Here is a 57,671-nt window from a genome sequence, read left to right as displayed (position 1 = left end):
CTGCGCCATCTTCCTTCAAATCAACGTGCTTGTAAGTGATTCCATAATCTATAAGTGATCCTGTATCCTCTCCGTTTCCGGACACTATTGATTCCAGTGTGTCATAAGGTTTGCCTGTAATATAAAGGAGTTCATCCCCCGGTCGAAGTACTCCGAACAGGCTCAGTGAGATGGCATGGGTGCCGGAGATGATCTGGTTACGTACGAGACATGCTTCCGCGCCAAAAGTGTCTGCATAGACTTGTTCCAGTACATCCCGGCCGCTATCGTCATATCCGTATCCAGTCGAGCCGGTTAGATGAAAGTCGCTCACCATGTTTTTCCGGAAAGCTGCCAGCACCTTCCGTTGATTGTAAAATGCCGCCTTTTCAACTTCTTTAAAATATGGGGCAAGTTTTTGTTCAGCGGCTTCTGCCTTAGTTTCGATTTCCGAAGCAAATTCATGTATCATCATTTCATTTCCTCATTCCTACAAATAGTCACTATAATATCTTATCAGTCTGTCTGGATTGGTCAATGGAAAATGACCGGAATTGGCAAAGCCTCTATTTTGATATACTATATGAAGTGTTTGGAGCAAGGAGGAACATCATTGGCTTGGGAAGTATTCAGTTTTATCGGCACTGCGGCTTTTGCCATTTCGGGAGCTCTAATTGCACAGGAAGAGAAATATGATATTTTCGGAGTCTATATATTAGGGATGGTAACAGCGTTCGGCGGAGGGGCTATCCGGAATGTACTTCTTGGGTTGCCTGCTTCTGTTCTATGGAGTCAAAATTTCCTCTTCATCGTCGCATCGGTTTTAATAACGTTCATTTTCTTTTTTTCAAAGACGATCATTAATCATTGGAATCGGTGGGGCACTTATTTTGACGCCATTGGATTGGCGGCATTCGCGATTCAAGGGGCTATGCTTGCGGTCAATATGAATATGTCATTATTCGCAGTAATGGTTGCTGCCGTGTTGACAGGTGCAGGGGGAGGAGTCATCCGGGATCTGCTCGCTGGAAGGCGCCCTCTCGTCTTTAAAAGGGATATTTATGCCGTTTGGGCAGCAGGGGCCGGGTTTTTCGTCGGTATCGGTCTTTACAGTTATGATTGGGCGTTGTACGCATTGCTAGTAGTTGTCGCTGCCTTACGAATCCTTTCATATCAATATCACTGGGAGTTGCCTCGCAGTAATTCTTGATATTCCAAATGGAAAAAGGAACAGGTTAATTGAACCTGTTCCTTCATTGGGACATATGTTTTTATTCCTCGTCCTTCAAAACTACAGGCTTAGCAGGTACATACGTCGATATTGCATGCTTGTAGATCAATTGCTGCTTGCCGTCTGATTCCAAAAGTACGGTGTAATTATCATATGATTTGATAAGGCCTTTCAACTGAAAACCATTTAGTAGGAATACAGTGACAAACGTGTTGTTTTTCCGTAGTGAGTTCAAAAATGTTTCTTGCATATTACCTTGTGACATACACCCCAGCCTCCAATTACTTCTATATTTCTCTTGCCTTTTTACTTATTCGATTCCGCCTCTTCAAAACCCTTCAAAATTGATATAATTTCATCGACAATCTTTTCTTTATCCGAATTTGCATCGAACCAGCTGATTTTCACTTTGTTCCTAAAATATGTCATTTGACGTTTCGCATAATGACGAGTATTTTTCTTTATTAACTCTATTGCATCATCTAGTGAGATGACGCCTTCAAAATATTGATACAGCTCCTTATATCCAATCGCCTGGACCGACTGGACATTTCGGATGCCCTTTTCCCATAAACCTCTAGCTTCTTCCAGCAGCCCATCTTCCATCATTTGATCGACCCTTACATCGATTCGCTTGTAGAGAATTTCCCGGTCCAATGTAAGGCCGACGATTAAATGATCAAAAAAGAGCGCCTCACCTGCCCCTTGTTCATGCTCATTCTTCGTTTTTCCAGTCACTTGGATGATTTCGAGCGCACGTATCAAACGGCGGTGATTATTCGGATGGATTTTTTCTGCACTAGCAGGATCCATTTTTTGAAGCCGCTGATACAGACGTTCCGCGCCGCCTTCCGACTCGAGTTCTTTTTCCAATTCAGCCCTGACGTTATCGTCTCCCGCCTCTTCGGTAAATCTGAAATCGAAGAGGACCGACTGGATGTACAAGCCCGTTCCGCCGACAATGATCGGCTGTTTGCCTCGGCTTCGGATCTCTTCAATACAGTTACGCACAGTCGACTGATATTCCGCTACGGAAAACGAATCAGAAGGCTCCTTAATGTCGAAGAGATGATGGGGAATCCCTTCCTTTTCTTCTTCTGTTATTTTTGCAGTGCCGATAGATAACTCTTTATATACTTGCATCGCGTCCCCATTGATAATTTCCCCATCCAGCCTTTTGGCAAGCTCGATGCTTAAAGACGTTTTGCCCGATGCAGTCGGTCCTACAATTGCGATGACTCTATCTGATTGACTCATTCTTTTATTATCCAATCCTTTATGAAATTAAATACTTGTTCCCGATTCACTTCATTCAACATTTCATGGCGACCGCCTTCATATAACATGACTGTTATATTCTCATTTCCGGCATCAGTAAATTGTTGTGCTGCCTGCCAGACTCCCTTACCAGTATTGCCGACAGGATCGTCTAAACCAGAGAGGAGAAGGATTGGCAATCTGTTCGGAACTTTTCTTATGCAGTCCAAGTCATTGATTTTCGCAAGTCCATCAAAGAGATCGATGAAAAAACGGGTTGTCGGTACGAAACCGCATAACGGATCATTAATGTATTGCTCCACTTTTTCATTGTCTCTCGATAGCCAATCAAAAGGTGTTTTTGGTGTTCTGGCTATTTTATTAAACCCTCCGAATACCAATTTATTAATGAAATAGTCCGGTTCATCAAACTTTGTTGCCTTGCCTTTCATTGACGCTAGAGCTTTTCCACCGATACGGCTTACACCAGGGTTGCCGGCAGTTCCTGAACAAATAAGCTTGTCTAGTTCCCTGCCGAATCTTTGGGCGTATCTCCTTGCTACAAATGACCCCATACTATGCCCGAAAAGGATTACACGAGGCGCTTGGAACCTGTTGCGGTAAAAGCTGATGATTTCATACGTGTCTTCAACGATCCGATCGAAGCCGACCGTATCTCCGAAATGGCCCAACTTCCCATTTAACGTGGCTGTATGACCGTGTCCCCGATGATCATGACCCGATACAGCAAATCCTTTGTCAGTGAGAAAAGTGATGAACTCTTCATATCGACCGATATGCTCCGCCATCCCGTGAAGTAGATGGATATGTGCGATAGGAGGATTGGCAGGTTGCGCATACACCGAATGGATGGAAAAACCGTCTGACATCGTCAACACCTGTTCATTCACACACGTTCACCGACCTTTCCTTCAGCTTCTTTTATATGCTGCTCCAATTGGGAGAGATAGAGCTCTTTCGTTTCTTCGGAATAGGAAAGGATAGCTCCCATATAGTCCGTTGCCGCCTCTTTATACAGTTTGACAAACGCGATGTTGAAATAGAGATCCCCCTTCCTTCTAATGAAAAAGTCAGAAGGCGTCATTGCCATTTCATTATGGATCGAGTAGAGGATTTCCGCTTTCCATATAGCAGGTAAAACTGTTTTCTCTGTTGATACCGCACTTACATAGGTATAGACCTGATCGACATTCGATCCATACAAGGAGGCAAGTGCTCGGCCTTCTTCCTTAGTAAGTCCATATAATTCAGCTTCATTCGATTTGCTCTCGATAAAGTTTGCGAACTGTTCTTCACTCTCGAAGTCTCCCCCGGCCAACGGGAGATATTCCGTTACGCATGGGCCGAACGAAGTTGTCGGAAACCTCTTTATGACTTGGTCTACGACGGTTTCAGCCATTTTGCGATAGCCGGTCAATTTGCCGCCAGCAATCGTTATCAATCCCGTTCCTGCTTCCCAAATTTCATCTTTCCTTGAAATTTCGGATGCATCCTTCCCTTCTTCGTAAATTAGCGGTCGAACACCTGCCCAAGTCGACTCGACATCATTGCGATCCGCTTTGACTGAAGGGAACATGTAATGAAGTGCATCAAGAAGATATGCGATGTCTTCTTCGGTTGCAACCGGATTAGCCCGATCACCATCGAAGAAGGTATCTGTCGTTCCGATATAGGCTTTATTGCCCCTTGGGACTGCAAAAATCATCCTGCCGTCAGGCGAATCAAAATAGATTGCTTGCTGCAGAGGAAATATCGACTTATCGATTACAATATGGGTTCCTTTTGTCAATCGTAGCCGTTTGTCATTAGACACTTCGTCCTTCCCACGCACTTCATCCACCCAAGGGCCTGTCGCATTGACGACTACGGAAGCGCTTATGTCTATTACTTCTCCAGTGAGCATATCCCGGGCAGAGACACCTGCCACTTTTTTGTCTTGATACGTAAATTGCTCGACTTTCAAATAATTGAGGCAAAGAGCACCTTTTTGGGCAGCTTTCTTCAATACTTCGATTGTCAACCGTGCATCGTCAGTACGGTATTCCACATAATGTCCACCGCCAAGCAAACCGTCTTCCCTTACTAACGGCTCCATTTCAAGCGTCTCTTCAGGTGACAGCATTTCACGGCGCTCCTCTTTTTTCACACCCGCCAATTTATCATAGACGAATAGTCCAGCAGAAGTTGTCAGCTTTCCGAATGAGCCGCCTTTATGAAAGGGAAGAAGCATCCGCTCAGGCTCCGTCACATGAAGGGCATTCCGATAGACAACATCCCTTTCCTTCCCGGTTTCGGAAACGATTTTTAACTCCATCTGCTTTAAATAACGCAGGCCGCCATGGATGAGTTTCGTCGATCGGCTTGAAGTACCCGCCGCAAAATCCTGCATGTCGAGTAGTGCGACGGACAATCCCCTCGTCACTGCGTCAAGAGCAATGCCGGCACCGGTGATTCCACCGCCAATGATAAGCAGGTCAAACTGATAGTCGCGCATGAACTGCTTCACTTTCGGTCTTGTGATCGATGATAACATCATTCGCTCTCCTCCAGTCAAAGTTTGAATAGCCGCGCCGCCTCAACGGCCTTTTTCCACCCTCCGTACAAGGCGTCCCGCTCTTCCACTGCCATCTTCGGCGAATATGTCCGTTCCTTCGCCCATAAAGCTTCCACTGACTCACAAGATTTGAAAAAACCTGTCGCAAGCCCGGCAAGATATGCCGCCCCGAGTGCGGTCGTCTCCATATATGCTGACTGTTCCACCTCGATCTGCAGCATATCGCTTTGGAATTGCATGAGGAATGTGTTCCCGACAGCCCCTCCATCAACACGCAAAATATCAATGTCGATGCCAGCATCCTTTTCCATCGTCAACAGTACATCTTTTGTCTGATAGGCTAGCGCTTCGACTGTTGCACGGATGAAGTGCTCTTTTTCGGTTCCTCGGGTCAATCCGAATACTGCCCCTCTTGTATCCGAATCCCAATAGGGTGTACCGAGTCCAACGAATGCGGGCACGACATACACACCTTCCGTAGAAGCGATCCGCGTCGAGTACATTTCCGAATCCGAGGCTTTCTGGATCATTCGCATCCCGTCCCTGAGCCATTGGATAGCAGAGCCTGCGACGAATACACTGCCTTCAAGTGCATATGTAATCTTGCCGTCCAACCCCCAGGCTATCGTGGTCAGCAGGCCATTTTCGGAAGTCACAGGCTGTTCACCCGTATTCAACAACATGAAACAACCTGTACCGTACGTATTTTTGGCCATGCCAACGTGAAAACAGGCTTGCCCGAATAAAGCACATTGCTGATCGCCCGCGGCACCGGCAATTGGAACATATGCTCCAAAAAATACGGAAGGGTCTGTATGGGCATAGATTTCCGAAGACATCCTTACTTCAGGCAGCATGCCCATCGGGATATCAAACATTGCGCAAAGCTCCTTATCCCACTCGAGTTCGTGAATATTGAAAAGCATTGTCCTCGAAGCATTCGAATAATCGGTGACATGGACGGCTCCTTCTGACAGCTTCCAAATGAGGAACGAATCGATCGTACCGAAAAGCAGTTCCCCTCTTTCCGCACGTTCACGTACACCTTCTACTTCGTCAAGGATCCATTTCACTTTCGAAGCAGAAAAATATGGATCAAGCTGCAAACCCGTCTTTTGACGGATGCTCTCTTCCCTGCCAGCTTCTCTTAATTCATTAATAATTAGCTGTGTCTGTCTGGACTGCCAAACAATTGCATGATAGACGGGTTGTCCAGTGTGCTTGTCCCAAACAACAGTCGTCTCCCGCTGATTTGTAATGCCGATTCCATCGATATCCTCCGGCTGAAGTCCACTCTCGGTCAGAACCGAAGCGATGACGGATAAAACTGAACCCCAAATTTCGCTCGCATTATGCTCCACCCAACCTGGTTTCGGGAAAATCTGCCTGAATTCCCGTTGCGCCGTATGGACAATCTCACCTTTTCGGTTGAAAAGAATTGCCCTCGTGCTAGTTGTCCCTTGGTCGATTGTTAATATGAACTCACCCATTGGTAACCCGCCCCCCTCGTTCAACTATAGGTTTTCTTCTACAGAGTTACATTACCCTCTTAAACATCTTTTCAATTTCATAAGTTGAAAAATGGATTAGGACTGGACGTCCATGCGGGCATGTATACGGATTCTCCGCAATCGACAAATCGTTCAGAAGCCTTTCCATGTCTGCAATCGACAAATGATGATTAGCTTTGATGGAACGTTTGCAGCTCATCATGATTGCCGTCTCCTCCCGTAATTTTCCGATATCGGTTTTCCGATTCGATAGAACCTGCTCTATCAGTTCTTCGATAAGAGTCGACGCTTCTCCTGCTGGAAACCATGCCGGATATTCTTTTACTGTATATGAAGACGGTCCGAATTCCTCCAGAAAGACACCGACTTCATTCAACGCTTCCAGGTTCTCCTCTATTTTCACCATTTCGTCCCCGGAATAATGGAAGATGAGTGGCATTAGCAACATTTGCCTTTCATCCTCTTCCACTTTACTTAATTTATCCCTGAAGAATTCGTATTTGATCCGCTCTTGGGCAGCATGCTGATCGATCATATAAAATCCATCTTCGTTTTGAGCGACGATATACGTGCCATGGACTTGCCCGACTGGTACGAGTGGCGGGAATCTTTTTTCCTTTGTTTCAGTTGTGGTATTTATTTCCGGAACAGGTACTTCCTGATCATTTACTATTTCCTGTACTTCCATTACCTGTTCGGGCTGATCCGCTTGCCCAGGTTCTTGCTTGACAGGTTCGTAAACAGCTTGGAGCGGCTTCTTCTCAAACAGATTCGTTTCAAGTATCGACTCTTCCTGCTCAATCGGAGACTCTTTCTGATCAACTGCGGTTTTCTCTTGTTCAACTTCTCTATCTTTCCAAGTAGGTGCCGGCCTGAAGTCACTCCAAATTGTCACTTGCTCCGAAGGCATTTTCTTGAAGGGTTCCCGTTTCACGGCATCAGGAACGATAATTGACCGTTTCACCGCATCTCGGACAGACGATTTGATGAGGTCAAACAGTTCGCCCTCTTTGCTCATGCGAATATGCTGTTTGGAAGGATGCACGTTGACATCCGTCAAAAAAGGGTCAGTTTCTACGTTGATGACTGCAATCGGGTACCTTCCGATTGGCAAATAGGTATGAAGGCCATCGATTACAGCCTGGTTTGCAGGATAACTCTTTACCCATCTTCCATTTACGATGAGTGTCATATAGTTTTTGGATGCTCTTGTCATCTCAGGCAACGTGACGTATCCATCTACTTTGAAATCGGCGTTTCCACCTGAAAATGGCACCATCTTTCGCGCTACTGCCATTCCATAAATATCAGTGAGTACTCTCCTGCGATCCCCGCTGCCTGATGTATGCAGGACAGTTTGGCTGTGATGGGAGAGTTTAAAAGCGATTTGAGGATGACTGAGCGCTAGTCTGTTGACGAGATCTATCGTATGTCCAAGCTCTGTCTGGATCGTCTTCATATATTTCAACCTGGCGGGCGTGTTGTAAAAAAGTTGGGAAACGGTCATGTCGGTCCCTTTTCTGAACGCTGCGTTGGACTGCTTGAGAAGAAGCCCGCCGTCAATTTGCACTTCGGTCCCTTCAGTTTCACCGTCTGACGTAAAGAGGCTGACCTTAGATACGGAAGCAATACTGGCGAGCGCCTCACCTCTGAATCCTAACGTCCTGATCCGGAACAAATCATGTTCATTCGATATTTTGCTCGTTGCGTGGCGCTCAAATGCAAGGACGGCATCGTGACGTGACATCCCTTTTCCATTATCGGTCACCCGAATAGAAGTGAGCCCAGCTTCCTCAAGTGCGATCTCAATCGAAGTGCTGCCCGCATCAATCGAGTTCTCCACCAATTCCTTCACAATCGAAGCCGGTCTCTCGACGACTTCCCCTGCGGCAATTTTATTGGACAATGAATCGTCCATGACTGAAATGATATCCACTGGATCCCTCCTTTTGTCATCTGGTCGTAGTAATGAATATCAATAGGCTAGCGGGATGTAAATGATTAGTCTGCTCGCGTGGCCTCAGTTAATTGCTTCTGCCAATCTAGGATCAAGTTCATTGCTTGCATTGGCGTCAAGTTCAGCAAGTCTGCCTGTTCCATCTGTTCCAACACGGACTTGTCCACTTCCGATAGCGGATCGGCTTCTTCCTGTAAATCGAAGAATGTCAATTGTTCGGATGGTGAAGTCACGGCACTGGACTGTTCTGCGCTTTCAAAAGCATCAAGCAGCTTTTTCGCACGGACTACAATCGTTTCCGGAAGGCCTGCCAGTTGGGCAACATGAATCCCGTAGCTCTTATCCGCCGGCCCCGCCATCACTTTGTGGAGGAAGACGACTCTCCCTTCCTGCTCCATAGCGGCGACATGGACATTCGAAAGCCTTTCCAATTCCATGTCAAGCTTTGTGAGCTCATGATAATGTGTCGAAAACAAAGTATTTGCACCAATTTCATCATGGATGAATTCCATCATCGCCTGAGCAAGAGACATTCCGTCGTACGTAGATGTTCCTCTCCCGATTTCATCGAAGAGAAGCAAACTGTTTCCAGTTGCATTTGCAATCGCGTATTTAGACTCCATCATTTCCATCATGAATGTGCTTTGGCCTGATGCAAGATCATCCGCCGCGCCAATTCTTGTGAAAATCTGGTCTGTTACGGGAAGAGTGGCGGATTCGCATGGTACATAGCAGCCTATTTGAGCCATGATGACCGTCAAAGCGACTTGCCGCATGAATGTACTTTTACCGGACATGTTCGGTCCGGTGATGAGCAGCATGTTTGCCTCTTCAGTCAATGTGCAGCTGTTCGGCACGTATAATGAATGATCCATCATTTTCTCTACGACCGGGTGTCTTCCGTTTTTTATTTCTAATGCCCGTCCGTCATGGAATTGCGGTCTGACGAATCGTTGTTTTTCGGACACCTCAGCGAATGATAGCAGGACGTCCAACTCAGATAGGACACTTGCCAATTGTTGGACTCTGCGAATATGATTTTTCATTTCATCACGCACAGCGCAGAATAGGCTATATTCAAGCTCCTGACCTTCCGCTTCAGCGTTCAGAATCAAGTCTTCCTTTTCCTTCAACTCGGACGTAATATAACGCTCCGCATTGGCAAGGGTCTGCTTACGTTCATAACGGGTCAAATCCGCCAGATGGATATTAGATTTCGTAATTTCAATGAAATAGCCGAAAATGCGGTTGTATCCGATTTTCAAATTTTTAATACCTGTACGTTCACGCTCATCGCGTTCAAGCCCTGCAAGCCATTCTTTACCGTTTCTCGACGCATCCCTGTATTGATCAAGCTTTTCGTGATAACCGTCTTTTATGATGCCGCCTTCTTTTACAGAAAGAGGCGGATTTTCCGCAATCGATTTCTCCAACAGTTCGAGTGCTTCTGAACATGGGTCAATCTGCTCGGAAAATTGTTGCAGACGCTCGTGACCGGACTGCTGAAGCGCGTTTTTTAAATGAGGCACACGTCGAAGGGAATTTCGGAGCTGTGCAAGATCCCTGCCGCTTGCACTTCCCATGGAAATCCTTCCCGTCAAACGTTCAAGGTCATATACTTCTTTCAAGGATGTTTTCAAATCGTCACGAAGAAAGTAATCCTCAATCAAGTCCGACACGATTGTAAGTCTATCTTCAATAGCATTCCTGTTGGCAAGAGGCTGATGAATCCATATTCTCAGTTTCCTAGCCCCCATCGCTGTTGATGTCTCATCTAGTAGCCAGAATAGAGTTCCTTCCTTGCTTCCGCTCCGGATTGATTGGACTAGCTCTAAATTGCGCATCGAATTGGCATCGATAGAAAGTTTGCCTGATTTCTGTATGTATTCAAAAGGACGTAAATGCTCCAAAGAAGACTTTTGAGTACGTTTCAAATAAGAAATCAGAATGTCGCACGCCTCACCCAACTCAAGTGGAACTTGCGATCGGATGTCTGTGGAGCTATCATCACTCTCCCCATTTTCCATCGAGAGGACAATATCTCTTTTGGCCATCCATTCATTTAGGGTGATATGCAATCGTTCCCGGACAACGATTTCCTTCATTCCAAGTGCCTCAATCTCGGCTATCAATGTTCGCTCATCGCCTGAAACGATTTCAGTTTTCCCCTCACCTGTGGCAAGATCGACATACGCTAGTGCATAACGTCTTTCATCAAGCTGGTCAGCAGCCCCGATAAAATGGTTTGCATTGGCATCCAAGGATTTCCCTTCTGTTATTGTGCCCGGCGTAACGACTTTCACGACTTCCCTTTTCACAATTCCTTTCGCCGCTCTAGGGTCCTCCGTCTGTTCACAGATTGCGACTTTATGGCCTTTTGAGACCAAGGTCTCGATATAGCCTTCAGCTGAATGGTAAGGCACTCCGCACATCGGAATTTTATCCGTGCTTCCGCCATCCCTGCTCGTCAATGTAATTTCCAGGATATTGGATGCTTCTATCGCATCGTTGAAAAATAATTCATAGAAGTCGCCCAACCGGAAAAAGAGGAACGCATCTTCATGTTCCGATTTCACTTGTAAGTATTGTTGAATCATTGGTGTGTATGTAGTCATTCCAGAACCTCGCTAATCTCGCATTTTCTTATATTATATCAAAACATGCTGCTCCAAAGTAACAAAGAGAAAAAGCCGGAGTTATCACAATAAAAAAAAGCCGGATGCTCCTTCCGGCTTAAAACGGGCGTGAATCTTTTCCTCTGTCCTCATGGCGCTTCTCTTCGTCTACTTTGTGGTGGTCATGTTCATGGCTATGGCCATGATGAGAAGATGATTCATCCTTGAATGACCATTCCTCTTCAAACTGATGCGGATGGACAGTGATACACACTTTTGTTTCTCCAACGACTTCCGCTACCAATTCCCTTTCCACTTTAATGATGAACTTTTCCCCGCACTCCGAGATGAGCGCCTCTGTGCAATTAGGATGTTGGACAACATTGACAATGATCTCTTCTTGGCCGGATACCGGTTCGTCCCGATAGTGGAGCCTGATCTTATCCTTATACGGCACCGATTCCGAAAAGACGGATGTTTTTGAGTGGTCATGGTGCGAATACCATACATTCACATCAAATTTACCTGTCACTTCGATGTATCGCCCCACTTTTTTTGCATGATGCGTGTGGTTGATCACCCAACAGCCCAATATGCTTGATGGATTATTCGGCGGCTTCAGAGAGACATTCGATTCCGTCCGCAGCTTCCCTTTTGCAATGACTGCCTTCGTCACAATTTGCCGTAAATTCTTCAGTTCGTTTCCTCCTTCGTTAACGTCTATTTATCCTATGCACCAGAAGCCCAGAAAGTGAAAAAAACCGACGAGGAAATTATCCTCATCGGTTTACATTATGATAACGGTTTATGCTGCGTACTTCTGACGTATGATCCGGTTTCTCCGCGACGTACATCTCCGCCTGTGGATTCAATGATTTCATCCGTCACACTATTGGCGATCGTGTTCGACACCAACTGGAGAAGTTGGTTCACGTCAAGCTGAGATTGCTTGAATTCCTGTACAATCGGAACTTCGTCGATTTCCGCTTGAATCGTCTCGATTTTTCCCTCGATGATTGCAAGGGCCCTCTCTTTTTCGTACATTTGGAAGTTAACCGCTTGCGTTTGTAATGATTTCAAGCTCGCAATTTTTTCGCGGATTTTTTGGTTTTCATTAATTTGTGCTTCTGCACGTTTGAAGAATTCGACTTGCTCTGTATTAGCGATCATATGCGCAATTTCCCGGGCCTTTTCGATTATCTCTTCTTTTGAATAACGTTTTTCCATTATGACATCACCTTTTCCTCTTTTACGACACCAATGAATTCGCCGTCGAGCGACCATGTTTTGGCCTCGATTATTTTTACATTGACAATTTCTCCGATCACCGAACGTGGCGCCTTGAAATTGACAAGTTTATTCTTCTCTGTATAACCGGCAAGCACATCGGGGTTCCTTTTACTTTCTCCCTCGACAAGTACCTTGACTGTTTTACCTTGATATGGCTTCATCGCTTCCGCCGACATATCATTGACGAGTTTGTTCAGCCGTTGCAGGCGTTCCTTTTTCACTTCCATCGGAATATTATCCACCATCTTGGCAGCAGGCGTTCCTTCGCGTGGAGAATAAATATACGTATACGCCATTTCGAATCCTACTTCTTTATACAAAGATAGCGTTTCCTCAAACTGCTCGTCCGTCTCGTTCGGGAAGCCGACAATGATATCCGTTGTCAATGTAACATTCGGAATAGCCGCCTTAATTTTAGCGACAAGTTCCAAAAATTGTTCCCTTGAATACTTCCTTGCCATGATTTTTAAAATATCGCTAGAACCCGATTGGACAGGTAAATGGATATGATCAAGCAGGTTACCGCCTTTGGCAAGCACCTCGATGAGATGATCGTCGAAATCCCTCGGGTGGCTTGTTGTAAAACGGATCCGCGGAATATCAATCTGGCGAAGGTCATCCATCAAATCACCTAGACGGTAATCGATATCCTCGAAATCTTTACCGTACGCATTGACGTTTTGCCCAAGGAGCATGATTTCCTTATATCCATTGGCGGCGAGTTGCCTCACTTCCTGGATGATATCTTGCGGACGTCTGCTGCGCTCTTTCCCGCGTGTATACGGTACGATGCAATACGTACAAAACTTATCACAGCCGTACATGATGTTAACCCATGCTTTTATATTGCCATGGCGCACTTTTGGAAGGTTTTCAATGATGTCGCCTTCCTTCGACCATACTTCGATGACCATTTCCTTCGACATATATGCTTCGTGAAGGATATTCGGCAATCTATGGATATTATGTGTGCCGAAAATCATATCGACTTGATCGTATGTCTTCAAGATTTTATTGACGACCGACTCTTCTTGTGACATGCAGCCGCAGACGCCGATAAGCAAATCCGGCTTTTCAAGCTTCAACGGCTTCAGATGTCCCAATTCACCGAACACCTTGTTTTCTGCATTTTCACGAATCGCACATGTATTCAAAAGAATGACATCCGCATCGTTCACCGTGTCCGTCGCTTCGTAACCCAAACCTGTGAAGATGCCCGCCATCACCTCGGTATCGTGTTCGTTCATTTGACAGCCGTATGTACGGATATAAAACTTGCGTCCAGCACCCATGCCAAGAAAGCGCTCTTCAATTTGGAAATCGTCATGGTAGGAGATTTCTTCTTTCCCACGCTTTTTAGCATCCTTTAAAGATGGAGGTGTATAGACAGTTTCAAAATATTTACTATAGTCCTTTTCCGGTGCAGATGCAGTTTTCACTGTATCTGGTTTGACAAGCCCGGCTTCCAGGCGTTGTTCTTCATTCATGCAAAACTTCCCCTTTCTTCAAACCTTGTGGGAATTGAACAGATTGACTTCATTATACATGAACATCTTTCCACTTTGAAGTGGCTAGATTTCTTGATTCATGAAATAACGGGTGTTTTGGGCAACTGTGTGACAGCTGCGGATTATTTTGGGCGCCAGGGAAGGTTTATTGGGCGCTGGGCGGCTTGCTATGGACGTAGGATTGCTGCCTTTGGACACGGGATGGCTGACTTTGGACGCGGAATGGCTGGCTTTGGACGCGGAATGGCTGGCTTTGGACGCGATTATAAAAAGCTGTCGAGAAAGTCATTTTTAGACTTTCTCGGCAGCTCTTGTTTTATTGCATTTAATTTCTTTTTCTTTTTTCAACTAACAGCTTCAATGCTGTTCTGCCTTCGCCGTTAATTTCAATATCGGTAAATGCCGGTGCGCAAACGAGGTCGCTTCCGCTTGGGGCGACGAATCCCCGTGCGATTGCGACTGCTTTGATGGCCTGATTCAATGCGCCGGCACCGACAGCCTGCATTTCTGCATACCCTTGATCCCTGATCACCGCTACGAGTGCTCCTGCGACAGAATTCGGATTAGAGCGGGATGATACCTTCAATGGACTCACCATGTTTCCTCCTTGTTTTCACGATGTCTATGGAATATATTTCTCCATAAGTCATCTTATGAAAAGAAAGAGATGATTAGACGCACATCATGCTTCGAATCGATGATCCTCATTGATCATAATGCGCTCGATTGCGACCGCTTTCCCGGTTTGGTCATTAAGCTCAACAAACAACCCGTTCAATTGGGCGCGCCCTCTCTTCGGAACTTCAAATCGGACAGGCAAATTCGTACGGAAACGGTAAATGACATCCTCTTTCTTCATCCCTAATATTTCATCATACGGTCCAGTCATTCCGGCATCCGTCAAATAGGCCGTACCCCCTGGCAAAATGCGGTCATCTGCCGTTTGAACATGTGTATGTGTACCGACGACAACGGATGCTTTTCCATCCAGATGCCACCCCATTGCAATTTTTTCACTCGTCGCTTCTGCATGGAAATCAACGAAGATGAGCGGGGATAGTTGGCTGGCCTCTTCTATCAATCCCTCCGCCTTGTCAAACGGATCACCATGAGGTGGAAGGAATGTGCGTCCATGCAGATTGATCACCGATAATGTCACTCCATTTTTTGTAATCGTCGTCATTCCTCTTCCTGGAGCGTCATCTGAAAAATTCGCTGGACGTATCAAGTAGTCTGTCTCATCGATGAAATCGTATATTTCTTTTTGGTCCCACGTATGATTACCCATCGTCACGACATCGACTCCCGAACGGAGTAGATCGTCGAAAATCGCTTTTGTAATGCCTCTACCGGATGCGGCATTTTCGCCGTTGGCAATGACTACATCCGCTTTGTATTTTCGTTTCAATCGCGCGATGTGATCAAAGACCATATCCCTTCCGATTGATCCTACGATATCACCTATAAATATTACTTTCATTATTTGCAACCTCTTTCTACTATTAAGAACCTAATTTGAAATGATAATAAAATGACTCCTGAACCATGGCTGGACAGGAGTCATTTTCATCATTTTGCATATTCGACTGCACGCGTTTCACGAATGACTGTCACTTTGATGTGACCCGGGTAATCAAGTTCCTCCTCGATCCGTTTCCGAATATCCCTAGCCAGGCGATGTGCTGTAATATCATCGATCTGGTCTGGTCGTACAATGATCCGCACTTCGCGGCCCGCTTGAATGGCGAATGATTTTTCCACGCCTTCGTATGATTCCGAAATCTCTTCGAGTTTTTGCAGCCTACGAATGTAATTCTCCAGCGTTTCACTTCGTGCACCCGGCCTCGCTGCTGATAATGCGTCAGCTGCAGCTACCAATACTGCGATGACCGATGTTGCTTCCTCATCGCCGTGATGGGATGCGATACTGTTGATGACAACTGGGTGCTCTTTGTACTTCGTTGCAAGTTCTACTCCGATTTGGACATGGCTTCCTTCGACTTCATGGTCGATCGCCTTTCCGATATCATGGAGAAGTCCTGCACGCCTTGCAAGAGTGACGTCTTCGCCAACTTCGGCTGCCAACAATCCCGCAAGATAAGCGACTTCAACTGAGTGCTTTAGGACGTTTTGACCATAGCTTGTACGGAAATGCAATCTTCCAAGGATTTTGATCAGATCCGGATGCAGATTATGAACGCCTACATCAAATGTAGTCTGTTCCCCTTTTTCACGGATCAATTCATCTACTTCCCTACGCGCCTTATCCACCATCTCTTCAATCCGCGCTGGGTGAATCCTGCCATCTTGCACGAGTTTCTCGAGTGCGAGGCGGGCAGTTTCACGACGTACGGGATCGAACCCGGAAAGGATTACAGCTTCCGGCGTATCGTCTATGATCAGGTCGATACCAGTCAGTGTTTCTAATGTCCTGATATTTCGACCTTCCCTTCCGATGATACGGCCTTTCATTTCATCGTTCGGCAAGTTCACGACAGATACGGTTGTTTCTGCAACATGGTCTGCTGCAAAACGTTGCAATGCAAGGGAAAGGATTTCACGGGCTTTCTTTTCGGACTCCTCTTTTGCACGTTGCTCCGACTCTTTCGTCATTACTGCGATATCTGTGGAAAGTTCCTTCTCGACGTCATCCAGGATGATCCGTTTCGCTTCATCCCGTGTAAGGGCCGAGATTCTTTCAAGTTCCGTCTGTTGTGTCGCAACAAGATCTTCCGCCTTGCGTTCCATTTGTTCAATATGCTGTTGTCTACTGGATAGCGCATCATCTTTGCGCTCCAGCCCTGCTTCTCTTTTATTGAGAGCATCATCTTTGCGGTCTAGATTTTCTTCCCGTTGCAGAAGACGGTTTTCCTGCTTTTGCAGTTCCGCTCTTCGTTCACGGATTTCTGATTCCGCTTCAATTCTCAGTTTGTGATTTTCATCTTTCGCTTCTAACAGTGCCTCTTTTTTCATAGCCTCCGCTTCACGTTTCGCATCTTCCACGATTTGTTCGGCAGAGTTTTTGGCACCCGTCACTCTTGAATCATTCACTTTTTTGATAACTAAATAGATAACAAAAGCACCGACGAACAGACCGAGCAAAGCGGAGATGATGTTTCCGATGATTCCATCTGGCATCCAGGTCACCTCCTCCTGCTATTCTTTTCGTTTTCAGTCGGCTCGTATATTAACATTCAACATACTGCCATTATGATTTCATTGATGTGAAATTATACAATTCTAATTGTATCTATGAAATTTTGACATGTCAAGGATTGTAAAGCTTGAGACTATGTTTTCCGAAGCTTTCCCGCAGGAGTCGAGCGGACGCTTCTTCAAACCGAATAGCTTTTAAAACTTTAAATACAAAACGGACCGCCCATTGAAGGCAGTCCGCAGGTAATCAATTATTTCTCTTCTTCTAGAAGTAATAGATCTAGTTCTTCTTCGTCCTCGCTATGCGCTGCAATAACGTAGTTGGCGGCAGCCATCCCATAAGAAGCTCGGATTTTGTTTGCGATTTCCGAACGGATATCCGGGTTTTCCTTCAGGAATGTCTTCGCATTTTCACGTCCTTGGCCAAGGCGCTCTCCTTCATAGGAATACCATGCGCCGCTCTTTTGTACAATTTCAAGCTCGGCACCAAGGTCGACGATTTCCCCTTCTCTGGAAATCCCTTCCCCATACATGATATCTACTTCTGCAGTACGGAACGGAGGTGCTACTTTGTTTTTCACGACACGGATACGTGTTTTGTTACCCATGATGTCGTTTCCTTGTTTAATAGCTTCACCGCGACGTACTTCCAAACGGACCGATGAATAGAATTTCAATGCACGGCCGCCAGGTGTCACTTCAGGGTTCCCGAACATGACGCCTACTTTTTCACGGATTTGGTTGATGAATACTGCAATAGTCTTCGATTTATTGATAGCGCCGGACAGTTTACGAAGAGCTTGGGACATGAGACGGGCTTGCAAGCCGACGTGAGAGTCGCCCATTTCCCCTTCGATTTCCGCTTTTGGCACCAATGCTGCAACGGAGTCAATAACGACGATATCGATTGCACCGCTTCGAACGAGTGCTTCTGCAATTTCAAGCGCTTGTTCGCCTGTATCTGGTTGCGATAATAGCAATTCGTCAATATTCACGCCAAGCTTTTGTGCATAAACCGGATCCAATGCATGCTCAGCATCGATAAACGCTGCTTGTCCGCCTGAAGCTTGTACTTCCGCAATTGCATGCAATGCAACAGTTGTCTTACCGGAGCTCTCTGGTCCATAGATTTCAATGACGCGTCCTCTTGGATAGCCGCCAACCCCAAGTGCTGCATCCAGAGCAAGCGATCCGGTTGAAGACGTTGAAATCTCCCGATCGGTCTTTTCCCCCAATTTCATGACGGAACCTTTCCCGAATTGTTTTTCAATTTGTTTCAAAGCTTGGTCCAAAGCTGCTTTACGATCGCTCAAAAACGATTCCTCCCTTAAAAGGCGTTATTCTTTTCTTCCTGTCTCTACTATACTCCTTTTATGAGAAATACTCAAACAAAAAACGAACGCTTATTCGATTTATTTTATCAAAATCAATTTTTAAATGAGAATGAGGCTTAAAATTTGATTTTAAATGAGAATAGGGGGCAAAAATCAAATTCCGGATTATCCATTCTTCATTTCTTGAATGAGATAATAGAGAGCGAATCTGGCTGCACGTTTCCGGTTGGCATTTCTGGATCCTGAAAGGTTCAGTTTATATGTTTCCACTTTTCCATCCTGCAAAGCAATCCCGATCCAAACGGTCCCCATCGGTTTTCCATCATGCGGATCCGGTCCAGCCGCACCCGTCAATCCGATGCCGATGTCCGAACCGAATTTCCGTTTAACATTCCGCGCTAGTGCCGCTGCACATTCAGGACTGACAACGCCGAACTCATCCAGCAAGGAAGCAGGAATATCCAGCTGGACCTTCTTCGCTTCCTCATCATAGACGACCACCCCGCCTTTTAGGGAGGAACTGATGCCTGGTACATCAGCCAATTCCGCCATAAAGAGACCTGCAGTCAAGCTTTCAGCAGCGGCGATTGTCAACTGGCTTCTTATTAATAATTCAGCCGCTTTCGATGACAACGTATCATCGTCTGTGCCGTAGATGAATTGACCGACCAATGATCGGATTTCTGCTTCCACAGGCGCTATCAAGTTTTTCGCCGCCTCAATCGATTCAGCTTTTGCAGTTAACCGCAAAATGACTGAATCGGGTGATGCCAAAGGGGCGACTGTCGGATTTGTCTGCTTCTCCAAAATGGATTGGATCCGATGCTCAAGCTCTGCTTCGCCGATTCCGTAAAATTTCAATACGCGGGAGACGATGACTTCACGTTTCCCTAAAGTCCCGAGTAAATAGGGAATCGCTTCTTTTTCAAACATCGGTTCCATCTCATGAGGCGGTCCAGGTACTAAAATATAACTTCTACCATTCTTTTCGATAGCCATTCCGGGTGCCATCCCGTGATTATTTATTAAAACAGTTGAACCGGAGAGCACGAGTGCTTGTTTCTTGTTATTTTCAGTCATTGTCCTGCCTGTCCGATTGAAATACGCTTCAATGGATGATAATGCTGACTGATCGATTTCAAGGTCGGCCCCAAGCATCTTGGCAATCGTTTCTTTCGTCAAATCATCCTTTGTCGGGCCTAGCCCTCCTGAAAAGACGATAAGATCGACACGGTTTTGCGCAATCATTATCGCTTCCTCTAACCTTTTGGGATTGTCCCCGACGACAGTATGGTAGTACACATCGATGCCGGCTTCTGCAAGACGCGAAGAGATGAAGGCTGCATTCGTATTTGTAATTTGGCCTAATAGAAGCTCAGATCCTACTGCAATGATTTCCGCTTTCATTCCGCATCTCCTTACATGGAGTCAAGTAAGACCCGCCGGTTTTTGTAAAAATAATCAGCGCCTGACCAAATTGTAAAGAACAGGGCAATATAAAGCATGATCGAACCGAACGGAAAGTTGATTGCTTCAAAGAAAATGTTATTAAGCAATAACGAAGCGATGGCAACCAATTGAGTCGCTGTTTTGATTTTCCCCAATTGGTTTGCAGCCACGACTTCACCGCCACCCGCAAGGATAAGCCTCAATCCGGTAACGGCGAACTCCCTGCTGATGATAATGATGACGATCCATGAAGCGGCAGATCCCAATTCCACTAAAATAATGAGAGCAGCTGAAACGAGAAGTTTATCTGCTAGCGGATCAAGGAATTTCCCCATGTTGGTGACAAGATTATGCTTTCTCGCCAAATGACCATCAAACCAGTCCGTTGCTGCTGCGATGATGAACAACAACGCACCGATCAGTTGTTCAACAGAGAGAATGGTGCCTCCGATTGCAAATGATCCTAATCCAAAATCGACAACCATGAAAATAATAAATATCGGAATCAGCACTATTCGGGAAACTGTAATTTTGTTTGGTAAATTCAATAGTCTCACCTATCCTTCTGTAATGAAAAAAGTCATCTTTGTAGATGACTATTTTTCATTTCTCATATTCTATAAAAATGTTTTGCGTCGACTTATCAGATACGTACTCCAGCTTTTCCCCATTTACATAGATATCCGCAAATGAAGTTACCGCAACACGAATACGTACAAATTCAACATCCGAAACATCCAACTCAATTGTTTCGCCGTTTTTCATAACCCTTGCCTGCGGTGTGAGTTCTTCTTTGTTCTCGTTCTGCACACCTATCCAAGTATCTCCAAATGTATCGATTTTCAGCTTGAATTCATCAGCATCCGTCAATGTATACGTAGAATCTTCCCCACTTGTGCCTACATACGTGAGAGCCTGTTCCTTCACTACATCCTCAGGTTCTGGATCGGTCTCAGTCGTCTCTTCCTTGTCGGATTCGTCACCGGACGCACCGCCGTCTGTATTCGTATTGCCTGACGGCGGCTGATTGCTATCCATCGTTACCCCTTGCTCCGGCTCAACATCGAGTCCGGTCTTATTGGATGCGCCCTTCTGGAAGAAAAAGAATGTCCAAATGACGACAATGATGACGATAATGAATAATGCCGCTATGATTTTCGGGATCATCTCATTCAGTCGGCTGTTGCCTAGTCCGCGGCTTCTTGTCATAGGAGGAGTAAGCTGTGCATTCTCTTCTTCGAGTTTTTCATGCATGGCCGATTCTTTATATAAAGATAACATTTCATCTGAATCCAAACCGACAGCTTCCGAATACTGTTTAATGAACGCACGTACATAGAAAGCGCCGGGCATCATGCTGTAATCTTCATTTTCAATACCGGAAAGGTACCGTTTTTGAATTTTAGTTATTGATTGCAAATCATCCAGTGAATATCCTTTAGCTGTTCTCGCCTCTTTAAGACGATCACCTAATCCGGTCAATTTTATCACCTGCCTGTTTAAAAGTTGAACGTACCAAACCCACCCATCGGTCCGACATCGGACATCATATGGTTTTTCTCCATCATTTCATATGTAATTTCCTGGTCGGGGTCTGTCCGTAATTCAATTATATAATCAAAATCTTCCATGTCGTATTCAGAATGCTGAACGAACATGTCCGGGTGCTCGACCACTTTGATGGTAGGCATGCTCATCATTTCACGGACAAGCTGCATATGCCTTTCATCGCCGGATTTACGCGTGACAATGCCATCGAGGATAAATATATTATCCTTCGAAAACTCATCTCCCGCCAAAGTGTTCCGTACGGTTTGTTTGATCATCGTGGAAGAAAGGAAAATCCATTTCTTATTCGCACACACGCTTGCAGCTACGACAGATTCCGTCTTCCCGACCCTAGGCATACCCCGGATACCGATCAATTTATGGCCTTCCTGCTTAAACAATTCAGCCATGAAATCTACTAGGACACCCAATTCGCTTCGAATAAATCTGAAGGTCTTCCGGTCGTCGACATCCCGTTGAATATAACGTCCATGCCTCACTGCCAGGATATCGCGTAATTTCGGTTCACGGATCTTTTTCACCTGAATGGTTTCCATCGTCGATGCAATCAATTCGAAACGCTTGATCTGATCATCATTTTCAGTCCGGACTAGCATGCCGCGATGTCCGCCGTCCACACCGTTAATCGTTACGATGTTGACGCGCAGCATCCCTAATAGGGAAGCAATGTCTCCGAGCAAGCCTGGCCGATTCACCTGTATCTCATATTCGACATACCATTCACCCATTCGACACACCCTTTCGAACCATATTCACCATAGCGATTTTGATTATACTGCCCCTCAAGAGCGCTTCAACTAGTAGGACGCACAAGACGCAACTTAGTTCTATAATAGCGGATTCGAGAGCTGAAGAAAAGGAAAAACGAAAAAGAGGATAATTGTCTCCCCCGTCTCGGTGGAATCGCGTCTGGTTTTTAAGTTTAGATGTACCATCCGCCATTCAGCTTTACAATTTCCCCAGTCATATAATCCGCTCTGCCGCTAAGAAGGAAACTTGTAAGATCAGCCACTTGCTCGGGTTGGCCGGTTGACTGCAGAGGAATTTGATCCATGACGAGCTGTTTATCATTGAATGATAATTCGGCATTCATTTCAGTTTCTATCCAACCGGGCGCAATGGCATTCACGCGAGTTCCCGTATAAGCTGCCTCTTTTGCATACGCTTTGACGAATGCATGCTGTGCTCCCTTCACGGCGGAATACATCACTTCCCCTGCTGCACCCGTATTCCCCCAAATTGATCCAATGAATAGGACGTATGAAACTGGGTTGCTACGCAACTGAGGGGATGTGAGGCTTATGAACAATGCAGGATTCCGCATATGCACAAGCCATAAAGCATCCATATCATCGCTATTCGTGTCGGTCAATAATTTCAACATCGACTGTCCGAGAGCGACGACAATCGCTTGGACTTGTCCGATTTGTTCTGCAAGCCTTCGGGCGCCATCCTCCTTCGAAAAATCCGAATGGACAATGCGGAAGTCTCCTTCAGGATGTTTTTCTGTCAATCTCCTCTGCAAGTCAAGCGCCAGCTCTTCGTTTCGGTTGTAATGAAGATACAAGGACCACCCGTCGGCGGCAAGTTTGCGGCTTACCGCCTCCCCAATTCCTCCGGATGAACCTAGAATTACTGCACGTTTAGTCATTTCAGTCTTCTTTTGAACCGGGAATGATAGTCATGACGGTATGACTATCTTCATTGGAAATAGTAGCGAATGCGTCCTTTAAATGCTCAATTTCAATATTTTCAAGTGTCGGCACAACATCGAATAAATTCATATCATTGAAATTGTATTGGGTGAACTGATTGGAAATGAATTCAATGGAGTTCAACGAACGCATAAATTGACCGATTCTCCGTTTTCTTGCACGATTTAGATCATCATCAGTAATCGTCCATTTTTCAGTCAATGATTTCAACGTACTACGGACGGCCGCTTCTAACTCTTCCGGTTTATCCGTATCCGATTCAACCATTGCGAATCCGAAACCTTTCTCGAACACGAAATCATAGTGGTATGTTTCATCGATTAAATGATCATTATACGCTTTTGTGTAGAATTCGGAAGTTCTGCCAAACAAAATATCTAGGAGAAGATTAACCGACAAATCCTGGCGAAGCATTTCATCCCCGTTCAAAATTGTATGATTGCACTTCATACCGTAATTGAATTTCGGTCTGAGAACATCCATTTCAAGCACTGTTTTCTTCCTGTTCGCTTCTTTTGGCTCTTCCGGATATTTGCGTTTTATTTCTTCGGGTTCCGAAAATTCCTTGCTGTTTTGGTCTTCCCGAATAAAATTTATCATTTCATCTGGATCTACAGCGCCTATGACGAACACAGTCATATTCGATGGATGATAAAATGTCTCATAACATTCGTAAAGATGCTCTGCAGTTATCTCTTGGATCGTATCGACAGTTCCTGCAATATCAATGTTGACCGGATATTCTTTGTATAAGCTTTGGATCGTCCCAAAATAATTACGCCAATCAGGATTGTCATCATACATCGTAATCTCTTGTGCGATAATGCCTTTTTCTTTCTCCACTTTTTCTTTTGTGAAATAAGGTTCCTGGACGAAATCGAGCAACACTTTCGTGTTTTCATATAAATTTTCGGTTGTGGAGAACAAGTAAGATGTGCGCGTGAATGAAGTGAATGCATTCGCGGAAGCTCCAAGGACGCCGAACTTCTGGAATACGTCCTCTTCCTTCTTGTCAAACATTTTATGTTCCAAGAAGTGGGCAATCCCGTCAGGCACGGTAACATATTCCTCCTTGCCCCTCGGAATGAACGTGCTGTCGATCGAACCATACTTCGTAGTAAACGTCACATATGTCTTCGAAAATCCGCGTTTAGGCAAAATATATACGTGCAGGCCATTGTCGAGCCTTTCGTGGAATAGGGTTTCCTGTAAGTTGTCAAAAGTGATTTTATCCATCATTACGCCTCTCTTCCCGATAACAAGTAGATGAGTTCCAAGTGGATCTGAGATGCCATCTGTTGAACATCTTCGATTGAGACCGCCTCCCATTTAGCGATCCATTTATCGGCTGTGAAATCCTCATCCAATTGTTTGTATTGATCGTACAATTCGATTTGGCCTCTTGCAGAATCAAATGCACTGCGGATACTGTTCGTCAATAAGGCGATAGTCTGGTCAAGCTCCAAATCGGATATGTTACCGTTTTGTAGAGCGTCAATCTGCTCACCGATCAACTTCACGGCTTTCTCCTCAAGGTCAGCGTCAATTCCCGCCATGACATATACAATGCCGTAATATGCCGCGTACGCACTGTTTACAGTGTATGCCATACTTTCTTTTTCCCGCACATTCATGAACAATTTGCTATGAGCAAACCCGCCCAGTACACCATTGGTCACTTGCATTTTAGGGTATTCTGGATGGAAGAAGGAAACAGGGGTGCTGTATCCGACTTGCAGCTTACCTTGCTTCATGTCCTGTCTTTCAAATACTTGGCGGGCCTCTGTATTTTTCGTGTCAGGCTGTTCATATTGTTTCCTCGTAGTTTCTCTTGCCGGGAAACCGAACATTGTTTTTATTTTCTCAGCCAGCTCATCCACATTGACATTCCCAACGACATAAATGTCTATTTCATCTTCATCCAACATTCTCTTGTATGTATCCAGGAGTGACGCATTTGTGATGCTTTCAACGTCTTTTTCCGTCCCACTTGCAGACATTGAAGCGGGATCGTTCGGACGCATCAGTTCAAGCATGCGTTTATGCGCATACCTTCCTTTATCGTCATATATAGATCTTATTCTTTCTATCACAGTCCGTTTTTCCCTGTTAACGACGGACTCATCGAATGTTCCATTCTTTAAATTCGGATTAAAGATGACTGAATACATCATTTTTAACGCTTCATCGAAGGCACCGGATGTCGATAGGTATTCGTCGTTTACGCATTCCATATTCAATGAGACGATATGTGATCTGCCGCGCTTACCTGCATCCATGTAGAATACGGTACCATATAATTCATCCAATGCTTTCCGTAAATCGCTCTGTTTTGGATAATCAGCGTTCGAATCTTGGAGTACATTTGATAGGACCGCACGGAATGCTGCCTGCTTCTCATTAAGTTCTGAGAGCCATTTGATGGACATCGTTATCGTTTTAAATTGCTCCGTCCTGCGGATATATAAATTGACTCCCTTTTGAAGCTCGACTTTTGTAAACATATGAACACCTCGTTTTTTCTTTATTATACGAATACCCTTCTACAATATACATTTCATCATATCTGTATAGCAAAATAAACGCATTTTTCCAAAACGGAAAACCGCCTGGTATCCAATAAATTCGGAACCAAGCGGTAGTTAGTCGTTTATCGGCTGCCTTTGATGTAAGGAATACCATTCGCTTTTGGAGCATTTGCTTTTCCGATAAACCCTGCAAGGGCAAGAATCGTCAGAACATACGGCAAGATATGGAAGTAGACCGTCGGGATATTCTTAATAAGATCAATCGAACCCGCACTGATTGCAAGCGCTTGGGCAAACCCAAAGAATAATGCTGCGCCCATCGCACCGATCGGATGCCACTTACCGAAAATCATCGCTGCCAATGCCATAAATCCTTGGCCGTTGATCGTCGCATGACCGAAGTCTCCAGTCATTGTTTGAGAGTAGATTGCACCACCTATACCAGCTAACCCACCTGATAAAATAACAGCTGTATAACGGATTTTCGTAACATTGATGCCCATCGTGTCTGCTGCCATCGGATGCTCTCCTACTGAACGAAGACGGAGTCCGAATGGAGTCTTATAGATAACGAACCAGGCAATTACAGCAACGACTATCGCCAATACCGAAGTGCCGTATACCGATTTAAAAAACATCGGTCCGATGACAGGGATATCCTGCAGTATCGGTATATTGATACGCGGAATTTTTTTCTGGATGAAATCTGTCTGCCCTTTTCCGAACATCATTTTCACAGAAAACAAGGCGATCGCTATACCGAGCATATTAATGGCCACACCGGAAACGACTTGGTCCGCTCGGAATGAGACAGATGCAATGGCGTGCAAAATTGAAAAGATGGCTGAAACTAGCATAGCAACCAACAAAGCAATCCATGGCGTCCATGAACCGAAGACGTCTGCATAAGCCAAATTAAAGACAATCCCTATGAACGCGCCCATGACCATAAGGCCTTCAAGTCCAATATTGACCACACCGGATCGTTCAGAGAACACGCCTCCGATGGCAGTGAGAATGAGAGGGGCGGCATAAGCGATCGAAGTCGGCACGATAAAATATAGCACTTCCAAAAAGCTCATGTCATTTCGCCTCCTTTTTCTTATTCAATCGTTCGAGCGCTACCCGGATAATATATCCGCACGCAACGAAGAAGATGATAAGTGCAATGACGATTGAAACGATTTCTAGTGGAATGCTAGCCGCATTCGGCATATTATTCGCTCCGTATTTCAATGAACCGAACAATGATGCACCGAAGATGACGCCGAGTGGGGAGTTGGCACCGAGTAAAGCTACGGCGATCCCGTCAAACCCGATTCCAGTGAACCCGCCTTGGTTCGTCATGCTTCCAAAAGTGCCTAGGCCTTCCATGGCGCCTCCAAGTCCTGCAAAAGCACCTGAGATGACCATGGACAAAATGATGTTTTTATTTACGTTCATCCCGGAATAATGGGATGCGTTCTGGTTAAATCCTACCGACTTCAATTCGAAACCGGTTTTTGTCTTCTCAAGAATAAACCACATGACGATTACCATGGCAAGTGCCACGAAAATTCCAAAATGGAGAGTAGAGTAATCGGTCAAGTTAGAAAGGAATTCCGAGCGCAAAGAAGCCGTCGGTTGTATTTTATCCGTCTTGTAGCTTCCGCCGGATACTGTTTTGATTAATGCGTTCACGACATGAAGTGCAACATAGTTCATCATGATTGTGACAATTACTTCATGGACACGTAATGTCGCTTTCAATATGCCGGGCACCAAGCCCCATAGCGCGCCCGCCAAGGCAGCAGCCAATAGGGCGAAAGGCAAATGAATGTACATCGGCAATTCAAACGCAGCACCGACATATGCGGAGGCAAACCATCCGACCATAAGCTGCCCTTCGACACCAATGTTAAAAAGCCCTGTTCGGAAAGCGAATGCGACTGCCAGCCCCGCAAGGATATACGGACTGATCTGCCGGATTGTTTCACCGATAGCATAGCTATCTCCGAAAATACCATTCCATAATGCTATATATCCGGCCACAGGGTCGTAGCCGCTGAATAGCATGACGACTGCTCCTACGAGTAAACCTAGGATGATCGAAATGGCCGGTACTAAAATTTTGATCACTCTATTAGACATCTCGATCCGCACCTACTTTCGCTTCCTTTGAATGCCCAGCCATTAATAGACCTAGCTCCTTTTCGGTCGTTTCCGAAGGGATGACCGTATCGACGATTTGGCCATCATGGATGACTGCAATCCGGTCAGATACGTTCATGACTTCATCAAGCTCAAAGGAAATGAGGAAAACCGCCTTCCCTTTATCACGCTGTTCAATTAACCTTTTATGGATAAATTCAATTGCCCCGACATCTAAACCTCTTGTCGGCAATGCCGCAATAAGCAAGTCAGGGTCACGTGAAACTTCACGTCCGATAATCAGCTTCTGCTGATTCCCTCCCGACAACGCCCGGGCAAGCTCGTGTTCACCTTGTGTTCTTACGTCATACTCCTCAATGATTTTCTTTGCCTTTTCTGACACTACGTCATAATGCATGAGGCCATTTTTTGAATAGGGTGGGTGGTAATATTCCTGTAATGCAGCATTGTAGCCGACAGAAAAGTCAAGTACAAGCCCATGTTTATGACGATCTTGCGGGATATGGCCTAAACCCGATTCCGTTATTTTTCTCGTTTTCAAAGAGGTAATATCTTTGGAATTGATGGTGATCTTTCCACTCTTCACTTTCCGCAGGCCGGCAATCGCTTCAATTAATTCAGACTGTCCATTTCCATCGATTCCGGCCAGGCCGACAATCTCGCCTTTTCGGACTGATAGATTCAACCCTTTAACTTTTTCGATCCCTCTATAATCCAAGACAACAAGATTTTCAATGTTCAATACATCTTCCTGCGGATTTGCAGGACCTTTTTCCGTCTTGAATGTAACTTGCCTTCCTACCATTAACGTTGCAAGTTCTTCAGGATTCGTTTCAGATGTGACAACCGTACCTATCCCCTGCCCTTTACGGATTACAGTAACCCGGTCGGATACATCCATGATCTCTTGAAGTTTATGGGTGATCAGGATAATTGACTTACCTTCAGTAATTAGTTTCTTCATAATTCCAATTAATTCCTGTATTTCCTGAGGAGTTAAAGAAGCCGTCGGTTCATCAAAGATTAGTATATTTGCACCACGATATAATGTTTTCAGAATTTCCACTCGTTGTTGCATTCCGACCGAAATATCTTCAATTTTTGCGTAGGGATCGACATTCAATCCGTACGTTTTGGAAATCTCCGCAACTTTCTTTGCTGCGCCTTTACTATCGACGATACCCATCTTTTTCGGTTCATTGCCTAAAATGATATTTTCAGTAACCGTCAAATTCTCGACAAGCATGAAATGTTGATGAACCATTCCAATTCCAAGGTCGTTTGCAACATTCGGACTTGTAATATTGACCTTTTCCCCATTGACGCGTATTTCTCCCTCTTCGGGTTGATACAGCCCGAACAACACATTCATCAAAGTGGTTTTCCCTGCTCCATTTTCACCTAGAAGCGCATGGATCTCCCCTTTCCCCAATTGCAGGGTGATGTTGTCATTCGCCCGGAAATTACCGAATTGCTTTGTAATGTTCAACATCTCAATGACATATTCCAATGGTTTCACTTCCTCGTATAATAGTTTCTCTTTATATTTGGCTATTAAAATGAACACAATAAAAGGTTCTTTTGTGTAAAAACCTTTTAGTCTGTCATTTTCCTCCGTGCTTTTGTCACAACAAAGGCCGGAATGATCCGGCCTTTGTCGCATTTTTAATTATTCAACGAACTCAGGTACTTCAATTTCACCAGAAGCAATTTTCTTCTTGAAATCTTCCACTTTATCCATTACATCTTGAGGAATCGCACCTCGGGAATCCGCCAATGTAACACCGTCATCTTCAAGACCGTATACTTTCGTTTCACCGCCTGGGAATTTGCCTTCCTGGGCAAGCTTCGCAATGTCTTGAACCGCTACATCAACGCGTTTAAGCATTGAAGTTAACGTAATATTGTCATCGCCGACTTGACCTTCGTCATATTGATCGGAGTCAACACCGATTACCCATACGTAAGCATCTTTGTCAGCAGCTTTACGCTCTTTCGCTTCCGTGAAGACACCGTTTCCTGTACCACCAGCTGCGTGGAAGATAATATCTACGCCAGATGAATACATACGGCCAGCTTCCGCTTTCCCAAGCTCAGCTTTGTCAAATGCTCCAGTATATTTCACATCTACTTTGATATCCGGTTTTACTGCTGCAACGCCCGCAACAAATCCAGCTTCAAAGCGCTCAATAACAGGAATTTCCATACCGCCGACGAAACCGATTTTATCCGATTTTGTCATCAATGCAGCAGCAACACCAGCAAGGAATGCACCTTCTTGTTCTTTGAACAGAATGCTTGCCACGTTCGGCTGATCAACAACACCATCGATGATTCCAAAGTTTGTATCAGCTTGTTGTCCAGCAATTGTATTGATAGCTTCTTCCATCATGAATCCGACACCGAAAACAAGATCGAAGTCACGGCGGGTAAGCGCATTCAAGTTGGACGTGTAATCTGCTTCACCTTTTGATTGAAGGTATGCGTATCCGCCGTCTCCTTCACTCAAACCATTAGCCTCACCGAAATCTTTGATACCTTTCCAAGCGGATTGGTTGAACGATTTGTCGTCAATCCCGCCGACATCCGTGACCATTGCTAGTGAAAACTCTGATTCGTTTCCACCCTTAGAAGTTGTTTTTTCTTTTTCTGTGCCGCATGCACCAAGTAATGTGCCGGCTGCTAGTACCAATGATAATGCAAGACCGTATTTACGTTTGCTCACCGATTGGACCTCCCTGTTTTTTATTTTGGTATTAAAATATGACGTGTGAACGTCTTAAATGCACACTTGAAAAGCACTCCGTCGGCAGTCAAAATGACAGGCGGTCGTTGCATTTACACTTGTTGCCCGTCATTGTCAGCTTGCTTCCCGACTGCTTCAAAAATGTGCCTTATACCCTTTTTCGTACGACATGGAAGCTGAACTTATCAGCTCTGAAATAGTTTTTGGAGTAAAGGACCATTTCGCCTTCCTCACTATAATGATGTTGAAGCAATACAAGGAGGGGGATGTCCACTCCACATCTAAGTATGGACGATGCTTCATCATCATAGCCGACAGGTTCGATGTTCGCCACAGCCTGTGCAATCCTGATCTGGCCGGATTTCTCAATCAAATCAAAAATCGATTCGTTCAGTACGACATCCGAACCTCCGTCTAGATTTTTCGCTAGTACATGATCAATGCAATAAACGACTGGCTCGCCGTCTGCAGTCCTAACTCTTTTAATTGTAACTAGACTATCATTTTCATCGCATTCGAACTTTCCAATCATTTCATCATTTGGGAGATCCTCTTGCACCTCCATAAAAATCGTGCCAGGAACCATTCCTGCATCACATATCATGGAAGAGACGCTTGACAGCTGCTCAATTCCGGATGAAAATAATGGCCGCGGATTCACAAAAGTACCGACACCGTGTTTTCTGACGATGACTTTCTCTTCTTCAAGGACACGGAGCGCTTCCCGAAGCGTCGCCCTGCTTACGCCAAGCGTTCTGGCAAGTTCAAATTCGGAGGGAAACCTCTCGTTCTCCTTGAAGACCCCGGAATCGATATCTTCTTTCAGCCGCTCGATCACTTGAACATACAAATGCCTATGATCCGTTTTCACCACCATTAATATCCCCCCTCCCGATGAGGTAAGACCTCAGATGTGTTACCTCATTTCTCAATCATCCATACTATATCATTTTACTACTCCAAAATAAACATCTGTTTTTCAAAAAAACTTGAAACTGTATGAATTCCTTTTGAATTGTCCATCTTTTGTCATGTTTTTCATGCATGATAGTCCGAGTCGACGGTAGATGTCAGGACTTGTCTCGGCTTGCTGCCCTCCGGAGGACCTACGATGCCCCTCATCTCCATTTGGTCAACTATTCTTGCCGCCCTAGAATAGCCGATCCGGAAACGGCGCTGCAGCATTGAAACGGATGCAGTCTGCATTTCCGTGACGAGTTGGACGGCATCATCATAGAGTTCATCCGTCTCCTCATATGGCTGGACCTCTTCCACCTCTGTCGGTATCATTTCCTCTTGGTATTGCGCCTTTTGCTGCTCAATAACAAAATCAACGACAGCCTCAACTTCCTGATCTGATACGAAAGCTCCCTGGACTCTGACAGGCTTGGATGCGCCTGCAGGCAGAAACAGCATATCCCCGCGTCCTAACAGTTTTTCTGCTCCACCCCCGTCCAAAATCGTCCTTGAATCGACGGCAGAAGATACAGCAAAAGCGATTCGTGAAGGGATATTCGCTTTAATGATACCTGTTATGACATCGACGCTTGGGCGTTGTGTAGCGATGATCAAATGTATTCCGGCAGCACGTGCCATTTGGGCGAGGCGCGTAATGGAATCTTCCACATCGCTTGAAGCGACCATCATCAAGTCGGCTAGCTCATCGACAATGACCACAATATATGGCATACGTGGATGCTTTTCTTCATTTTCCTCATTCCACTGTTCGATATGTTCATTATATCCTTCAATATTCCGAGTGCCTGTATGGGAAAATAGCTCGTACCTTCTTTCCATTTCAGAAACGACCTTCTTCAATGCCTGGGAGGCTTTCCGAGGATCGGTCACGACAGGCGCCAACAAATGCGGAACTCCGTTGTAGACATTCAATTCAACCATTTTCGGGTCGATCATCATCATCTTCACTTCATGCGGCTTGGCGCGCATTAAGATACTAATGATGATTCCATTGATGCACACGCTTTTCCCGCTTCCTGTCGATCCTGCAACGAGGACGTGCGGCATTTTGTTCAATTCGGCCATCATTGCCTGGCCTGTCACATCTCTGCCGAGGACGATGCTCAGCTTCGAATCAGGTCGATTATTTTCCTTCGAATCGATCACTTCCCGTAAACTGACAATTGCAACCGATTTATTTGGCACTTCTATTCCCACCGCCGATTTTCCAGGAATCGGTGCTTCTATTCTTATATCGCTAGCCGCGAGAGCAAGCGCGATATCATCTGCCAGGCTGACGATCCTGCTCACCTTAACGCCTGTGTCAGGAAGCACTTCATATTTCGTCACAGCTGGCCCTAAATGAACCTGGGTTACTTTCGCTTTCACGCCAAAGCTTAAAAATGTCCGTTCTAGTTTTTGCGCATTTGCGTGAATGGAGTCGTATTCTGCAGATTGATCATTAGCAGGCGTTTGTTTAAGTAATGACGGCGGGGGCAGAATGTAAGAAACATTTTCCTCCTCGCCGGATATGATCGAAATAGCCGGAACGTCACCGCTATCCGGTTCAGTAGCTGGCAGTGCCTCTGCTTCCTTTTCGATAACCGCTGCATGCTCATCATTGGTCGATGCCGGCTCTATCCGTTCATTGAAGGCGGAAATGATCGGTTTCGACTGGATTTCTTCCTGTTCCTCAATAGTGGCAACGGTTCCAGTATCCAGCTGCTCATCCACAACGGCAGACGGCCTTTTAGAACGCTTCGCCGTCCTTGAGAGTGCAGTTTGATTTCCTTTTTTAGGTGTTTTTATTTCTTTCCGTTCTGTTTTGGATTTTAATGAAGCGAGTAACTTCGGATAAAGTTCCGCAATATATGGAACGAGTGCCTTTCCAGTGAGTAGAACAATACCTATCAATAACAGGAGTACTCCTGCTACTGTCGCTCCAGCCGAATCGAATAACGAATGGAAGAGCGCAAAAAGCATCGCTCCCGCCAATCCTCCACCGAGGGTTCCGCTTCTTGACACGATCCCTTCGTTCGTAACAAGTACTTTCCACGTCTCTTTAAAAGCCGAATTCGACATAAGCACTTTGCTCTCATATAATCCCTTGAACAAATAGATGTGGCTGAATAATAGCAAACTTGCCAGTATGAATAAGCTTCCTCCGACAATCCGGTTTTTCCATCCGACCGTCTTCCGTTTCACCATGAACAACAACGCCTGTACGATCAACAGAAGGGGAATAGCTCCATGCCAATTCCCGAATAGCAGTCTTGTAAAAGAGGATAGACCTCTCCCGACGATGCCAAATTCAAAAATGATCATAATTGCAAAGCCGATCATCGTCAAACCGGCTACTTCGTAGAGTAATGGGTGGAGGCCTTCATTTTTCTTTTTTAATGCGGCCGCCTTTCTTTTTTTCTTCGTTTTTTTAGACATGTCATTCCTCCTTTTGAAAAAAGGATTTCCCGCCGTCCGGTCGGCATGGAAATCCTTTTCTCAAGTTCTGTCATTGTCCGTGCCGTGGAGTCTCCGTCTAGACTCCGGCGACCAGTCCCTCGAGTCGCTTCAATTCTGAAGCATAAGGCAAAGTACGCCTTATGTTTCAGGATTTCCAGTGCTTGTCGGGACTAAACGGTCGCCTCCGCTTTTGAATTAATACTCCATGATGATTGGAATGATCATCGGTCTTCTTTTCGTCTGTTGGAATAAATAGGAGCTTAATGTATCACGGATCTCTTGCTTTATGTTTGTCCATTCGAACGTATCTTTATTCACATACTTTTCCACGATTTTCCTCACGAGGTTCCTCGACTCTTCGAGCAGTTCCTCGGACTCTCTTACATAGACGAAGCCGCGGGAGACGATTTCGGGACCTGCAGCAATTCTTTTCTGTCTCCGGCTTAACGTAATGACGACAGTGAAAATGCCATCTTGTGACAACAGCTTCCTGTCCCGCAAGACGATATTGCCGACATCTCCCACTCCAATTCCGTCAATGAGGATATTCCCTGCTTGTACACGGCCGCTCATTCTCATCTTGTCGTTTTTATATTCGACGATGTCCCCTTTATCCGCAATGAAGATCTGGGACTTTTGCAATCCAACCTGCTGTGCGAGCTTTGAATGTGCAATCAGCATTTTATACTCACCTTGTATTGGAATGAAATACTTCGGTTGCATAAGATTTAACATCATTTTCAAATCTTCCTGGCTGCCGTGTCCGGACACATGGACATTCTTCGAAGCAGTGAGGACGTTTGCCCCGGCTTTCGCCAGCTCATTCGCCATCTGATACATGGATACTTCCATGCTCGGAGATGGTGTGAAGGTAATCAGGACTGTGTCAGTCTCTTTAATTTTAATATCCTTATGATGTTTGCGGACGATTTTTTCGAGCGCCTCGAGTGGTTCACCTTGATTGCCCGTTACGATGATGACGATTTGATCATCGGAATACTTCCCGATATCTTTTACGGAAATGACCGTTTCTTCGTCAATTTGCAAATACCCTAAACGCATACCGACTTCGAAATAGCTTTCCAAGCTCTTGCCTACGACAGCGACTTTCTTGCCTGTTTCGAGTGCTTTATCGAAAACCTGTTGAATTCGAATGAAATTGGATGCATACAGCGCAACGAGAATACGCCCTTCCGCGCCATGGAATGTAGTTGACAACCGATCCTCAATGACGGTTTCGGATGTTGTATAGCCCGGACGTTCAGCTTCATTCGAATCGGACATCAAAATGAAGACTCCTTCTTCGCCAAGAGCTGCCATTTTTGCGAAATCGGGACGATATTTCCCTTTTGCTGATTGATCGAATTTGAACTCGCCCGTATGGACAATTGCGCCCTCACTCGTATGGAAGACGATGCCAAGGGAATCTGGAATGCTATGTGTCGTATGGAAGAACGTCACATAGGTCTTTTTGAAATTCATCCTGCTTTTATTCGTCACTTCAAAAAATTTAACGCCTGCTGGTGCCGGCATCTCTTTCAAATGCTCTTTGGCGAGTGCGAGTGTCAGTTTGGAACCATATACTGGAGCCTGCACTTTTTGTAGAAGATAGGCGATAGATCCGATTGCATCTTCGTGTCCATGCGTCAAGAAGATCCCTTTAACCCGATCTTTATTTTCCTCGATATAAGTCAGGTCCGGAATGACGATGTCAATTCCAAGCATTTCCCCTTCAGGGAACATGAGTCCCGCATCGACAATGAATAGTTCGTCGTCGATTTCGATGACATACATCGCTTTTCCGATTTCCCCGACCCCTCCTAACGGAATTACTTTTATTACTTCATTTTTGGTTTTTGCCACATTGTTTCCTCCTATACATTGTTTGAAAAAGACTGGTGTTGGATCATGAACCGTCTATGTATGTTATTCTGGCGATTTTGCTATCGTCGCCTATACTTCTTGTGTAACTCCAACTGTCCATTTTCAATTGATAACTGTTGTTTCTTGTTTGATGGTAACCCGTCCACAACGACTAAGTTTCATTATACGTGAGAATGACCCTACTACACAAACAAAAAAAGCCGGTGAATGCTACCGGCTTTGATTTAGCGAAAAACATGCTCGTTATTTATGAACTTATTCCATACTTCGTCGAAGGCGGTGGAGTCTTTTCCGAAAGCTGTCAACGGCATTCTGACGCCACCCGTTTCAATCCCCAACTTGTTAAGGGCATATTTGACAGGGACGGGATTCGGTGCGGAAAATACGGCATGGAATAATGGCAGCAATGTTCTGTGCATCGTTGCAGCCTTTGCCGTATTACCAGCTTTGAAGGCATTGATCATTTGCTGCATTTCGACACCCACGAGATGGGAAGCGACTGAAATGACTCCGTCCCCGCCTATGGATAATAACGGCAATGTCAATGCATCGTCTCCGCTGTACACTTTGAACGTTTTGTCCGTTCCAGATATGATATCTGACATTTGATCGAGGCTGCCGCTCGCTTCCTTGACAGCCCGGATATTCTTGATTTTCGATAATTCAATGACGGTTTCTGCCTCCATATTGACCGCGGCTCTGCCGGGGATGTTATAGAGAAGAATAGGCAGGTCCGTCTCTTTTGCAATATGGGTAAAATGCGTGATTATCCCTTTTTGGTCCGGCTTATTGTAATAGGGAGTCACTAGCATGATTCCGTCTGCACCAAGCTCATCTGCCTGTTTTGTCAATTTGATTGTTTCCGCGGTATTGAAGGTTCCAGTTCCTGCAATGACGGGAATCCTTTTCCTGACGATTTCAATTGCATATTTGAATAGTTCCGATTTCTCTTGATGATTTAACGTGGGTGATTCCCCCGTTGTACCACAGACGATTAAGGAATCCGTCCCCGTTGCGATCAAATGCTCGATCAGCTGTTCCGTCAAGTCAAAATCGATTGCTCCAGACTTAGAAAAAGGAGTGACCATCGCTGTGCCTATTTGTCCAAGTTCCAATCTGACCATTCCTTTTCATGGCTTTATGGTGAAGCAATTGCTTGGGTCTCCCATGCCTGCTGATGGCGTGGACCAACCGTTTCAATCAGCTTTTAATCAATTCCTCAGCGATTTGAACCGAATTCAGCGCCGCGCCTTTCAACAAGTTATCTGAAACGATCCACATATGGAAACCGGCAGGATGTTTCGGATCTTTGCGGATGCGGCCGACGAAAATCTCATCTTTCCCTTCAGCGAATAACGGCATCGGATACAATTGTGAAGAGGGGTCATCCTGGACGATAACACCCGGTGCATTTTCCATTGCGGAACGGATATCGGCAACGGTTGCATTTTCATCATCCGTTTCGATATACACGGATTCCGAATGCCCTGTGACGACAGGCAACCGGACGCATGTGGCAGTGACAGCCATCTGCTGATCGCCGAATATCTTTTTCGTTTCGTTCATCATTTTCAGTTCCTCTAAAGTGTACCCCGATTCATCGAAAACATCGATTTGTGGAATGACGTTGAACGCGATCGGATAATGGCGTTCTGCAGAAGCGCTTGGAAGCAATTCTGCTTTAATGTTTGCACGGTCCGCAAATTGCGTACTCTGCTGGTCTAGTTCATCAATCGCTTCAGCACCCGCTCCTGAAACCGCTTGATACGTCGATACGATGATTCGGTTGAGGCCAAATTTCTCTTTGACCGGCTGAAGCGCTGCAACCATTTGAATCGTGGAACAGTTCGGGTTCGCGATGATTCCTGAATGACTCTTCAATGTATGTGGATTCACTTCAGGAACGACGAGCGGAATGTTTTCATCCATCCTGAATGCACTAGTATTATCAATGACAACCGCACCGCGTTTTACCGCTTCGTGCGCAAACTTTTGAGAGATGGAACCTCCTGCACTGAAAAATGCGATGTCGACGCCCTCAAAAGATTCGGGAACCGTTTCTTCGACAATATATGTTTGAGCTCCGGCAGTAATTTCCATTCCTGCCGAACGCTTCGAAGCTAGCAATTTAATCGACTTAGCAGGGAAATTCCGTTCTAAAAGCTTTTCAAGGATTTTAGTTCCAACCGCTCCAGTTGCTCCAACGATTGCTACATTCAAATTTTCTCTATTCATCTCAATCTCCCTTTCATTTTACGGACCGGCGGATATATATACAGCTCCTTGTTTATTGATGCAACTGGTTGAATTCCAGTTTTAATCATCAACAAAACCATATCCTGCGTCCTATAAGTGTTTATTGGAGAAAGTATATCATATTAGGAAGTTTTCTGCTTTGTATCTTTAGTTTTATTTATGAATAATTAAAAGTGGTTGTAGTTGTCGGCGTTCGAGGGCTGCCGCCGCGGCTGGTACCATCAATGTAAAATCGGAGATTAATGAGTTCGGCTTTTTAAAAGGATCATCTTGACCGAATGGAATGAAATATACATTCTTCATGTTTAATAACTTCATGATGTTTGGCCCATTCAATCCTAATGCGTCATTTGTTGAAATGCCGAGCAGCACCGGACTGCCATTCCGTAAAGTGGCTTTTGCTGCCATCAATACAGGTGAATCCGTAGCAGCATTAGCGAATTTGCTGATTGAATTTCCAGTCATCGGCGCAATGATCATGCAATCGACTGGGGAACTTGGACCGAACGGCTCAGCTCCTACTATTGTGGAGATGACTTTTTCGCCTGTTGCTTCTTCAATTCTTGCGATCCATTCATCGCCTGTACCGAACCGCGTCGCAGCAGTGAGCACGGAATGCGTAATGACAGGAACGACGGTCGCCCCGTTTTCTTGCAAATTGCTAATGACGGGTAATATTTGGTCATACGTACAATGGGAGGCCGTAATTCCAAGACCGATTCTTTTCCCCTGTAGCATTTTTTTCCCCTTTCATCTACTATTCATCCTCAGTAATGCTTCGGACAAAGCCTTAGCTGCGTCCGCTGGAAAGTGTTTTCCCGGCAATCCGAGGTGTATTGTATAGTATTCATCAGGGGAATTGCCCTTTAGGCAACCGGGCGCAGATGCCAAATCAAAAATGCGCAATGTGGAGTCTGTTTCGACTTCCAGCCACTTCGCAGGTATCGTATTTACGAGTATACCTTCTACATCCACCAATCCGGTCGGCAAGTGCAATGTTTTGTAGCCGATTGCAGCCGCTTCGCCAAGCTGCTCCGGGGAACGCGCTACTATGGTTATAGAGGCTCCAAGCGATGCAAGGACTGCTGCAGTCATTTTTCCGACTTTGCCGAACCCGGCGATATAGAAGTGTTCACCTGAAATACGTCGTTTTGCTGAAGAATAGTATTCAAGCAGAAATCCCTCGGCTGTCAAAACTGCATTTTCCCAGACGAATTCCACTTCCTTCAAATACGGCCGGATGGTGAAGCCCGCTTCCGAAAAAGGAGCGAGCCAATCACTAGCAGCTACTCCCGGATAAAGGATTGCCGATTTATTAATTTTATCAACCGGAATGGCACCTTCCATTTGCAGAATTGGAAAAACGATATGATCGGGCGAGAATTCATCAAGGATGCCAGCTAACTGTGCCGAATAACCGTTTCCGTCATAATGGAACACATTAAAGCCGTTCTCCCCCATTATTCGGCTGCATTCAGATAATCTGAGGTCTGTTCCAATGAACAACCACCTTCCGTCAATTATCGTCAATGTCAAATTCCCCCAGACTATATGTTTTTCCAAATAGGATGCGATGTTCTCCTATCAATACGATTTCACTCCAAGGGATGAATTCCGAAGTCTCCTGCTCTTTGTTGCGGAATGGGAATCGTCCATATTTCTTTTTCACTTCGAAGCCGATGATCTCTCCCGTTTTTCGATTGAAGATTAAATCCGTATCTGCAAGAAATCCATAGCGAATTCCTTCCTCTACTTGAATTAGCTCTTTTTGCGCCATTTCAGATAGCAGCATATCCTTGCCCCCTTCTAATTGTCCTGACTTATCATATGATTCAAGGGAGGCAAAGCTGCACATTTCTACAGTCAGATTCTATCACCGTTTTTTGGGCGCGATGATTGAAATTGCACGGTCACGGGCAAACGTTTCACATGCAATCTTATTGACATTGTCCAGCTGCACATTATCAATCTGTTCGACAACTTCCTCAATCGACTTATGCTCTACTAGAATCAGTTCGTTCTTTCCGTTCCGGTGCATTCTCGATTCCGAACTTTCAAGGCCAAGCAAGAAACTTCCTTTCAATTGCTCTTTCGCATTATGCAATTCCTTCGCAGTAACCCCATCCGAGACGATTTCACCTATGAGCTGATCCATCGTCGATACCATCTCTTCTAAATGTTCCGGTCCGGTACCCCCGTAAATGACGAATGATCCCGTTGCCAAATAGGATGAATAATAGGAGAACACGGAATAAGCAAGCCCCTTCTCCTCCCGAATCTTTTGGAACATCCGTGACGACATCGTGCCACCGACGATGCTATCCAGCAGAATTAGATCATGGAGCCTATCATCAGTAAGGGCCAAGCCGGGGTACCCGATGCTAATATGCGCCTGTTCAATATCTTTATATTTTGTTGAGTTTCCACTATGAAAAACAGGATGGGATCCTGCATTCGTTTCCGTCATGTTCTCACGGGCTACATATGAATTAAACAGGTTTTCGATGAAGCCGATTAATTTATCATCATAATTTCCCGCAACTGAAATGACGATGTTACCAGCTGTGTAATGCTTTGAAATATAATGTTCGATCATTTCCTTATCAAAACGTTTAATCGTTTCCTTTACGCCACCGATAGATCTTCCTATCGGATGCTTCGGATACATGACCGACCAAAGGCGTTCATCGACATCATCATCGGGTGTATCTTCCACTGATGCAATTTCATCCAAGATGACGGATTTCTCCCTTTGCATGTCTACTTCGTCGAACTGCGAATTAAAAAACATATCCGCCAAAATTGTCAGGGCTTCTTCCGCATGATGATCAAGCACCGTTGTATAATAGCAAGTCATCTCTTTGGACGTGTAAGCGTTTATATCCCCGCCCATCCCGTCGAATTGTTCCGCTATCATTTTTGCGGTGCGCGTTTTCGTTCCTTTGAAAAGCATATGTTCGATGAAGTGGGAGAGCCCCCATTCCTTTTCCGTCTCATTGATGGAACCGGCCTTTATAAATAGGCCGATTGCCAATGAGCGAACATAAGGCATCTTTTCATGGATGATTCTAATGCCGTTATGACTGATTTCTTTTTGTATCAATTTTTTACCCCCGTTTAAAAGAATAAAAAGCCTCCATCTTCACGCCATCGTAAAGAGGGGCTTTCCATTATAGTATGCTAATCAGTTATTCGCTCTTCCCTTTTTCAGCCGCTTCTTTCTCTTCTTTCAAAACGACTTTGCGGGAAAGGTTCACACGTCCTTGATTGTCGATCTCGATGACTTTTACAAGTAGTTCATCGCCCATCTTCAATACATCCTCCACGGCCTTCGTACGCTCTTCCTGAATTTCAGAAATATGGAGAAGTCCATCTTTACCAGGGAAGATCTCTAGGAATGCACCGAATTTCTCAATCCGTTTCACTTTTCCTAAATGGTATTCTCCGACTTTTGCTTCACGGACGATGTTTTCAATCATCGCCTTCGCTTTCTCATTCATGTTCGAATCAGGAGAAGAGATGTAAATCGTCCCATCTTGTTCAGTGTCGATTTTAACATTCGTTTCCTCAATGATTTTATTGATCACTTTCCCGCCAGGTCCGATGACATCACGGATCTTGTCAGGATTGATACGAATCATGATGATCTTCGGAGCATATTGTGATAGTTCTTCACGCGGCGTAGAAATTGTCGATATCATATGTTCAAGGATGTGCATCCGTCCGATTTTCGCTTGAGCTAATGACTCTTCTAAAATTTGACGGGATAGTCCTTCGATTTTAATATCCATTTGCAAAGCTGTAATTCCTTTTTCAGTTCCAGCCACTTTGAAGTCCATATCGCCGAGATGGTCTTCCATTCCTTGGATATCGGAAAGGACGGAATAGTTGTCCCCTTTTTTCACAAGTCCCATTGCGATTCCCGCGACTGGAGCTTTGATCGGGATGCCCGCATCCATCATCGCCATTGTAGAAGCGCAGATTGATGCTTGGGAGGATGAACCATTTGACTCCAATACTTCCGCTACAAGACGGATCGTGTATGGGAACTCCTTCTCGTCGGGAATGATTGCCTCGAGTGCTCGTTCACCTAAAGCGCCGTGACCGATTTCACGACGGCCTGGTCCACGAATCGGGCCAGTTTCCCCTACGCTGAAATTCGGGAAGTTGTAGTGATGCATGAATCGCTTCGACTCTTCAAGTCCGAGACCGTCGATAATTTGAACTTCACCAAGAGCCCCTAATGTACAAACGCTTAGCGCCTGAGTTTGTCCACGTGTGAACAGACCAGAACCGTGTGTACGTGGCAAAATGCCTACTTCAGTGGACAGTGGACGAATTTCATCCAAACCACGGCCATCAGGACGGACTTTTTCGTCAGTGATGAGTCGGCGGACTTCTTCTTTCACAAGATGATCCAAGATATTCTTAACTTGCTTCATCGTTTCTTCGTCCGACTCTTCATTTGTGTAGTGTTCCATTACTTCATTTTTCACAGCATTAATCGCATCTTCACGAGCGTGCTTCTCTTCTGTCTGGATCGCATTGATCAGATCGTTCTCACACTTGGCCTTCACTTCAGCCAACAGATCTTCGTCAAGTTGGAATAAAGTGATTTCCATCTTTTCCTTGCCTACTTCAGCAATGATTTTCTCTTGGAGTTCAACCAGCTGAATGATCTGCTCATGACCGAACATGATTGCTTCGAGAATGATATCCTCGGCAACTTCCTTCGCGCCTGCTTCAACCATGTTGATGGCATCTTTTGTCCCAGCCACTACAAGGTCAAGTTCACTTACTTCCAATTGTTCAGGAGTCGGATTCACGATGAATTGTCCATCGATACGGCCGACTTGTACGCCTGCAATCGGTCCTTCAAACGGAATGTCGGAAATCGACAATGCGAGTGATGATCCGAGCATAGCTGCCATTTCAGAAGAACAATTCTGATCGACTGACATGACGAGTGAAATGACTTGCACGTCATTTCGGAATCCATCCGCGAACAATGGGCGGATCGGGCGGTCAATGAGACGACTTGTCAATACAGCCTTCTCTGAAGGACGTCCTTCACGTTTGATGAATCCGCCAGGGATCTTCCCTACAGCATAGAGTCTTTCCTCATAGTTAACTGTCAGCGGGAAGAAATCAAGCGGTTTCGGTTTCTTCGAAGCGGTCGCTGTAGATAGGACTGTTGTATCTCCGTATCTGATAAGCACAGCGCCGTTCGCTTGTTTCGCAAGCTGGCCCGTTTCAATCGTTAACGGTCTCCCAGCCCATTCAAATGAATAAACCTTTTTTTGTTCTGTCATTATGGTACCCCTCTCTAATTTCAAACATGGATAGCATACGAAGTATGTATTACGTAGTAGTGTATCAAAAAAGAAGGACATATGCGAAAAATATCATTCAATAAAAAAAAGCGGGCAAGGCCCGCTTTTCGTATACATCTTATTAACGGCGAAGGCCGAGTTTAGCAATAAGATCACGGTAACTTTGAACTTCAGTTTCGCGTAGGTATTTAAGCAACTTACGACGACGACCGATCATTTTTAAAAGTCCACGACGTGAGTGGTGGTCTTTCTTATGAGTGCCCAAGTGAGCGTTCAAATTGTTGATCTCTTCAGTAAGGATAGCGATCTGAACATTAGCAGATCCAGTATCGTTTTCATGAGTTTTGAATTCGTTGATCAATTCATGTTTACGTTCTTGTGTAATAGCCATCCTTTTCACCTCCTAATAATTAAATATCCCCAAATCCCGAGCAAACGTTGGTGATTCGAATTGCCAAGGAAAGGTTAGTGCTGTTGCACTGATTTATCATAACATGAGCGGATTATGGATGCAACTAAGAAGTCCATTTTCAAACTGCTACTTTCCGTTCCAGGCGGACGCTTTCCAATCGAACAGCGAAGGGTTCGATTTGCCGTATTTCTGCGCCTTTTGCAGAAATTAAGGCAGCCTCATCCTGCTCCCTTAATGTCGCAGAAAACATTGCTCGCAACGCTACGCTTGTGCTCGCAAACGCCGTTCTACGTTACGGCGTTCGCTAATCCCCCAGGAGTCGCCGCCTTGCACTCCAAGTAGCAAGAATCACCGTTAACGGATTATTAGTTCATTTTGTTCAACAATAGTCTTGCGGTTTCCTTGTCCTTCCCTATTTGTTCAATCAGTTCGTCAACTGAATTGAATTTCTGTTCTGGGCGGATGCGGGCGATCCAGTCGACTGTTGCTTCTTTTCCGTACAAGTCTGCATTGAAGTCAAGCACATGGACTTCTACGCTTGGTTTCACTTTAGCGGGGTCGTGGAAGGTAGGTTTCACCCCGACATTGCATACGCCTTTATATGATTGTCCATTAATGGTGAATAGGACTGCGTAAACCCCGTTTGCAGGCAGGATGGTATCTTCGTCAATGGATACGTTTGCCGTCGGAAAGCCGAGCAGCCTGCCTCTCTTTTCGCCGTCGATGACAGTTCCGACCGTTCTGAACGGTCTTCCAAGCAATGAAGCGGTCTTCTCAACGCCCCCTTCGGAAAGAAGCTTACGAATCCGGGTTGATGAGATCTTATCTTCAGAATCCGTAACTTTTTCGATGACCGTCGTTCCGTATTCTTCATTGGAAAGCGAAGCCATCTGTTCCATCGTGCCAGCACCTTTCGAGCCGAACGTGAAGTCGAAGCCGGCGGTGACATGCTTGATCCCTAGGCCTTTAATAAAAATTTCAATGAATCGCTCCGGCGAAAGGGAAGCAAGGTCCCAGTCAAATGTAACAATGAAAAGGACATCTATCCCCATTTCTTCCAGGAGACGTGACTTTTCCGGGTACTTGGTAATGTAACCGATTTTTTCTCTACCCTTGCCAAACAGGTGTGATGGATGAGGGTCGAACGTCATGACGGCGGAACGGATTCCTAATTGCTCCGCTTTAGCTTTTGCTTCTTTTATCACTGTTTGATGTCCTTTATGCAACCCGTCGAAAAAACCGATGGCTAGCGAAAAAGGGCCTTTGTCATCGATAGTTGTTTGAGATGGATAGTGCAAATGGTAAATTTCCATGAGATTCTCTCCTACTGATTGAATGGAAACATCTTATCAGGTTTCATCAATCCTTCTTTTGTCGGATGCTTGCAATAGATCGCAATCGCCTTTTCCATTTTCGTAAAAACGATGGCCTCCCTATCATCTAGTGAAGGATGCTGCGGTAAAACTTGTCCGTTTATTATCTTACCATATAAATCATCATCTATTTCGACAAGTTCAAACTCGCCAAGTGCCTCTTCAAGCGGTCGGATTTGTTGTCCAAGAGTGTTTTGAACTTTCTGCTCTGCCACTTCCTCAAGCGTCAAACAATCATCTTTACGGAAGTTTCCGGAAGCTGTCCGGACTAAATTTGCCATATGGGCGGGATACCCAAGCTTTTCACCGATTTGTACGGATAATGTTCTGATATATGTTCCTTTTCCGCATGCAATCCGGATTACGAACTGAATCTCTTCCCCTTCGAACGACTCCCGTTCGTCGAGCAATTCGATTTCGTATATATGTACTGTTCGTTCGGGTCTTTCAACTTCAATTCCTTTTCTTGCGTATTCGTACAGCCTTTTGCCATTCACTTTTACAGCGGAATACATTGGCGGTATTTGAACAATCTCACCGGTAAGCTGCTCAAGTACTTGAAGAATAGCTTCCCGGCTAAGTTTTTTGTAGGAATCATCTGCTGAGACGATCGCGCCATCTGCATCCTCAGTTTCAGTTGAAGTACCGATTGAGACGGTGGCAATATACTCCTTACCTGAGTCAGTGATGTATTCCGCAACTTTTGTAGCTTGTCCAAGACAAATCGGCAGGACGCCTTCCACGTTTGGATCAAGTGTCCCAGTATGCCCAACTCTTTTCATACCTAAGATTTTTCTCAGCTTGAATACGCAATCATGCGAAGTCATCCCTTTTTGTTTCCATAAAGGTAGAATCCCATCCATATACATCCTCCTCATTTACCTTTAGTAAGCAAAATGGAGGAAGCCGGAAAGTCCATTTGGACGCCGACTTCCTCCAATCATTCATTCATTCTTCTTCTTCACTGTTCACTTGACGAAGCAGTGATTCGATACGATTTCCGTATTCGACGGAATCATCAAATGCAAATTCGATTTCCGGTGTCTTCCTGAGTCTTATCCGCTGCCCGATCTCCGTACGGATAAACCCTTTTGCCTTCGTCAGGCCGGCAAGAGTTCCCTCTTTTTCCGCTTCATTTCCAAGTACTGAAATGAATATAGTTGCCTGTTGCAGATCCCCCGTCACTTCAACGTCCGTCACAGTGACAAAGCCGATGCGAGGGTCTTTCAATTTTTGGCCAATGATTCCGCCTAATTCTTTCTTCATCTGTTCAGCAACACGATTCGCACGCATAGACATGGATGGTCACCCCGATTCCGTATCAATAGTAGTCAAGTATCATTTCTGTCATTTCCCATTCCGGATTCGATTCCAAAAAACGGATGGCTCTTCTCGTCTCCCCTTCGGCAGCGTCTTTTAAGGACGCGACCGAAACGAGAGCAATTGTAGTTCTTTGCCATAAGTCTTGATGATCGATTTCGGCGATGGAAACGTTAAATTCATTTTTTACACGATCTGTCATTCTTTTCAAGACGGATCGTTTGCCTTTCAACGAATGGACGTCAGGGATGAAGAATGTGCATTCCGCATAGACGATCATGCCCGCTTGATTTCCTCCATGATGAAGGCTTCAAAGATGTCGCCTTCTTTAATATCATTGAAGTTTTTCACGGTAATTCCGCACTCATAGCCTCTAGCAACTTCTTTCACATCGTCCTTGAATCTTTTCAATGTGTCGAGTTCGCCTTCGAAGATCACGATATTATCCCGTAGGACACGTACGCCTGCGTCACGGGTGATTTTTCCTTCCGTTACGTAGCTTCCCGCAATCGTTCCGATTTTCGAAACTTTGAATGTTTCACGTACTTCTGCTTGGCCGATCACTTTTTCTTCATACTCAGGATCTAACAAGCCTTTCATAGCGGATTCGATTTCCTCGATCACCTTATAGATGACGCGGTGCAATCGGATATCGACGCCTTCTGCTTCAGCTGCACGTTTAGCATTGACATCTGGACGGACGTTGAAACCGATGACGATAGCATTGGATGCTGCCGCTAGGGAGATATCCGATTCGTTAATGGCGCCTGCTCCAGTATGGATGATCCGGACATTGACACCTTCAACTTCGATTTTCATAAGGGAAGCTGCCATGGCTTCGACTGTTCCTTGTACGTCAGCTTTGACGATAAGGTTCAATTCCTTCATTTCCCCTTGTTTCATCTGATCGAATAGGTTATCAAGCGTTACACGTGTTTTCTCGCCGCGTTGCTCCTGCAATGCGTCACCTGCTCTTGATTCAGCGATTTGACGAGCTGTCTTTTCATCTTCGAAGACGACAAAACGATCGCCCGCTTGCGGTACATCGCTAAGACCAGTAATTTCAACCGGCGTAGATGGACCTGCTTCCTTCACCCGGCGGCCAAGGTCGTTAATCATAGCACGTACTTTCCCGAATGTGTTTCCAACGACAATTGGATCACCTACACGAAGCGTTCCATCCTGGACGAGAAGCGTTGCGACCGATCCTTTTCCACGATCCAATTGTGCTTCAATGACAGAACCTTTTGCACGGATATTCTTGCTTGCTTTCAATTCCGCGACTTCTGCCACCAACAAGACCATTTCTAATAGCTGATCGATTCCCTCACCTTTTAAAGCTGAAATCGGTACGAAGATCGTATCCCCACCCCATGCCTCAGCCAATAAGCCATGCTCTGTCAGCTCCTGCATGACTCGGTCAGGGTTCGCAGTTGGTTTATCCATTTTGTTTACAGCTACGATTATCGGCACTTCAGCAGCTTTCGCGTGGTTGATCGCTTCAACTGTTTGAGGCATGACACCGTCATCAGCTGCCACGACAAGAATCGTGATGTCTGTTACTTTTGCTCCACGCGCCCGCATTGTTGTAAATGCTGCGTGGCCAGGTGTATCCAGGAACGTGATCTTCTTGCCATCAGCGTTGATCTGATATGCGCCGATATGCTGTGTGATACCACCAGCTTCCCCTTGTGTAACCTTCGTATCACGGATCGAATCGAGAAGCGTCGTTTTACCGTGGTCAACGTGACCCATAATTGTTACGACAGGAGGACGCTCTGTCAATTCCGCTTCAGTCTCTTCAGGTTCCTCGAAGTAAATTTCAAGATCCGTCACATCGATACGGATTTCTTCTTCCACTTCCACTTCATATTCCGCACAAATCAACTCGATAGCATCTTTATCCAGCTCTTGGTTGATCGTCGCCATGACGCCAAGCATAAATAGCTTTTTGATGATTTCGGATGGTTCCCTGCCGAGTTTGTTCGCAAGTTCACCGACTGTAAGCGATTCATAGAATGTGATCTTTTCCGGCAATGGTTTTTCCACTTTCGGCATTGGTGCAGGACGATGTCTTCTCCGTCCTTGGTTAATACCCCGTGCAGGTGGTCTTCCGCCGCGTCCAGCAGGTCGATTTCCGCCTGGAGCCCCTTGTCCTGGACGTTGGCCGCCCTGAGTTGCCGGACGGTTTCCTGTTTGCGCCCCTTGGCCAGTGCGTTGACCGCCTTGAGATGCAGGACGGTTGCCGCCTTGCGCGCCTTGACCTGGACGTTGACCGCCTTGAGATGCAGGGCGGTTGCCGCCTTGAGCGCCTTGACCTGGACGTTGGCCGCCTTGAGATGCAGGACGGTTGCCGCCTTGCGCGCCTTGACCTGGACGTTGACCGCCTTGAGATGCAGGGCGGTTGCCGCCTTGAGCACCTTGCCCTGGACGTTGGCCGCCTTGAGATGCAGGACGGTTGCCGCCTTGCGTGCCTTGACCTGGACGTTGGCCGCCTTGAGATGCAGGACGGTTGCCGCCTTGAGCGCCTTGTCCTTGACGTTGACCGCCTTGAGCGCTTTGTCCTGGACGTTGACCGCCTTGAGATGTAGGACGGTTACCGCCTTGGGTGCCTTGTCCTTGACGCTGGCCGCTCGGTTGCTTGTTGTCCTGGCCATTGCCTGTTGGACGTGATGCATTTGAAACTGGTTTCCGGTCATTGTTTCCACTTCGAGGCTCGTCAGATGGAGTAGAACCGCCTTTACCGAAACGTTGATCCAATTTTGATGTCGCCTCTCTATCAAGCATCGACATATGGTTCGTTACATTCACATTTATTTTCCCAAGCTCCTCGATGACTTCTTTACTCGTCCGATTCACTTGCTTCGCGTATTCGTGTACACGTATCTTCGTCATTAGCCCACCCCCGGTTATATTCGTTGAGGAGCCCGGATAATTTTCCGGCAAAGCCGGCATCCGTTAACGCGAGTACGACCCGCGACTCTTTTCCGATTGCATGGCCGAGAGCTTCCCGGCTCCCGAACACATGCTTCTCAACGTTGTAAAAACTACATTTGTCATTTACTTTTTTCTGTGTGTTTTTTGAAGCATCCTCAGAAACGATGACCAAGCGAGCATTACCCGATCGCACTTCTTTGACGACCAGCTCTTCACCGGTAATCAGTTTCCGGGCCCTCGCAGCCATTCCTAACAATTGAAAGATCGCTGTAGGATTCATTTCAATGCCTCACGACGGATTGCATGTAGAAGATCATCATAGACTTCCTCAGGCACCGATGTTCCAAGCTGGCTTTCAATCGATCTATTGCGTTTTGCAGTTTCAACAGCCTTTTCAGTTTTAGATACATATGTACCACGTCCTGATTTTTTGCCTGTCAGATCGACCGAAACTTCACCTTCTTTTGTGCGGACAATGCGGATCATTTCCTTCTTTGGCAACATCTCGCCTGTCGCCGCACATTTACGCAAAGGTATTTTCTTTTTGCTTGTCATGGGCAGTCATCCTTTCAACTCAATTGTCTTCGTCGGTTTCTGAATATAAGTCGATTGTTTCGATATCGGATTCATCATCCGGTTCATTATCTAAATACGGATCCTCATTATATTCATCATTTCCATTTTCGGTAACGGCATATACATCCTCTTCAAATAGCCGTTCTCCGCTCGATTGATCGGAGATAGGCGGATAAATGCCTAGCTCACGAGCATCCGTTTCGCTTTTAATGTCGATTTTCCATCCAGTCAATTTGGCGGCCAAACGGGCATTCTGCCCACGTTTGCCAATCGCCAGCGATAACTGGTAATCTGGCACTACGACTGTTGTGGATCTGTCTTCTTCATTCACTTGCACGTCCAACACTTTGGATGGACTCAATGCATTTGCGACAAAGATTACAGGATCCTCGGACCATTCTACGATATCAACCTTTTCTCCATTCAATTCATTGGATATGGATTGGACGCGCGCACCTCTGGATCCGACGCATGAACCAACTGGATCGACTTCCTCATTGTTCGTATGAACTGAAATCTTCGATCGGTCCCCCGCTTCACGGGCAATCGATTTGATTTCAACTGTTCCGTCATAGATTTCCGGAACTTCCATTTCAAACAGCCGACGCAAAAGTCCTGGATGCGTACGGGAAACAAAAACTTGAGGCCCTCTCGAAGTGCGCTCAACTTTCGTAATATATACTTTGATGCGGTCATGAGGCTTGTAGGACTCTGTAGTGATCTGTTCACTCGAAGGCAGCACGGCCTCCACTTTCCCAAGCCCAACATATAGATTCCTTGCGTCCAGGCGCTCTACGATCCCATTGACGATGTCGTCTTCCCGATCTACATACTCATCATAGATCAGACCACGTTCAGCTTCACGAACACGCTGCGTAACAACTTGCTTGGCAGTTTGTGCTGCAATCCGGCCGAAATCACGTGGCGTCACTTCTTCTTCGACGATATCTCCGAGTTCATAGGCCGGGTTGATGGCTAACGCGTCTTCGAGTGCGATTTGAAGTCTTTCGTCTTCCACTTCTTCCACGACGTCTTTACGGGAATATACTTTCATCGTCCCTTTTTCCAAATTCAAATCGACGCGCACGTTTTGCGCCTGGTTGAAGTTTCTTTTATATGCGGTAACAAGTGCCGCCTCAATTGCTTCAACAATGACATCCCTTGAAATACCTTTCTGCTTTTCAAGGGCTGTCAATGCATCGAGTAGATCACTACTCATAATTAATCACTCCTATATTCAATTATGCGGAAAAATCGATTGCTAGTCGTGCAAATGCAATTTTTTCCTTGTCGATGATGACTTGCAATTTCCGTGTCTTGATGCGGATTTCAACTTCTGCAGCATCAGGACCGTAAGAAAGCAAGTATCCTTCAAACTCTTTCATGCCGTTGATCGGTTCGTACGTTTTAATGAATACATATTGCCCGACCGCTTTTACGAAGTCCTCTTCTTTTTTGAGCGGACGTTCGGCGCCGGGTGAGGAAACCTCAAGGAAATAGTTTTGAGGGATTGGATCAGTACGGTCCAGTTCTTCGCTCAGCCTTTCGCTGACGAGTGCACACTGCTCAATATCGATATTCCCTTCCGGCGTATCGATATAAACGCGTAAAAACCAGTCCCTTCCTTCTTTTACAAATTCAACATCAACTAATTCCAACTTAAGGTCATTCACTATCGGACTGACGAGCTTTTCAACTTCTTCTGTAATTTTACTCATCATAACCCTCCCGAGATTTGATTGAAACTTGTCTTATGCGAATAAACAACAGAAAAGAGCGGGAAATCCCACTCTTTTTTCGCAAGACATATAGCAAAAGTTGCTCCAATTGTACCATCTACTAGGTGTCAATGCAAACAATGTGCCAAAGCGGAGGCCACCCCGGAGTCTAGATGATGCTATGTGCTTGCCGTTGCCAAATGAAAGTTGTTTCAGAAAAGGGAAAGTTGGTTCGAATCGGGCATACCTTCCAGACAGCCTAATGAATCCATATATTCAATGACCGTTTTCGATACTCTCCCCCGTTGCTGCAGATCTTCCTTAGATAAGAAGATGCCATCCTTGCGAGCTTCGACAATCGCTTTGGCAACGTTCGTCCCTAGGGATGGAATCGCGTCGAAAGGCGGTATCAATTGATTGCCATCGATAAGAAATTCTGTGGAGTCGGATTTATATAGATCCGGTTTAGCGAATGAAAAGCCACGTTCGCACATTTCCAATGAAATCTCCAATACCGTGAGCAAGTTCTTTTCTTTAGGCGATGCTTCTAAGCCTTTATCATTAATTTCTTTGATTTTCGCCCGGATGGAAGCATTGCCTTTCGTCATTGTCGCTAGATCGTAATCGGTCGCGCGGACAGTGAAATACGCAGCGTAATACATGATCGGATAGTGCACTTTGAAATAAGCAATACGAAGCGCCATCAGAACATACGCGGCGGCGTGCGCCTTCGGGAACATGTATTTTATCTTTTTACATGAATCGATATACCAGCCGGGAACTTGGTTCGCCTTCATTGCCTCTTCGAATTCAGGCGTCAGCCCTTTCCCTTTCCGCACCGATTCCATTATCTTGAACGCCATCGCCGGCTCTAGCCCTTGGTAAATCAAGTAGACCATAATATCATCACGGCAGCCAATCACATCGGACAATTGGCAGATCTTATTTTGAATCAGCTCTTGGGCATTGCCTAGCCACACGTCGGTTCCGTGGGAAAGCCCGGAAATCTGAATAAGCTCCGAAAATGTTGACGGTTTTGTTTCCTCAAGCATTTGCCTTACGAAGCGCGTACCGAATTCCGGCACACCCAAAGTTCCAGTTTTGCAATCGATCTGCTCTTCTGTGACGCCTAATGAGGATGTCCCACTAAACAGAGCCATGACCCCTTCATCATCCGGCGGAATCGTTTTCGGATCGATGCCTGATAGGTCCTCAAGCATTTTAATCATCGTCGGATCATCATGTCCCAGAATATCCAACTTCAAAAGATTATTATCGATTGAATGGAAGTCGAAATGCGTTGTACGCCAACTTGACCCAGCATCGTCTGCCGGGAATTGGATCGGCGTGAAGTCGAAAATCTCCATATTATCCGGGACGACGATGATTCCGCCCGGATGCTGCCCTGTATTCCGTTTAACGCCTGTACAGCCTTGCACGAGCCTGTCAATTTCCGCGCCGCGCAAATGAAGGTTATTGTCATTCATATAACCCCTGACATAGCCGTACGCCGTTTTTTCGGCAACAGTTCCAATTGTTCCCGCACGATACACATAGTCTTCTCCGAAAAGTTCTTTTGTATAATTATGTGCATGTGCCTGGTATTCTCCACTGAAGTTCAAATCGATGTCCGGTACTTTATCTCCATTGAAACCAAGGAATGTTTCAAACGGGATGTCCTGGCCGTCTTTTCTTAACATCGCCCCGCATGACGGACATGCTTTGTCCGGCAAATCGAATCCGGATCCGACAGAACCATCATCGAAGAACTCCGATAGCTTGCAAGATGGGCATACGTAATGTGGTGGCATCGGATTCACTTCCGTGATTTCCATCATCGTTGCGACGAGGGACGATCCGACCGACCCACGGGATCCGACGAGATATCCATCATTCAAGGATTTCTTGACGAGCTTATGTGATATGAGATAAATGACCGCGAAGCCGTTGTCGATGATTGATTTCAATTCTTTCTCGATTCGCGCTTCGACTAATTCAGGCAATTGCTCCCCGTAAATATCGCGTGCCATCGAATAGGTCAATTCCCGAACATCGTCGTCCGCACCGACGATTGTCGGTGTATACAAATCATCTTTAATCACTTTCACATCTCCGATGCGGTCGGCCACTGCCTGCGGATTATCAATGACAATTTCTTCAGCGACTTCCTTGCCTAAAAACGAGAAGTGCTCGAGCATTTCATCAGTCGTCCGGAAATGGACTTCAGGCAATGAGTGACGGTTCATCGGATTTGCTCCGCCTTGGGAACGGACAAGAACTTGACGATACGTCGCGTCCGTTTCGTCAATATAGTGGACATTCCCCGTAGCACATACAGGAAGCCCCACCTTTTTCCCAAGCTTGATCATCTTTCGCATTATATCTTCAAGATTCCATTCATCCCTGATCAATTCCAATTCAATCAAATGGGAATAGGCAGGTTTCGGATGCAACTCCAGATAGTCATAGAAGCCTGCGATTTCTTCAACCTCTTCCATCGATTTCTGCATCAAACCTTCGAAGACTTCACCTTTGTCGCATCCCGAACCGACAAGGAGTCCCTTGCGGTATTTCATCAATAATGAACGAGGGATGCGCGGTACTCTGTAAAAGTAGTTCATATGGGAAATGGAAACGAGTTTGAATAGATTCTTCAAGCCTTCGTCATCCGTTGCAAGCAAAGTACAGTGGGATGGCCTTGAACGTTTGTAGGCATCCCCTTCCCCTATATGTTTATTGAAGTCATCCAAGTAAACGATTCCTTTTTCCGTCGCTGCCTCTTTCATAAGACGGATGAACAGATAGGCTGTCGCTTCGGTATCATAGATCGCGCGGTGATGCTGCGTCAGTTCAATATCGAACTTCTTCGCCAAGGTGTTCAATCTGTGATTCCGCATTTCCGGATAGAGGAAACGTGCCAATTCGAGTGTATCAATGACAGGATAGTTCTTGTCATGCAAACCCGCCTTTTTGCTCGCTTCATAAAAGAAGCCCATATCAAATGATGCGTTATGAGCGACAAGGATTGCATCCCCGATGAACTCCTTGAAGTCCTTTATGACTTCTGAAACTTCGGGAGCGTCTTTCACCATATCATCTGTTATGCCAGTAAGTTCAATCGTTGTGGAAGATAAGGGATGATGGGGGTTCGCGAACCTTTCAAATCGTTCCTTAAGCTCACCATTTACGACTTTGACTGCAGCCAACTCGATTATTGTGTCGTACACCGCAGATAGACCTGTCGTCTCCACGTCAAATACGACAAATGTTTCATTTTCGAGCTCACGATGCTGCTCGTCAAAGACAATCGGCACACCATCATCCACCAAGTTCGCTTCTAAACCGAATAACACTTTTATGCCATGTTTCTTGCCCGCAGAATAAGCTTCAGGAAACGATTGGACATTTGCATGATCGGTGATAGCAACTGCAGGATGCCCCCATTTCGCCGCCTGAGCGACTAATGCCGATGCCGATGTTACTGCATCCATTTGACTCATTGTCGTATGTGCATGCAATTCAATCCGTTTCCGGTCTTCAGGTGCGCTGTCTTTTCTGATGACAGGAGTGACCTCCATGATGTCCTGGGCCATCATGATGAGGTCCCGTACGAATGTATCGTTCTGGATGCTACCCCTCGCACGTACCCATGCTCCTTTTTTCAACGTTTTCATGAGCTCTGCATCTTCGTTATCCCGAGAAAACATTTTTACAAGAATTGAGTCTGTGTAATCCGTCACTTTTATTGTGAGCAATGATCGGCCGCTTCTTAATTCTCTAACCTCTGCATCAAAGACGTAGCCTTCGATTGTTAGGCGTCTTTCTTCATCCTGTATCGCCTGGATGCCAATGATCGGTTCATCGGGTTTGATCGGGACTCCCAATACGAATGGTCTGTTCCCGAAATCGCCGTTCTCCTTCTTCATCGCCTCCATTTTTTGAAGGTTGGCTAAGGCATTCTTGGCATACGCTTCTTCTTCCGCCTGTTTCTGCGCCATGAAAGCAAGTATTTCCGCTTCATTATTTTCCGCTTCCTCAGATATCGTGAATTCGATTGCCATCGATGGAAATCCGAAAGATTCATAAACCTCTGCGATAATGCGGCCATATTTATTTTTCATCGTTTGTTGTTCGAAATCATTTACGCAAGTCAATGTCATTTTCTCGCCAACGAGTACTGGCTTTTGTCCGGCAAGCCTCTCGCGGATCGGAGGCGACATATCCCGCATCTCCTGTAAGACAAATGGCCAATAGCCGACAATCAGTTCAGGATCCCCTTCTTTCGTCCGCACAGTAATTTGAAGGCGTACCGCGGCGATGGACGTAAAGGCTTCCGTCATCCTTTGTTGGAACAACTGAAAGACTTGGACAGGTAATGTTTTTTCCAATTCCACATTAAATTGCCACATTCTTGATTTACGGTGAATATCGACCCGTTCTAACGTTCCATGCTCGAAATGAACGATCATTTGATCATCTGCCATTCCGATTTGCTGCAGCAATGTCAGCAACTTCAATTTTGCATCCATATGTATCCCCCCGCTTCGTACAGTGAAAAGAAGGGAAGTACCGGTATCCGGCCTCCCCTCCCTACCTTTTATTTTTCATCCAAAATAGGCTTGCAGCTTTTCTGTTACTTCTTCTTTTTGCCACTCGACGGTTTCTCCAGTGCCCCTGAATTTCACTTCGATTATTCCATCCTGCGCTTTCTTGCCGATTGTCAGACGTACTGGCAACCCGATAAGATCTGCATCCGTGAACTTAACACCCGGCCGCACGTCACGATCGTCATGTAAAATGTCATATCGGTATGATTTTAGCAGATGATAAAGCTCATCCGACAGTTTTGATTGCGCTTCATCCTTACTGTTGATCGTAACGAGGTGAATATCATACGGGGAAATATGCTTCGGCCATTTTAACCCATTTGCATCATGATGCTGCTCAGCGACAGCCGCCAAAATCCTTGAAACGCCAATGCCATAGCACCCCATAATATAAGGTTGAGCTTTGCCGTTTTCATCGAGGTACGTCGCTTTCATCGGTCCGCTATAAGCGGTTCCCAATTTAAAGATATGGCCAAGTTCAATTCCTTTGGCAAATCGAATTGTTCCAATACCGTCCGGTGAAGGATCCCCTTCCCTGATGTATCTTAGATCTAAATAGCGCTCAATAGCAAAATCACGCTCAGGATTAACATTCATCAAATGGCATCCATCTTCGTTTGCCCCACAAACGCCATTTACGATCTTTTCGACCGCGAAATCTGCATACACTTTCAAATCCAGAGGCAGTTTGACAGGACCGATGGAGCCAGCTTTGCAAGCTAGCATTTCTTCAATCTCGCTCTCTGTAGCAAGGTTAATATCCTTTGCTTGCAATGCATTTTTCAACTTGATTTCGTTGATATCATAATCACCGCGTGACAACACGACAACTAGCTTTCCATCAGCTTTGAAGAGGAGCGTTTTAATCACTTTAGAAGGATCTACGTTTAAGAAGTCCGCTACATCCGCAATCGTCCTCTGTCCCGGCGTATCGACCTTCACGAGCTCTTTCAACGTTTCTTTGGATTTTACATATTCCGTATTGACTTCGGCCATTTCAATATTTGCGGCGTATGGGGAAGCGTCGCTGTAAGCAATCGTATCTTCCCCGATATCGGACAAGGCCATGAACTCGTGAGTTCCATCACCGCCGATTGTACCACCATCTGCAATGACAGTCCGGAAATCCAAGCCGAGTCTCGAAAAGATATTCGAGTAAGCTTGCATCATTTCATTATACTTCTCTTCTAGACTTTCTTTTGATGAATGGAACGAATAAGCATCCTTCATGATGAATTCCCTGCCGCGAAGCAGTCCGAAGCGCGGC

50 protein-coding genes (2 of these 50 only partly in view) are annotated in these 57,671 nt (G+C 45.5%); 2 read left to right on the top strand and 48 right to left on the bottom strand.

From position 1 onward, the window contains the following. Positions 1 to 454: the beginning of an aminotransferase class I/II-fold pyridoxal phosphate-dependent enzyme gene (locus OC538_RS01400; RefSeq protein ID WP_262172992.1), read on the bottom strand. It extends 812 nt beyond the left edge of the window; 454 of the gene's 1,266 nt are visible here — the first part of the coding sequence; the start codon lies at positions 452 to 454; its stop codon lies off the left edge, out of view. Positions 455 to 592: 138 nt separating this feature from the next. Between OC538_RS01400 and OC538_RS01395 the strand changes: the two genes are divergently transcribed. After that, a complete protein-coding gene (locus OC538_RS01395; protein WP_251694745.1) occupies positions 593 to 1,189 on the top strand; it encodes a trimeric intracellular cation channel family protein in 597 nt (198 codons plus the stop codon). Between the two features lie 61 nt (positions 1,190 to 1,250). Here the strand turns inward: OC538_RS01395 and hfq are convergent, their stop codons facing one another. From hfq to miaB, 10 genes are all read right to left on the bottom strand, one after another. Next, a complete protein-coding gene (gene hfq / locus OC538_RS01390; RefSeq protein WP_251694746.1) occupies positions 1,251 to 1,475 on the bottom strand; it encodes an RNA chaperone Hfq in 225 nt (74 codons plus the stop codon). A 41-nt stretch (positions 1,476 to 1,516) separates the two neighbouring features. Next, positions 1,517 to 2,467: a tRNA (adenosine(37)-N6)-dimethylallyltransferase MiaA gene (gene miaA, locus OC538_RS01385; protein WP_262172989.1), complete on the bottom strand. Its 951-nt coding sequence runs from the start codon at positions 2,465 to 2,467 to the stop codon at positions 1,517 to 1,519. Then, entirely contained in the window at positions 2,464 to 3,378 is a 915-nt protein-coding gene (locus OC538_RS01380) for an alpha/beta hydrolase (protein WP_262172988.1), read from the bottom strand. Before OC538_RS01380 ends, miaA begins: the two co-directional genes overlap by 4 nt. After that, a complete protein-coding gene (locus OC538_RS01375; protein ID WP_410055840.1) occupies positions 3,375 to 5,024 on the bottom strand; it encodes a glycerol-3-phosphate dehydrogenase/oxidase in 1,650 nt (549 codons plus the stop codon). The genes OC538_RS01380 and OC538_RS01375 overlap by 4 nt, the downstream gene beginning before the upstream one ends. Before the next feature lie 14 nt (positions 5,025 to 5,038). Beyond that, complete coding sequence (gene glpK / locus OC538_RS01370; protein WP_262172984.1) at positions 5,039 to 6,532, bottom strand: glycerol kinase GlpK; 1,494 nt, start codon at positions 6,530 to 6,532, stop codon at positions 5,039 to 5,041. 46 nt (positions 6,533 to 6,578) lie between these two features. Beyond that, on the bottom strand, positions 6,579 to 8,489 hold the full coding sequence (gene mutL, locus OC538_RS01365; RefSeq protein WP_316044260.1) for a DNA mismatch repair endonuclease MutL: 1,911 nt from the start codon (positions 8,487 to 8,489) through the stop codon (positions 6,579 to 6,581). A gap of 65 nt (positions 8,490 to 8,554) precedes the next feature. Beyond that, positions 8,555 to 11,125, bottom strand: a complete 2,571-nt coding sequence (gene mutS / locus OC538_RS01360) for a DNA mismatch repair protein MutS (protein WP_262172982.1) — start codon at positions 11,123 to 11,125, stop codon at positions 8,555 to 8,557. Between the two features lie 118 nt (positions 11,126 to 11,243). Further along, positions 11,244 to 11,801 carry an outer spore coat protein CotE gene (cotE, locus tag OC538_RS01355; protein ID WP_262172981.1) on the bottom strand — a complete coding sequence of 186 codons (558 nt, stop codon included), beginning with the start codon at positions 11,799 to 11,801 and terminating at the stop codon, positions 11,244 to 11,246. A 116-nt stretch (positions 11,802 to 11,917) separates the two neighbouring features. Beyond that, positions 11,918 to 12,352 carry a RicAFT regulatory complex protein RicA family protein gene (locus OC538_RS01350; protein WP_262172979.1) on the bottom strand — a complete coding sequence of 145 codons (435 nt, stop codon included), beginning with the start codon at positions 12,350 to 12,352 and terminating at the stop codon, positions 11,918 to 11,920. Then, positions 12,352 to 13,902 carry a tRNA (N6-isopentenyl adenosine(37)-C2)-methylthiotransferase MiaB gene (gene miaB, locus OC538_RS01345; protein WP_262172978.1) on the bottom strand — a complete coding sequence of 517 codons (1,551 nt, stop codon included), beginning with the start codon at positions 13,900 to 13,902 and terminating at the stop codon, positions 12,352 to 12,354. Before miaB ends, OC538_RS01350 begins: the two co-directional genes overlap by 1 nt. A gap of 190 nt (positions 13,903 to 14,092) precedes the next feature. On the opposite strand from miaB, the gene OC538_RS01340 reads away from it, so the two are divergent. Continuing rightward, entirely contained in the window at positions 14,093 to 14,218 is a 126-nt protein-coding gene (locus OC538_RS01340; RefSeq protein ID WP_262172977.1) for a hypothetical protein, read from the top strand. A gap of 30 nt (positions 14,219 to 14,248) precedes the next feature. Here the strand turns inward: OC538_RS01340 and OC538_RS01335 are convergent, their stop codons facing one another. The 37 genes from OC538_RS01335 to OC538_RS01155 all read right to left on the bottom strand — a co-directional run. After that, positions 14,249 to 14,518, bottom strand: coding sequence for a stage V sporulation protein S (locus tag OC538_RS01335; protein ID WP_251624091.1), 270 nt, complete (start codon positions 14,516 to 14,518; stop codon positions 14,249 to 14,251). An 87-nt stretch (positions 14,519 to 14,605) separates the two neighbouring features. After that, entirely contained in the window at positions 14,606 to 15,403 is a 798-nt protein-coding gene (locus OC538_RS01330) for a TIGR00282 family metallophosphoesterase (RefSeq protein ID WP_262172976.1), read from the bottom strand. Positions 15,404 to 15,492: 89 nt separating this feature from the next. Next, on the bottom strand, positions 15,493 to 17,061 hold the full coding sequence (gene rny, locus OC538_RS01325; protein WP_251624089.1) for a ribonuclease Y: 1,569 nt from the start codon (positions 17,059 to 17,061) through the stop codon (positions 15,493 to 15,495). A 269-nt stretch (positions 17,062 to 17,330) separates the two neighbouring features. Beyond that, positions 17,331 to 18,392, bottom strand: a complete 1,062-nt coding sequence (recA, locus tag OC538_RS01320; RefSeq protein ID WP_251694756.1) for a recombinase RecA — start codon at positions 18,390 to 18,392, stop codon at positions 17,331 to 17,333. 186 nt (positions 18,393 to 18,578) lie between these two features. Next, positions 18,579 to 19,820 (bottom strand): competence/damage-inducible protein A, encoded by a 1,242-nt coding sequence (locus tag OC538_RS01315; protein WP_251694757.1) that lies wholly within the window; start codon positions 19,818 to 19,820, stop codon positions 18,579 to 18,581. A gap of 11 nt (positions 19,821 to 19,831) precedes the next feature. Then, positions 19,832 to 20,410: a CDP-diacylglycerol--glycerol-3-phosphate 3-phosphatidyltransferase gene (gene pgsA / locus OC538_RS01310; protein WP_251694758.1), complete on the bottom strand. Its 579-nt coding sequence runs from the start codon at positions 20,408 to 20,410 to the stop codon at positions 19,832 to 19,834. A 55-nt stretch (positions 20,411 to 20,465) separates the two neighbouring features. Then, entirely contained in the window at positions 20,466 to 21,344 is an 879-nt protein-coding gene (locus tag OC538_RS01305; RefSeq protein ID WP_251694759.1) for a helix-turn-helix domain-containing protein, read from the bottom strand. Positions 21,345 to 21,361: 17 nt separating this feature from the next. Then, positions 21,362 to 22,159, bottom strand: a complete 798-nt coding sequence (locus OC538_RS01300; RefSeq protein WP_251694760.1) for a YmfK family protein — start codon at positions 22,157 to 22,159, stop codon at positions 21,362 to 21,364. Positions 22,160 to 22,353: 194 nt separating this feature from the next. Beyond that, positions 22,354 to 23,082, bottom strand: coding sequence for an elongation factor P 5-aminopentanone reductase (gene ymfI / locus OC538_RS01295; protein ID WP_251694761.1), 729 nt, complete (start codon positions 23,080 to 23,082; stop codon positions 22,354 to 22,356). A 1-nt stretch (position 23,083) separates the two neighbouring features. Beyond that, positions 23,084 to 24,382, bottom strand: a complete 1,299-nt coding sequence (gene yfmH / locus OC538_RS01290) for an EF-P 5-aminopentanol modification-associated protein YfmH (RefSeq protein WP_251694762.1) — start codon at positions 24,380 to 24,382, stop codon at positions 23,084 to 23,086. A 2-nt stretch (positions 24,383 to 24,384) separates the two neighbouring features. After that, positions 24,385 to 25,650 (bottom strand): EF-P 5-aminopentanol modification-associated protein YfmF, encoded by a 1,266-nt coding sequence (gene yfmF / locus OC538_RS01285; RefSeq protein WP_262172972.1) that lies wholly within the window; start codon positions 25,648 to 25,650, stop codon positions 24,385 to 24,387. A 146-nt stretch (positions 25,651 to 25,796) separates the two neighbouring features. Continuing rightward, positions 25,797 to 26,756: an ABC transporter permease gene (locus OC538_RS01280; RefSeq protein WP_251694764.1), complete on the bottom strand. Its 960-nt coding sequence runs from the start codon at positions 26,754 to 26,756 to the stop codon at positions 25,797 to 25,799. Position 26,757: 1 nt separating this feature from the next. Beyond that, positions 26,758 to 27,804, bottom strand: a complete 1,047-nt coding sequence (locus tag OC538_RS01275) for an ABC transporter permease (RefSeq protein ID WP_251694765.1) — start codon at positions 27,802 to 27,804, stop codon at positions 26,758 to 26,760. Then, positions 27,797 to 29,335 carry an ABC transporter ATP-binding protein gene (locus OC538_RS01270; protein ID WP_251694766.1) on the bottom strand — a complete coding sequence of 513 codons (1,539 nt, stop codon included), beginning with the start codon at positions 29,333 to 29,335 and terminating at the stop codon, positions 27,797 to 27,799. Before OC538_RS01270 ends, OC538_RS01275 begins: the two co-directional genes overlap by 8 nt. Positions 29,336 to 29,494: 159 nt before the next feature. Continuing rightward, a complete protein-coding gene (locus tag OC538_RS01265; RefSeq protein WP_251694767.1) occupies positions 29,495 to 30,550 on the bottom strand; it encodes a BMP family protein in 1,056 nt (351 codons plus the stop codon). A gap of 169 nt (positions 30,551 to 30,719) precedes the next feature. Next, positions 30,720 to 31,448, bottom strand: a complete 729-nt coding sequence (locus OC538_RS01260) for a GntR family transcriptional regulator (protein WP_251694768.1) — start codon at positions 31,446 to 31,448, stop codon at positions 30,720 to 30,722. 161 nt (positions 31,449 to 31,609) lie between these two features. After that, positions 31,610 to 33,967 (bottom strand): DNA translocase FtsK, encoded by a 2,358-nt coding sequence (locus tag OC538_RS01255; protein ID WP_262172966.1) that lies wholly within the window; start codon positions 33,965 to 33,967, stop codon positions 31,610 to 31,612. A 216-nt stretch (positions 33,968 to 34,183) separates the two neighbouring features. Then, a complete protein-coding gene (locus tag OC538_RS01250) occupies positions 34,184 to 35,851 on the bottom strand; it encodes a ribonuclease J (RefSeq protein ID WP_251694770.1) in 1,668 nt (555 codons plus the stop codon). Between the two features lie 245 nt (positions 35,852 to 36,096). After that, positions 36,097 to 36,987 carry a 4-hydroxy-tetrahydrodipicolinate synthase gene (gene dapA, locus OC538_RS01245; RefSeq protein ID WP_251694771.1) on the bottom strand — a complete coding sequence of 297 codons (891 nt, stop codon included), beginning with the start codon at positions 36,985 to 36,987 and terminating at the stop codon, positions 36,097 to 36,099. Positions 36,988 to 37,072: 85 nt separating this feature from the next. Beyond that, positions 37,073 to 38,107, bottom strand: coding sequence for an aspartate-semialdehyde dehydrogenase (locus OC538_RS01240; protein ID WP_251694772.1), 1,035 nt, complete (start codon positions 38,105 to 38,107; stop codon positions 37,073 to 37,075). A gap of 174 nt (positions 38,108 to 38,281) precedes the next feature. Then, positions 38,282 to 38,866: a dipicolinate synthase subunit B gene (locus OC538_RS01235; RefSeq protein WP_251694773.1), complete on the bottom strand. Its 585-nt coding sequence runs from the start codon at positions 38,864 to 38,866 to the stop codon at positions 38,282 to 38,284. A 12-nt stretch (positions 38,867 to 38,878) separates the two neighbouring features. Then, positions 38,879 to 39,658, bottom strand: a complete 780-nt coding sequence (locus tag OC538_RS01230; protein WP_251694774.1) for a hypothetical protein — start codon at positions 39,656 to 39,658, stop codon at positions 38,879 to 38,881. Further along, positions 39,645 to 39,920 (bottom strand): YlmC/YmxH family sporulation protein, encoded by a 276-nt coding sequence (locus OC538_RS01225; protein ID WP_251624057.1) that lies wholly within the window; start codon positions 39,918 to 39,920, stop codon positions 39,645 to 39,647. The genes OC538_RS01230 and OC538_RS01225 overlap by 14 nt, the downstream gene beginning before the upstream one ends. A gap of 81 nt (positions 39,921 to 40,001) precedes the next feature. Next, a complete protein-coding gene (locus OC538_RS01220; RefSeq protein ID WP_262172960.1) occupies positions 40,002 to 41,231 on the bottom strand; it encodes a M16 family metallopeptidase in 1,230 nt (409 codons plus the stop codon). A gap of 85 nt (positions 41,232 to 41,316) precedes the next feature. Next, on the bottom strand, positions 41,317 to 43,440 hold the full coding sequence (gene pnp / locus OC538_RS01215; RefSeq protein ID WP_262172959.1) for a polyribonucleotide nucleotidyltransferase: 2,124 nt from the start codon (positions 43,438 to 43,440) through the stop codon (positions 41,317 to 41,319). A gap of 142 nt (positions 43,441 to 43,582) precedes the next feature. Continuing rightward, positions 43,583 to 43,852 carry a 30S ribosomal protein S15 gene (gene rpsO, locus OC538_RS01210; RefSeq protein ID WP_251694777.1) on the bottom strand — a complete coding sequence of 90 codons (270 nt, stop codon included), beginning with the start codon at positions 43,850 to 43,852 and terminating at the stop codon, positions 43,583 to 43,585. Between the two features lie 386 nt (positions 43,853 to 44,238). After that, on the bottom strand, positions 44,239 to 45,186 hold the full coding sequence (locus tag OC538_RS01205; protein ID WP_262172957.1) for a bifunctional riboflavin kinase/FAD synthetase: 948 nt from the start codon (positions 45,184 to 45,186) through the stop codon (positions 44,239 to 44,241). 11 nt (positions 45,187 to 45,197) lie between these two features. Continuing rightward, positions 45,198 to 46,109, bottom strand: a complete 912-nt coding sequence (truB, locus tag OC538_RS01200) for a tRNA pseudouridine(55) synthase TruB (protein WP_251694779.1) — start codon at positions 46,107 to 46,109, stop codon at positions 45,198 to 45,200. 85 nt (positions 46,110 to 46,194) lie between these two features. Next, positions 46,195 to 46,545 carry a 30S ribosome-binding factor RbfA gene (gene rbfA / locus OC538_RS01195; RefSeq protein ID WP_262172956.1) on the bottom strand — a complete coding sequence of 117 codons (351 nt, stop codon included), beginning with the start codon at positions 46,543 to 46,545 and terminating at the stop codon, positions 46,195 to 46,197. 22 nt (positions 46,546 to 46,567) lie between these two features. After that, positions 46,568 to 46,846 (bottom strand): DUF503 domain-containing protein, encoded by a 279-nt coding sequence (locus tag OC538_RS01190; RefSeq protein WP_251694781.1) that lies wholly within the window; start codon positions 46,844 to 46,846, stop codon positions 46,568 to 46,570. Next, on the bottom strand, positions 46,843 to 49,461 hold the full coding sequence (gene infB / locus OC538_RS01185) for a translation initiation factor IF-2 (RefSeq protein ID WP_262172954.1): 2,619 nt from the start codon (positions 49,459 to 49,461) through the stop codon (positions 46,843 to 46,845). The genes OC538_RS01190 and infB overlap by 4 nt, the downstream gene beginning before the upstream one ends. After that, positions 49,409 to 49,783, bottom strand: coding sequence for a YlxQ family RNA-binding protein (locus tag OC538_RS01180; RefSeq protein ID WP_262172952.1), 375 nt, complete (start codon positions 49,781 to 49,783; stop codon positions 49,409 to 49,411). The genes infB and OC538_RS01180 overlap by 53 nt, the downstream gene beginning before the upstream one ends. Further along, positions 49,780 to 50,058, bottom strand: coding sequence for an RNase P modulator RnpM (gene rnpM, locus OC538_RS01175; protein ID WP_251694784.1), 279 nt, complete (start codon positions 50,056 to 50,058; stop codon positions 49,780 to 49,782). Before rnpM ends, OC538_RS01180 begins: the two co-directional genes overlap by 4 nt. A 19-nt stretch (positions 50,059 to 50,077) precedes the next feature. Continuing rightward, entirely contained in the window at positions 50,078 to 51,298 is a 1,221-nt protein-coding gene (gene nusA, locus OC538_RS01170; protein ID WP_251694785.1) for a transcription termination factor NusA, read from the bottom strand. Positions 51,299 to 51,320: 22 nt separating this feature from the next. Continuing rightward, positions 51,321 to 51,797 carry a ribosome maturation factor RimP gene (rimP, locus tag OC538_RS01165; RefSeq protein ID WP_251694786.1) on the bottom strand — a complete coding sequence of 159 codons (477 nt, stop codon included), beginning with the start codon at positions 51,795 to 51,797 and terminating at the stop codon, positions 51,321 to 51,323. 212 nt (positions 51,798 to 52,009) lie between these two features. Next, positions 52,010 to 56,326 (bottom strand): PolC-type DNA polymerase III, encoded by a 4,317-nt coding sequence (locus tag OC538_RS01160; protein WP_262172951.1) that lies wholly within the window; start codon positions 56,324 to 56,326, stop codon positions 52,010 to 52,012. Between the two features lie 75 nt (positions 56,327 to 56,401). Next, positions 56,402 to 57,671: the 3' portion of a proline--tRNA ligase gene (locus OC538_RS01155; protein ID WP_262172949.1), read on the bottom strand. It continues 431 nt past the right edge of the window; only the last 1,270 of its 1,701 coding nucleotides appear in the window; its start codon lies off the right edge, out of view; it ends in the stop codon at positions 56,402 to 56,404.

Origin of the sequence: Saccharococcus sp. Marseille-Q5394 (genome assembly GCF_946901335.1) — a bacterium.
In the GTDB taxonomy this organism is placed as follows: domain Bacteria; phylum Bacillota; class Bacilli; order Bacillales_A; family Planococcaceae; genus Sporosarcina; species Sporosarcina luteola_C.
Note: the sequence above shows the minus strand (reverse complement) of the source record. Positions and strands in the feature narration are given on the sequence as shown.

What these genes read in the sequence shown, in the direction of transcription:
- rimP (WP_251694786.1), bottom strand. Translation starts at nt 51,797, where the DNA reads ATGAGTAAAATTACAGAAGAAGTTGAAAAGCTCGTCAGTCCGATAGTG.
- yfmH (WP_251694762.1), bottom strand. Translation starts at nt 24,382, where the DNA reads ATGGATAAAATCACTTTTGACAACTTACAGGAAACCCTATTCCACGAA.
- OC538_RS01315 (WP_251694757.1), bottom strand. Translation starts at nt 19,820, where the DNA reads ATGAAAGCGGAAATCATTGCAGTAGGATCTGAGCTTCTATTAGGCCAA.
- rny (WP_251624089.1), bottom strand. Translation starts at nt 17,061, where the DNA reads ATGCCAGATGGAATCATCGGAAACATCATCTCCGCTTTGCTCGGTCTG.
- OC538_RS01330 (WP_262172976.1), bottom strand. Translation starts at nt 15,403, where the DNA reads ATGAAAGTAATATTTATAGGTGATATCGTAGGATCAATCGGAAGGGAT.
- OC538_RS01180 (WP_262172952.1), bottom strand. Translation starts at nt 49,783, where the DNA reads ATGAATCCTACAGCGATCTTTCAATTGTTAGGAATGGCTGCGAGGGCC.
- OC538_RS01300 (WP_251694760.1), bottom strand. Translation starts at nt 22,159, where the DNA reads ATGGGTGAATGGTATGTCGAATATGAGATACAGGTGAATCGGCCAGGC.
- OC538_RS01160 (WP_262172951.1), bottom strand. Translation starts at nt 56,326, where the DNA reads ATGGATGCAAAATTGAAGTTGCTGACATTGCTGCAGCAAATCGGAATG.
- OC538_RS01255 (WP_262172966.1), bottom strand. Translation starts at nt 33,967, where the DNA reads ATGTCTAAAAAAACGAAGAAAAAAAGAAAGGCGGCCGCATTAAAAAAG.
- OC538_RS01260 (WP_251694768.1), bottom strand. Translation starts at nt 31,448, where the DNA reads ATGGTGGTGAAAACGGATCATAGGCATTTGTATGTTCAAGTGATCGAG.
- rbfA (WP_262172956.1), bottom strand. Translation starts at nt 46,545, where the DNA reads ATGTCTATGCGTGCGAATCGTGTTGCTGAACAGATGAAGAAAGAATTA.
- miaA (WP_262172989.1), bottom strand. Translation starts at nt 2,467, where the DNA reads ATGAGTCAATCAGATAGAGTCATCGCAATTGTAGGACCGACTGCATCG.
- mutS (WP_262172982.1), bottom strand. Translation starts at nt 11,125, where the DNA reads ATGACTACATACACACCAATGATTCAACAATACTTACAAGTGAAATCG.
- truB (WP_251694779.1), bottom strand. Translation starts at nt 46,109, where the DNA reads ATGGATGGGATTCTACCTTTATGGAAACAAAAAGGGATGACTTCGCAT.
- OC538_RS01190 (WP_251694781.1), bottom strand. Translation starts at nt 46,846, where the DNA reads ATGATCGTCTATGCGGAATGCACATTCTTCATCCCTGACGTCCATTCG.
- rpsO (WP_251694777.1), bottom strand. Translation starts at nt 43,852, where the DNA reads ATGGCTATTACACAAGAACGTAAACATGAATTGATCAACGAATTCAAA.
- hfq (WP_251694746.1), bottom strand. Translation starts at nt 1,475, where the DNA reads ATGTCACAAGGTAATATGCAAGAAACATTTTTGAACTCACTACGGAAA.
- OC538_RS01280 (WP_251694764.1), bottom strand. Translation starts at nt 26,756, where the DNA reads ATGAGCTTTTTGGAAGTGCTATATTTTATCGTGCCGACTTCGATCGCT.
- OC538_RS01350 (WP_262172979.1), bottom strand. Translation starts at nt 12,352, where the DNA reads ATGGAAAAACGTTATTCAAAAGAAGAGATAATCGAAAAGGCCCGGGAA.
- OC538_RS01275 (WP_251694765.1), bottom strand. Translation starts at nt 27,804, where the DNA reads ATGTCTAATAGAGTGATCAAAATTTTAGTACCGGCCATTTCGATCATC.
- rnpM (WP_251694784.1), bottom strand. Translation starts at nt 50,058, where the DNA reads ATGACAAGCAAAAAGAAAATACCTTTGCGTAAATGTGCGGCGACAGGC.
- nusA (WP_251694785.1), bottom strand. Translation starts at nt 51,298, where the DNA reads ATGAGTAGTGATCTACTCGATGCATTGACAGCCCTTGAAAAGCAGAAA.
- infB (WP_262172954.1), bottom strand. Translation starts at nt 49,461, where the DNA reads ATGACGAAGATACGTGTACACGAATACGCGAAGCAAGTGAATCGGACG.
- pnp (WP_262172959.1), bottom strand. Translation starts at nt 43,440, where the DNA reads ATGACAGAACAAAAAAAGGTTTATTCATTTGAATGGGCTGGGAGACCG.
- OC538_RS01205 (WP_262172957.1), bottom strand. Translation starts at nt 45,186, where the DNA reads ATGGAAATTTACCATTTGCACTATCCATCTCAAACAACTATCGATGAC.
- OC538_RS01340 (WP_262172977.1), top strand. Translation starts at nt 14,093, where the DNA reads ATGGACGTAGGATTGCTGCCTTTGGACACGGGATGGCTGACTTTGGAC.
- OC538_RS01240 (WP_251694772.1), bottom strand. Translation starts at nt 38,107, where the DNA reads ATGAATAGAGAAAATTTGAATGTAGCAATCGTTGGAGCAACTGGAGCG.
- miaB (WP_262172978.1), bottom strand. Translation starts at nt 13,902, where the DNA reads ATGAATGAAGAACAACGCCTGGAAGCCGGGCTTGTCAAACCAGATACA.
- OC538_RS01375 (WP_410055840.1), bottom strand. Translation starts at nt 5,024, where the DNA reads ATGATGTTATCATCGATCACAAGACCGAAAGTGAAGCAGTTCATGCGC.
- yfmF (WP_262172972.1), bottom strand. Translation starts at nt 25,650, where the DNA reads ATGTTTACAAAAGTCGAGCTTCAAAAGGGAGTCAATTTATATATCCGC.
- OC538_RS01235 (WP_251694773.1), bottom strand. Translation starts at nt 38,866, where the DNA reads ATGCTACAGGGGAAAAGAATCGGTCTTGGAATTACGGCCTCCCATTGT.
- ymfI (WP_251694761.1), bottom strand. Translation starts at nt 23,082, where the DNA reads ATGACTAAACGTGCAGTAATTCTAGGTTCATCCGGAGGAATTGGGGAG.
- glpK (WP_262172984.1), bottom strand. Translation starts at nt 6,532, where the DNA reads ATGGGTGAGTTCATATTAACAATCGACCAAGGGACAACTAGCACGAGG.
- OC538_RS01225 (WP_251624057.1), bottom strand. Translation starts at nt 39,920, where the DNA reads ATGCTGCTATCTGAAATGGCGCAAAAAGAGCTAATTCAAGTAGAGGAA.